The organism is Mycoplana sp. BE70, from assembly GCF_031455855.1.
In the GTDB taxonomy this organism is placed as follows: Bacteria; Pseudomonadota; Alphaproteobacteria; order Rhizobiales; family Rhizobiaceae; genus Mycoplana.
This window is the reverse complement of record NZ_JAVDTM010000007.1, coordinates 57672-113664: the sequence shown is the minus strand read 5'-3', so window position 1 is coordinate 113664 and position 55993 is coordinate 57672. Positions and strand designations below refer to the sequence as shown.

At 61.8% G+C, this 55993-nt stretch carries 54 protein-coding genes, 1 tRNA gene and 2 pseudogenes (2 of these 57 only partly in view); 22 read left to right on the top strand and 35 right to left on the bottom strand.

Annotation, left to right across the window (positions count from 1 at the left end; all coding sequences use genetic code 11):
• Positions 1-66 carry the end of a PRC-barrel domain-containing protein gene (locus J2Y48_RS14445; RefSeq protein ID WP_310419193.1) on the top strand. It extends 309 nt beyond the left edge of the window, so 66 of the gene's 375 nt are visible here — the last part of the coding sequence; its start codon lies off the left edge, out of view; the stop codon is at positions 64-66.
• Positions 67-69: 3 nt separating this feature from the next.
• On the opposite strand, the gene J2Y48_RS14440 is transcribed toward J2Y48_RS14445, so the two are convergent.
• Complete coding sequence (locus J2Y48_RS14440; protein ID WP_405030236.1) at positions 70-1215, bottom strand: NAD(P)/FAD-dependent oxidoreductase; 1146 nt, start codon at positions 1213-1215, stop codon at positions 70-72.
• A 40-nt stretch (positions 1216-1255) separates the two neighbouring features.
• Between J2Y48_RS14440 and mnmD the strand changes: the two genes are divergently transcribed.
• The gene (gene mnmD, locus J2Y48_RS14435; protein ID WP_310419187.1) at positions 1256-1987 is read left to right on the top strand and encodes a tRNA (5-methylaminomethyl-2-thiouridine)(34)-methyltransferase MnmD; all 732 of its coding nucleotides are present in this window, start codon (positions 1256-1258) and stop codon (positions 1985-1987) included.
• 3 nt (positions 1988-1990) lie between these two features.
• Here mnmD and J2Y48_RS14430 read toward each other — a convergent pair whose 3' ends face one another.
• Positions 1991-5674, bottom strand: a complete 3684-nt coding sequence (locus J2Y48_RS14430) for a PAS-domain containing protein (protein WP_310419184.1) — start codon at positions 5672-5674, stop codon at positions 1991-1993.
• Positions 5675-5903: 229 nt separating this feature from the next.
• Here J2Y48_RS14430 and J2Y48_RS14425 point away from each other — a divergent pair, with 229 nt between their 5' ends.
• Complete coding sequence (locus J2Y48_RS14425) at positions 5904-7496, top strand: trimethylamine methyltransferase family protein (protein ID WP_310419182.1); 1593 nt, start codon at positions 5904-5906, stop codon at positions 7494-7496.
• Positions 7497-7508: 12 nt separating this feature from the next.
• On the opposite strand, the gene J2Y48_RS14420 is transcribed toward J2Y48_RS14425, so the two are convergent.
• Positions 7509-8018 (bottom strand): c-type cytochrome, encoded by a 510-nt coding sequence (locus J2Y48_RS14420; RefSeq protein ID WP_405030231.1) that lies wholly within the window; start codon positions 8016-8018, stop codon positions 7509-7511.
• Between the two features lie 82 nt (positions 8019-8100).
• On the bottom strand, positions 8101-8547 hold the full coding sequence (locus J2Y48_RS14415; RefSeq protein WP_310419179.1) for a host attachment protein: 447 nt from the start codon (positions 8545-8547) through the stop codon (positions 8101-8103).
• A 417-nt stretch (positions 8548-8964) separates the two neighbouring features.
• Here J2Y48_RS14415 and J2Y48_RS14410 point away from each other — a divergent pair, with 417 nt between their 5' ends.
• Entirely contained in the window at positions 8965-10503 is a 1539-nt protein-coding gene (locus tag J2Y48_RS14410) for a DEAD/DEAH box helicase (RefSeq protein WP_310419175.1), read from the top strand.
• Between the two features lie 67 nt (positions 10504-10570).
• Here J2Y48_RS14410 and J2Y48_RS14405 read toward each other — a convergent pair whose 3' ends face one another.
• The gene (locus tag J2Y48_RS14405; RefSeq protein WP_310419172.1) at positions 10571-11461 is read right to left on the bottom strand and encodes a DMT family transporter; all 891 of its coding nucleotides are present in this window, start codon (positions 11459-11461) and stop codon (positions 10571-10573) included.
• Positions 11462-11635: 174 nt separating this feature from the next.
• On the opposite strand from J2Y48_RS14405, the gene J2Y48_RS14400 reads away from it, so the two are divergent.
• Both J2Y48_RS14400 and J2Y48_RS14395 read left to right on the top strand, forming a co-directional pair.
• Entirely contained in the window at positions 11636-11875 is a 240-nt protein-coding gene (locus J2Y48_RS14400; protein WP_310419169.1) for a type II toxin-antitoxin system prevent-host-death family antitoxin, read from the top strand.
• Complete coding sequence (locus J2Y48_RS14395) at positions 11872-12285, top strand: type II toxin-antitoxin system VapC family toxin (RefSeq protein ID WP_310419166.1); 414 nt, start codon at positions 11872-11874, stop codon at positions 12283-12285. Before J2Y48_RS14400 ends, J2Y48_RS14395 begins: the two co-directional genes overlap by 4 nt.
• A gap of 111 nt (positions 12286-12396) precedes the next feature.
• Here J2Y48_RS14395 and araD read toward each other — a convergent pair whose 3' ends face one another.
• The 6 genes from araD to chvE form a co-directional block, all read right to left on the bottom strand.
• Positions 12397-14142, bottom strand: coding sequence for an L-arabinonate dehydratase (gene araD, locus J2Y48_RS14390; RefSeq protein ID WP_310419162.1), 1746 nt, complete (start codon positions 14140-14142; stop codon positions 12397-12399).
• 49 nt (positions 14143-14191) lie between these two features.
• Positions 14192-15625, bottom strand: a complete 1434-nt coding sequence (locus tag J2Y48_RS14385; RefSeq protein WP_310419159.1) for an aldehyde dehydrogenase family protein — start codon at positions 15623-15625, stop codon at positions 14192-14194.
• Between the two features lie 56 nt (positions 15626-15681).
• Positions 15682-16677, bottom strand: coding sequence for an AraD1 family protein (gene araD1 / locus J2Y48_RS14380; RefSeq protein ID WP_310419156.1), 996 nt, complete (start codon positions 16675-16677; stop codon positions 15682-15684).
• 131 nt (positions 16678-16808) lie between these two features.
• The gene (gene mmsB / locus J2Y48_RS14375) at positions 16809-18017 is read right to left on the bottom strand and encodes a multiple monosaccharide ABC transporter permease (protein ID WP_310419154.1); all 1209 of its coding nucleotides are present in this window, start codon (positions 18015-18017) and stop codon (positions 16809-16811) included.
• Complete coding sequence (gene mmsA, locus J2Y48_RS14370) at positions 18017-19552, bottom strand: multiple monosaccharide ABC transporter ATP-binding protein (RefSeq protein ID WP_310419151.1); 1536 nt, start codon at positions 19550-19552, stop codon at positions 18017-18019. Before mmsA ends, mmsB begins: the two co-directional genes overlap by 1 nt.
• Before the next feature lie 114 nt (positions 19553-19666).
• The gene (gene chvE, locus J2Y48_RS14365) at positions 19667-20737 is read right to left on the bottom strand and encodes a multiple monosaccharide ABC transporter substrate-binding protein (protein WP_310419149.1); all 1071 of its coding nucleotides are present in this window, start codon (positions 20735-20737) and stop codon (positions 19667-19669) included.
• A gap of 275 nt (positions 20738-21012) precedes the next feature.
• Between chvE and J2Y48_RS14360 the strand changes: the two genes are divergently transcribed.
• Positions 21013-22011 carry a LysR family transcriptional regulator gene (locus tag J2Y48_RS14360; RefSeq protein WP_310419812.1) on the top strand — a complete coding sequence of 333 codons (999 nt, stop codon included), beginning with the start codon at positions 21013-21015 and terminating at the stop codon, positions 22009-22011.
• Between the two features lie 10 nt (positions 22012-22021).
• The gene (locus tag J2Y48_RS14355; protein WP_310419146.1) at positions 22022-22507 is read left to right on the top strand and encodes a hypothetical protein; all 486 of its coding nucleotides are present in this window, start codon (positions 22022-22024) and stop codon (positions 22505-22507) included.
• Between the two features lie 46 nt (positions 22508-22553).
• Here J2Y48_RS14355 and J2Y48_RS14350 read toward each other — a convergent pair whose 3' ends face one another.
• Entirely contained in the window at positions 22554-22778 is a 225-nt protein-coding gene (locus J2Y48_RS14350) for a hypothetical protein (protein WP_310419144.1), read from the bottom strand.
• Positions 22779-23051: 273 nt separating this feature from the next.
• Between J2Y48_RS14350 and iolG the strand changes: the two genes are divergently transcribed.
• The 3 genes from iolG to J2Y48_RS14335 all read left to right on the top strand — a co-directional run bounded on the left by iolG (position 23052) and on the right by J2Y48_RS14335 (position 24649).
• A complete protein-coding gene (gene iolG, locus J2Y48_RS14345; protein WP_310419141.1) occupies positions 23052-24044 on the top strand; it encodes an inositol 2-dehydrogenase in 993 nt (330 codons plus the stop codon).
• A gap of 304 nt (positions 24045-24348) precedes the next feature.
• A tRNA-Arg gene (locus J2Y48_RS14340) sits at positions 24349-24425 on the top strand.
• Positions 24426-24478: 53 nt separating this feature from the next.
• Entirely contained in the window at positions 24479-24649 is a 171-nt protein-coding gene (locus J2Y48_RS14335) for a hypothetical protein (protein ID WP_310419138.1), read from the top strand.
• 28 nt (positions 24650-24677) lie between these two features.
• Here the strand turns inward: J2Y48_RS14335 and J2Y48_RS14330 are convergent, their stop codons facing one another.
• Complete coding sequence (locus J2Y48_RS14330; RefSeq protein WP_310419135.1) at positions 24678-26144, bottom strand: CDP-glycerol glycerophosphotransferase family protein; 1467 nt, start codon at positions 26142-26144, stop codon at positions 24678-24680.
• Positions 26145-26334: 190 nt separating this feature from the next.
• On the opposite strand from J2Y48_RS14330, the gene J2Y48_RS14325 reads away from it, so the two are divergent.
• A complete protein-coding gene (locus tag J2Y48_RS14325; protein WP_310419133.1) occupies positions 26335-27540 on the top strand; it encodes a polysaccharide pyruvyl transferase family protein in 1206 nt (401 codons plus the stop codon).
• A gap of 21 nt (positions 27541-27561) precedes the next feature.
• On the opposite strand, the gene J2Y48_RS14320 is transcribed toward J2Y48_RS14325, so the two are convergent.
• The 6 genes from J2Y48_RS14320 to J2Y48_RS14295 form a co-directional block, all read right to left on the bottom strand.
• Entirely contained in the window at positions 27562-29148 is a 1587-nt protein-coding gene (locus J2Y48_RS14320) for an alkaline phosphatase D family protein (protein ID WP_310419130.1), read from the bottom strand.
• Positions 29142-30509 carry a hypothetical protein gene (locus tag J2Y48_RS14315; RefSeq protein WP_310419127.1) on the bottom strand — a complete coding sequence of 456 codons (1368 nt, stop codon included), beginning with the start codon at positions 30507-30509 and terminating at the stop codon, positions 29142-29144. Before J2Y48_RS14315 ends, J2Y48_RS14320 begins: the two co-directional genes overlap by 7 nt.
• Before the next feature lie 131 nt (positions 30510-30640).
• Positions 30641-32011, bottom strand: coding sequence for a bifunctional cytidylyltransferase/SDR family oxidoreductase (locus J2Y48_RS14310; protein WP_310419124.1), 1371 nt, complete (start codon positions 32009-32011; stop codon positions 30641-30643).
• 2 nt (positions 32012-32013) lie between these two features.
• Positions 32014-33069, bottom strand: a complete 1056-nt coding sequence (locus J2Y48_RS14305; RefSeq protein WP_310419121.1) for a CDP-glycerol glycerophosphotransferase family protein — start codon at positions 33067-33069, stop codon at positions 32014-32016.
• 517 nt (positions 33070-33586) lie between these two features.
• Entirely contained in the window at positions 33587-33781 is a 195-nt protein-coding gene (locus tag J2Y48_RS14300) for a hypothetical protein (RefSeq protein ID WP_310419118.1), read from the bottom strand.
• Positions 33782-34182: 401 nt separating this feature from the next.
• Positions 34183-34653: an aminoacyl-tRNA deacylase gene (locus J2Y48_RS14295; RefSeq protein ID WP_310419116.1), complete on the bottom strand. Its 471-nt coding sequence runs from the start codon at positions 34651-34653 to the stop codon at positions 34183-34185.
• Between the two features lie 249 nt (positions 34654-34902).
• Between J2Y48_RS14295 and J2Y48_RS14290 the strand changes: the two genes are divergently transcribed.
• Entirely contained in the window at positions 34903-35331 is a 429-nt protein-coding gene (locus J2Y48_RS14290) for a GFA family protein (RefSeq protein WP_310419113.1), read from the top strand.
• A 214-nt stretch (positions 35332-35545) separates the two neighbouring features.
• A complete protein-coding gene (locus tag J2Y48_RS14285) occupies positions 35546-35905 on the top strand; it encodes a DUF488 family protein (RefSeq protein WP_310419110.1) in 360 nt (119 codons plus the stop codon).
• A gap of 92 nt (positions 35906-35997) precedes the next feature.
• On the opposite strand, the gene J2Y48_RS14280 is transcribed toward J2Y48_RS14285, so the two are convergent.
• Positions 35998-36339, bottom strand: a complete 342-nt coding sequence (locus J2Y48_RS14280) for an SMR family transporter (RefSeq protein WP_310419108.1) — start codon at positions 36337-36339, stop codon at positions 35998-36000.
• Positions 36340-36376: 37 nt separating this feature from the next.
• The gene (locus tag J2Y48_RS14275; RefSeq protein ID WP_310419105.1) at positions 36377-36937 is read right to left on the bottom strand and encodes a TetR/AcrR family transcriptional regulator; all 561 of its coding nucleotides are present in this window, start codon (positions 36935-36937) and stop codon (positions 36377-36379) included.
• 180 nt (positions 36938-37117) lie between these two features.
• On the opposite strand from J2Y48_RS14275, the gene J2Y48_RS14270 reads away from it, so the two are divergent.
• Together J2Y48_RS14270 and J2Y48_RS14265 are read left to right on the top strand one after the other, a co-directional pair.
• The gene (locus J2Y48_RS14270) at positions 37118-37519 is read left to right on the top strand and encodes a group II truncated hemoglobin (protein WP_310419102.1); all 402 of its coding nucleotides are present in this window, start codon (positions 37118-37120) and stop codon (positions 37517-37519) included.
• Positions 37520-37533: 14 nt separating this feature from the next.
• Complete coding sequence (locus J2Y48_RS14265) at positions 37534-37908, top strand: DUF423 domain-containing protein (protein WP_310419098.1); 375 nt, start codon at positions 37534-37536, stop codon at positions 37906-37908.
• A gap of 55 nt (positions 37909-37963) precedes the next feature.
• Here the strand turns inward: J2Y48_RS14265 and J2Y48_RS14260 are convergent, their stop codons facing one another.
• Both J2Y48_RS14260 and J2Y48_RS14255 read right to left on the bottom strand, forming a co-directional pair.
• The gene (locus J2Y48_RS14260) at positions 37964-38257 is read right to left on the bottom strand and encodes a hypothetical protein (RefSeq protein ID WP_310419095.1); all 294 of its coding nucleotides are present in this window, start codon (positions 38255-38257) and stop codon (positions 37964-37966) included.
• Positions 38254-38577 (bottom strand): annotated as a pseudogene (locus tag J2Y48_RS14255) (DUF2325 domain-containing protein); the annotation flags it as partial. The pseudogene J2Y48_RS14255 and the gene J2Y48_RS14260, both read right to left, overlap by 4 nt.
• A gap of 803 nt (positions 38578-39380) precedes the next feature.
• Between J2Y48_RS14255 and J2Y48_RS14250 the strand changes: the two are divergent.
• Positions 39381-39758 carry a hypothetical protein gene (locus tag J2Y48_RS14250; protein WP_310419092.1) on the top strand — a complete coding sequence of 126 codons (378 nt, stop codon included), beginning with the start codon at positions 39381-39383 and terminating at the stop codon, positions 39756-39758.
• Positions 39759-39859: 101 nt separating this feature from the next.
• A complete protein-coding gene (locus J2Y48_RS14245; RefSeq protein ID WP_310419089.1) occupies positions 39860-40300 on the top strand; it encodes a hypothetical protein in 441 nt (146 codons plus the stop codon).
• 40 nt (positions 40301-40340) lie between these two features.
• Here the strand turns inward: J2Y48_RS14245 and J2Y48_RS14240 are convergent, their stop codons facing one another.
• From J2Y48_RS14240 to J2Y48_RS14230, 3 genes are all read right to left on the bottom strand, one after another.
• Complete coding sequence (locus tag J2Y48_RS14240; protein WP_310419085.1) at positions 40341-41852, bottom strand: HWE histidine kinase domain-containing protein; 1512 nt, start codon at positions 41850-41852, stop codon at positions 40341-40343.
• A 198-nt stretch (positions 41853-42050) separates the two neighbouring features.
• The gene (locus tag J2Y48_RS14235; protein WP_310419082.1) at positions 42051-42602 is read right to left on the bottom strand and encodes an RNA polymerase sigma factor; all 552 of its coding nucleotides are present in this window, start codon (positions 42600-42602) and stop codon (positions 42051-42053) included.
• Positions 42603-42607: 5 nt separating this feature from the next.
• Positions 42608-42808 carry a NepR family anti-sigma factor gene (locus J2Y48_RS14230; RefSeq protein WP_405030230.1) on the bottom strand — a complete coding sequence of 67 codons (201 nt, stop codon included), beginning with the start codon at positions 42806-42808 and terminating at the stop codon, positions 42608-42610.
• Between the two features lie 130 nt (positions 42809-42938).
• Between J2Y48_RS14230 and J2Y48_RS14225 the strand changes: the two genes are divergently transcribed.
• Positions 42939-43739: a response regulator gene (locus J2Y48_RS14225; protein WP_310419078.1), complete on the top strand. Its 801-nt coding sequence runs from the start codon at positions 42939-42941 to the stop codon at positions 43737-43739.
• Between the two features lie 196 nt (positions 43740-43935).
• Here the strand turns inward: J2Y48_RS14225 and J2Y48_RS14220 are convergent, their stop codons facing one another.
• From J2Y48_RS14220 to J2Y48_RS14185, 8 genes are all read right to left on the bottom strand, one after another.
• Entirely contained in the window at positions 43936-45519 is a 1584-nt protein-coding gene (locus J2Y48_RS14220) for an FGGY-family carbohydrate kinase (protein ID WP_310419076.1), read from the bottom strand.
• Positions 45520-45523: 4 nt separating this feature from the next.
• Positions 45524-46210, bottom strand: coding sequence for an HAD family hydrolase (locus J2Y48_RS14215; protein WP_310419074.1), 687 nt, complete (start codon positions 46208-46210; stop codon positions 45524-45526).
• A 63-nt stretch (positions 46211-46273) separates the two neighbouring features.
• Positions 46274-47758 (bottom strand): mannitol dehydrogenase family protein, encoded by a 1485-nt coding sequence (locus J2Y48_RS14210; RefSeq protein ID WP_310419071.1) that lies wholly within the window; start codon positions 47756-47758, stop codon positions 46274-46276.
• 131 nt (positions 47759-47889) lie between these two features.
• Positions 47890-48663, bottom strand: a complete 774-nt coding sequence (locus tag J2Y48_RS14205) for an L-iditol 2-dehydrogenase (RefSeq protein WP_310419068.1) — start codon at positions 48661-48663, stop codon at positions 47890-47892.
• Complete coding sequence (locus J2Y48_RS14200; protein ID WP_310419065.1) at positions 48660-49661, bottom strand: ABC transporter ATP-binding protein; 1002 nt, start codon at positions 49659-49661, stop codon at positions 48660-48662. Before J2Y48_RS14200 ends, J2Y48_RS14205 begins: the two co-directional genes overlap by 4 nt.
• Before the next feature lie 12 nt (positions 49662-49673).
• Entirely contained in the window at positions 49674-50504 is an 831-nt protein-coding gene (locus J2Y48_RS14195; protein WP_310419062.1) for a carbohydrate ABC transporter permease, read from the bottom strand.
• A 4-nt stretch (positions 50505-50508) separates the two neighbouring features.
• The gene (locus tag J2Y48_RS14190; RefSeq protein ID WP_310419059.1) at positions 50509-51381 is read right to left on the bottom strand and encodes a sugar ABC transporter permease; all 873 of its coding nucleotides are present in this window, start codon (positions 51379-51381) and stop codon (positions 50509-50511) included.
• Between the two features lie 229 nt (positions 51382-51610).
• A complete protein-coding gene (locus J2Y48_RS14185) occupies positions 51611-52924 on the bottom strand; it encodes a sugar ABC transporter substrate-binding protein (protein ID WP_310419055.1) in 1314 nt (437 codons plus the stop codon).
• 230 nt (positions 52925-53154) lie between these two features.
• Here J2Y48_RS14185 and J2Y48_RS14180 point away from each other — a divergent pair, with 230 nt between their 5' ends.
• Positions 53155-53373 (top strand): hypothetical protein, encoded by a 219-nt coding sequence (locus J2Y48_RS14180; protein ID WP_310419053.1) that lies wholly within the window; start codon positions 53155-53157, stop codon positions 53371-53373.
• Between the two features lie 236 nt (positions 53374-53609).
• A pseudogene (locus J2Y48_RS14175) lies at positions 53610-54622 on the top strand (HAD family hydrolase).
• A gap of 55 nt (positions 54623-54677) precedes the next feature.
• On the opposite strand, the gene J2Y48_RS14170 reads toward J2Y48_RS14175, so the two are convergent.
• Entirely contained in the window at positions 54678-55631 is a 954-nt protein-coding gene (locus tag J2Y48_RS14170) for a sugar-binding transcriptional regulator (protein ID WP_310419050.1), read from the bottom strand.
• Positions 55632-55886: 255 nt separating this feature from the next.
• Between J2Y48_RS14170 and J2Y48_RS14165 the strand changes: the two genes are divergently transcribed.
• A protein-coding gene (locus J2Y48_RS14165) for an NAD(P)-dependent oxidoreductase (protein ID WP_310419047.1) crosses the window boundary here: on the top strand, positions 55887-55993 show its beginning. The gene runs 1255 nt beyond the window's last position; the window shows 107 of its 1362 coding nt (coding positions 1-107); the start codon lies at positions 55887-55889; its stop codon lies off the right edge, out of view.

Genomic DNA, 55993 nt, shown 5'->3' with positions numbered 1-55993 from the left:
GAGTGGAACCGTCGCAACGGCAAGATCATCCACGACTACTATGGGGTGCCGCCGTACTGGATGTGACCTTCAAGGCTTTTCGCGGCGCGCAGCCTCCAGATGCGCATCCACTGTGAAGGATGGCGGCAGCTTGCAGGGGCTGCCGCTTTCCATTTCCCCGACCACGAGGCGGGCCAGTTCGTGGGCAATGCCGAAGCTGATCTTGAAGCCGCCGGTGAGCAGGCTGACCGCGGGGAAATCCGGATGCCGGCCAATCATCGGATCCCGTCCGATCGCCTTCGGGCGAAGTCCGGCCCAACGCTCGACGAGCGTGGCTCCCTTCAGGACCGGCGCAAGCCGCCAGGCAGCGGCGATCACCTCGTCGAGCCGCCCGTCGGTCGCGGCCGGGTCATCAAAACTGTCCTCGCTGGTACTGCCGACCGCGCAATACCCACCTTCATGCGGAACGACAAAGATGCCGCTGTCAAAGATGATCGGAAGCGCCGGATCGATATCGCCCCTAAAAAGGGCCGCCTGGCCTTTGACTGCGGTTCCGATCGGGCGCGGCGGCGACAGCCCGAGGCTGGAAAAGAGATCGAAACTGGAAACACCGGCGGAGAGAACGACGTGCCCGAAACTGATACGCCCGCCATCGGCAAGCAGTGCCGTCCGGGCCGACGGATCGATCGAGACGACGTTCGCTCCCTCTCGAATTTCAACGTGGGGCATGCCCTCCAACACGGCGCGAAGCACTTGCAGATAGCGGCGCGGCGAGATGTGGCCGGAAAGGCTGTCGAACACGACGCCCGCCGCCATCGCCTCGGTCGCGGGCCAGCCTGGCACCGGAGCGGCGTCGAGGACGTCAAAGGAAAAGCGTTTGCCGTCAAGGGTCCAGGCTGTTGCCGCGTCCCCCGCATGCTTGAGCGCACGCTCGCGGTGATGGTCGGCGGCGAGCGGCATCAGGCGCCCGGTGCGGCGATAACCGGCCGAAAGGCCGCTTGCCGTTTCCAGTCCCGCAATCTCCGCCTCCAGTGAGACCAGCGCCTGAAGCTGGAACTGCTTCTTGGCGTTCCAGCGATCCGGCTGGTGCGGCATCAATGCCCCGAGGAGCCCCCCGCTGGCGCCAGCGCCCACCCGATCGCGCTCCAGGACGAGCACGGAATGGCCCGCGCGCGCCGCCATGACCGCCGCCCACAAGCCCATGACCCCGGCGCCGACCACCAGCACGTCCGGCATCGGTTGACCGGCGGGGCGCGCGCGACTATCGACTGTGGGCATGGCTGAGAACGCTCCTGAGACCGCCTGCGCGGAAAACGGTTTGACGCTGGACTGGCACGAGGGCGATATGCCCTATTCCCAGGCCTATGGCGATCATTTTTATTGCCGCACGGATGGGCGGCTGGAATGCGGCCACGTGTTTCTCGGCGGCAATGGTTTGCCCGAACGGTGGGCCGGAGGTGGCGATTTCATCATTGGTGAACTCGGCTTCGGCACCGGTCTCAATCTGTGCGAGACCTGGCGCCAATGGCGCTCGGTCCGGCCAGCCGGTGGCTCGCTGCATTTCGTCTCGTTCGAGCGATTTCCGCTCGCAGGCGCTGCCATCGACCGCGCCCTTTCGCACTGGCCGGAGATTGACCTGGAGCGAGAAACGCTCACTTCGCTGTGGCCGGATGCGCCTCCGGGCGAAGGTGAAATCACCCTCGTCCTCGATGAACAGACGCGGTTGACTGTCGTCTGCGGTCCGGCGCTCGAACGGCTTGCGGCCAGCCACTACACATTCGATGCCTGGTATCTCGACGGCTTCGCGCCCTCGCGCAATCCGGATATGTGGTCGATCGACCTCATGCAGCAGGTGTTTGCCCACACGAACGGTGGCGGCACCTTTGCCACCTATGCCGCCGCCGGTTTCGTCCGGCGCAACCTCGCTGCTGCCGGTTTCAACGTGGAACGGCGGCCCGGCTTTGCGGGAAAACGCGAGATGCTGTGCGGGACACGGCCGTCGACGTAGGGCTCAGTGCAGTGTCGAACGTTTGGCGGCAGGCTTGCCCATGTTCAGCCAGCGCTGCACCATCTCCTCCAACCTGTCGGTGCTGATCGGCTTCGCCAGATAGTCGTCCATGCCGGACGCGAGGCAGGCTTCGCGATCACCATCAAGCACATGGGCCGTGACCGCAACGATCGGCACCCGTTCGCCGGTCCCCGCCTCAATCCGGCGTATGGCACGAGCCGCCTGATGGCCGTTCATGACGGGCATCGACACGTCCATCAAAATCATGCGCGGTTTCAGCTTCCTGAAGCATTCGACGGCCTGCTCGCCATCGGCGACAAGCGTGTAGCTGACGCCCGATGCCTCCAGTAACTGGCGGAAAAGGATCTGGTTGACCTCGTTGTCCTCGGCGACCAGCACATCGATCGGTTCCGCATCTGAGGCGGAGGAAGTCTGCATAAGGGAGGCAGCGGACGAATCGCTGGCGGACGACCTAATTGCGCTGGCAGGCATTTGGTGACGATGGCGGACAGAGCGGATCACCTCGCACACCGTTTCGCGCAACAGCCCCGCGCGAATCGGTTTCATCAGATGGGCATCGCTCTCGAGAGAATCAAAGCCGCTGTCCTGTGGCGGTGCTCCAAGGGCGGAAAGAGCGATCAGTGCGGTCGACGGAAAATCCTGGCGGATCGCCTCGATCAGATTGCGTCCCCGGGCGTCGCGCAGGTTCTTGTCGACGATCGCCGCCTCTACGGTAATATCGATTGCGCTTGCCGCGGAAAGCAATGGGAGCGCCTCCTCCGCATCGGCGACTGCGGTGGCATCGAAGCCCCATTCCGTCAGCAACTCACGAGCGACGCTTCGAGTGGCCTCGTTGCGATCGACAACGATCACGCGAGCACCGCGAAGGTTGACGGGAACCACCACGTTCAACGCGTCTGCGTGCTCGATCTCCATTGGAAGAGTAACGGTGAACACTGAGCCTTTCCCGACCACGCTTTCCACGGCAAGCGATCCGCCGAAAAGCGTGACCAACCCATCGGTAATCGCAAGGCCTAGCCCGGTGCCTTCGTGACGCCGGGTGGAAGAAGAATCGACCTGGGAGAACTTCTCGAACACCGACGACAGCTTTTCCTCGGGAATGCCGACACCGGTATCCTCGACACGCAGAGTGACCGCGACCATGCCGCCTTCAGTTCCCGTCGCCGACATGTCGATCCGAACGTGGCCAAAATCGGTAAACTTCACCGCATTGCCAACGAGGTTGGTTACGATCTGGCGGAACCGCCCCGCATCGCCGACAACGACGACAGGGATATCGGCGGCGCCACGCACGACGAGTTCGAGATCCTTTTCCGCTGCCTTCGCAGAAAGCAGCGTCGCCACGTCCTCCACGGCCTCCACCAGATTGAACGGGGCCTTGCGCAGGCTCATCTGTCCGGCGTCGATCTTGGAAAAGTCGAGGATGTCGTTGATGATCGTCAGGAGCGCGTTGCCGGACTTCACCATGATGTCGATGAAGGTCTTCTGGCGAGTGTCGAGATCCGACTTGGCAAGCAGTTCGGCCATACCGAGAACACCGTTCATCGGCGTGCGGATCTCATGGCTCATATTGGCGAGGAACTCGGACTTCGCCTTGTCGGCGGTCTCAGCCCGCACGACAAGCCGGCGCAACTCGTCTTCGCGCGCCTTCAGTTCGGTAATGTCGGAATAGACGAGAACAATGCGACCGTGCTCGGTGGGCCGCGCTTCCATTTGGAGCCACACGCCCCGGCCGCTGCGGAAGACAATGGGCAATGGTCGGGCGCGCATCAATGTATCGATGAAATCACGCGCCTCAACCCGCTGTTCGCCGATGTGGCCAAAGATGCCTCGTCTGGCGCTGTCCTCGACCAGGTCCGCGACCAGCGCTCCCGGCTGAAGAAGCGCCGGCGGCGCGGTGAACATTGAAAACAACGCCTCGTTGGCGAGCTCGATGCGATCGTTGTCGATGATCAGCAAGCCCTGCCCCATCGCCGACATGGCATCCTTCACCAGGCTGCCGACCTCTTCCAGCGCGCTGCGCGTCTCGAGCACCTCGCGCTCCCGCTCACGACGCTCGGTGATGTCGATATAGGTCAGCAGGCAGCGGCCGTCCGATATGGGCTGGCCGGACTCGATCAGCGTGCGTCCGTTGACATAACTGACCTCGCGCGCCGGAAAGCAGCCGCCGCGTACACGCTGCAGCCAAGCCTCGTGATCGGTGTCGCATACGCCCGCTTGAACTTCGATTGCCTCGCCCTGTTCGCGCTTGAACCGGTGCAATTCGGCCAGCGGTCTGCCCTGCATTTGCGGCAGGGTCCCGTCCCACAGACTCTCGAATGCTTCGTTGACAAGCTCTATCATCGAGTTCTCGTCAACCACAACGATCCCGACGTGCAGCGAAGCGACGATGCTCTCCAGATCTGCCTTGATCGCCTCGGCCTGCTGGCGGGCTTCGATCAGTTGATCCTCCCGCCGCTTGAGAAGCGTCGTGTCGGTCATCGAGCCGATAAGATAGTCGCGACCGTCCGCCGAAGTGACGCGATAGGCGCGGGAGATGGTTGGCACAATAGTGCGATCCGGGCGCTGGAATTCGAATTCCGACTCGCTGAGCTCTCCGCTGTCGAGCACTTTTTGGTTCTCGGCGTGAAAACGTTCTCCCTGCTCGGGATACATCTCCACGGTGGTCTTCCCGAGTATGTCTGTGGCTGTCGCCCCGATCAGATCGAGGAAGGCCCGGTTTGCGAACATCAGCCGCTGTTTCTCATCTCGCACATAGGTTGCCGCTGGCAACTCGTCGAGAAGCGCACGATAAAGAGCGATCTCCTGGCCCTGCTGGCGCAGTCGCGCTTCGTTTTCCTTCAGCGCGGTCACTTCCGAGCGCAGCGCGATAAGCGTCCCATCAGGACGGCGCTGCGTCACAAGCCGCATCCACCCGCCGGCAATCGTCCGGCTGACGCGCTCGAACAGCGGCAACTCGTACTCGGCAAGGCGCTGATTAATCCAGTTCTCACGTTCCACCGGGTCGACGTCCGCCGTCTCCACGTCGTGGATGGCGCTGAGGAGCGTGCGCATGTCGAGATCGGCATCCGCGAAATCACCGACAAGGGCGCGGTAGAATTCACCCATGACACGGTTAGCGTGCATCAGGCGCCCGCTTCGATCAAAAATCGCCACACCCGTCCCGATCGCGTCGAGCACATGTTCAGCGGAGGAGTCCGTCATGTCGCCGTTGCCGGTGACGATCGTGTCGAGTGCGCCAGCCGCTGAAGTCCCGCTGAACGAGATTCCAGCGCCGCGGGCGAGCGCATCGACACGGCCAGCAAGCGTCTCGTTGGCCGGAATGAAAGTGGCCATCAGGATCGACAGTTCAGCGGAGATACGCTGGCGTCGCATCGAGATGATGAAGTTTGCGCCGCTTTGCGCGTGAGAGTAGCGCACCGTCTCGTCGCCGCCGAAAACAAGGCAGCGACGCTCGTGCTCGTGCCTATCCTCGTGACCGTCGGCTTCACCGATCTCGTCGTCGCTACGGCCGAGCACTCTTTCCTGGCTGATGTTGAAAAGTTCGCAAAAAGCGGCGTTGACGGCGAGGTATCGCATCTCGCTGCCTTTGATGTATGCTGGTGATGTCTGCGAGCGAATCCGCTCGCAAGCGGCAAACAGCAAATCGTCTCGTACTTCAGCCACACTAACGCTTCCCAACCAGGGGTGCGGGGAGTCCCGCACGCCGAGTTAGCACGCGGAAATTGAACAGATAGTTAAGAGAACCTTGCTTGGCGCCGTCCGGTTGTGCGAAAGCGTTACAGACCTGCCAAAACGCATGTCCGTCTGCACGCTTCGCTGTCGCAAACGACCGGCTATTTGCCTCTTTCCTGTGGCAGGATAGCCCGCATCAATCGACAATCGGGACCACACCATGGGTGACGTTGTAAATCTGGAACTGCATCTCGCACAGCAGGGTTCAGATTCCCCGACCAGGCAACGCAGACGCCAGAACCGCGCTTCCGAACGCCAGCGCAAGGGTCCCGGAAGTGCAAAATATCTGAACCTCACCAATGCGATGACGCGGTCGACCGTTCTTTCCGAGGATGCGCTTGAGGCCGTCCACAGGGCGTCGCTGACCATCCTCGAAGAGATCGGCATGGACATCATCCTGCCGGAGGCACGGGAGCGAATGCGCGCGGCCGGCGCCGATGTGACGCCCGGCACCGATCGCGTGCGCTTCGATCGCGGGCTGATCATGGAGATGATCGCTTCCGCCCCGTCGGACTTTACAATGTATGCGCGCAATCCGTTGCGCAACGTCGAGATCGGCGGCAACAACCTCGTCTTCGCACAGGTCGCCTCAGCTCCATTCGTCACCGATCGGCAAGGCGGCCGGCGCGCCGGCAACCAGGAAGACTTTCGCAAGCTGGTCAAGCTTGCCCAGTGCTACGACGTGATCCACACGACCGGCGGCTACCCGGTCGAGCCGGTCGACCTGCACGCCTCGGTCCGCCACCTCGACTGCCTGGCCGACCTGGTAAGGTTGACCGACAAGATGTTCCACGTCTACCCGCTCGACCGCCAACGCACCATCGACGGCATCGAGATCGCCCGCATCGCGCGCGGCATCACCATGGAACAGATGGAGCGGGAGCCATCGGTCTTTACCAACATCAATACGTCCTCGCCTTTGCGTCTCGACGAGCCGATGTTGCAGGGCATCATCGAGATGTCCTCGCGCAATCAGGTGGTCGTCGTCACCCCGTTCACGCTTGCCGGCGCCACGGCCCCGGTAACGATTGCCGGCGCACTTGCTCAGCAGAACGCCGAGGCGTTGTGCGGGATCGCCTTCACGCAGATGGTGCGGAAAGGGGCGCCAGTCATGTATGGCGGCTTCACGTCCAACGTCGACATGAGAACCGGCGTGCCAGCGTTTGGCACGCCGGAATACATGCAGGCCGTGATCGCCGGTGGCCAGCTGGCGCGCAGATACCGCATTCCCTACCGCAGTTCGAACACCAGCGCCTCCAACGCGCTCGACGCCCAGGCGGCCTATGAGTCGGCTTTTTCGCTTTGGGCGCTGACCCAGGGAGGCGGAAACTTCATCATGCATGCGGCTGGCTGGAGTGAGGGCGGGCTTACGGCGTCATTCGAGAAATTCATCCTCGACGTCGACATGCTGCAGATGGTGGCGGAGTTTCTAACACCGCTGGACACCAGCACCGATGCGCTTGCGCTAGACGCCATACGCGAGGAGGGCCCTGGCGGGCACTACTTCGTGACGCCGCACACGCTCGTCCGCTGCGAGACAGCGTTCTATTCGCCGATCCTTTCCGACCGGCGCAATTTCGAGGCGTGGTCGGAAGCGGGTCGTCCAACCACCGACGACCACGCCAACCTGGTGTACCAGGAAAAACTGAACGCCTACGAGCGACCGCCGCTGTCCGCTGCGATCGATGAGGAACTCGACACCTTCGTCGCCAGGCGCAAGGAAGAAATCAGCGCGCCGACCATCGACACCTGACGCCCCAGCCGCTCACTTTGCTGGTGACGCCGCGCCTTCCGGCACAATGATCGTCATCACCGGGAAGGTGGCCTTCTCACCGACGCCAAGCGGGCCGGGAACCTTGTGCTGAACGGGCTTCAAGGACTTCAGGAAGGCTGCGATCGCCGCGGCATCCTCTGGCGTCAACTTGGCGAAGGCGTGCCAGGGCATGATCGGAGCAAGCACGCGGCCATCCGGCCTGACGCCGGTCTGTAGCGCGGTGACGATCTCCGCCTCGGACCACTTCCCGAGCCCGGTTTCGACATCCGGCGTCAAATTCGGGCCGACAAAGGTTCCCTGCGGCAGCTGAAATCCGACGTCCGACCCGGACAGAAAGGTTTCGGGCGTCGTCTTGCCGAAGAAATACCCCGGCGAATGGCAATCGTTGCAGCCGCCGAACTGCACCAGGTACCTGCCCCGCTCGGCGGGCGTTTCCGCCTGCGCTGCTGTCACCGGACAGAGAAACAACATAGACAAGACAAAGGCATGATGCGTGCGCATGCGCGGCCTCCCCTGCACGTTGCGCGACGATATCAAGCATCGCCACGCGCCGACAATTCAGGCAATGGGGGTAGGAAAGCCGCTACTCGAACATGATCGACCGCACCGAGGAGACGAGCTTTTCGGTGGGCAGGTTCGTGAAGTCCTTGTCGATCTCCGCGGTCGTTTTCTCTCGCGACTTCACGCCGAGCATCGAGCGCAAGGCGCCGAGGGTTTGCGGCGCCGCGCAGACGATCAGGCGATCGAAGGCACCAGCTTCGGCATAGCACTCCAGTTTGTCCGCCACTTCGGCGGTGAACTTCTGTTGTTCGTCGCGCACCGGATCACTGGTGTATTCCATCGCCGAGCGGCCCGGCCCATGCGAGGAATAACTACGCCCCGGCCGGTCGCTCATGATCTCCTGCGCCTTCTTCGGTTCGCTGCGGAAGATTTCCTGCTCCGGGCTCTTCTGCCCGTCCTTAAGAAAATTGACGCCCTTCAACAGGCGAGCCTGGTTACCGTCGGCGGCGAGGATCCAGGTTGTCGTCATCGTTTTCACTCCTTGGCGGTTCCCGGCTGCAGCATCCGTTGCCGCGGCCCGTGGCATCTCGATAGCGTGCCATGCCTAGGTGCAACGCGAGGTTCGGGCCGGGGTTCCCTTCCCGGGGCGGTGGCGCGGAGATGCTGCACCTGCGAAAACTAGTACTTGACTTTCCGGCCCAAAAACATGACATGGGGCAGCGTTACCTTCCGGCCGCCGCGTGAGCGAGCCCTGCGAAGTCCCCGATTGGATCGCGGAAGAAGGATGCGCGCAATTGAATTGTTCCGCCAGCGCGCGGAAGACTGCGCCAGACGCCTCTATCAACCACAAGTTCCCAGATCACGCGGGGTTCTTGACGCCAGACGAAACCGGATCGGCATGGTGCCCGTCCGGTCGATGTGTTTGGCGCCCCGAAAGGCTATTGATTTGACCACTTTTCACGACCTCGGCCTGTCGAACAATGTTCTGGCTGCGCTGTCCGCGCTCGGCTTCGACAAACCGACCCCCATCCAGGAGAAGGCAATTCCGCTGGTGCTCGCCGGCAATGACCTGATCGGCCTTGCCCAGACCGGCACCGGCAAGACGGCGGCGTTCGGCCTGCCGATGATCGAACGCCTGCTCGCCGAGGGCCGCCGTCCCGATCCGAGGAACATCCGTGCCCTCGTGCTTGCCCCCACCCGCGAGCTTGTCAACCAGATCGCCGACAACCTGCGCGACTTCGTCAAGAAGACGCCGTTGCGTGTCGTCACCGTCGTCGGCGGCGCCTCGATCAACAAGCAGTCGGAAATGCTGAGCCGCGGCACCGACATTCTCGTCGCCACGCCGGGCCGCCTGCTCGACCTCGTCGCCCGCAAGTCGGTGACGCTGACGCAGGGCCGCTATCTGGTCCTCGACGAGGCCGACCAGATGCTCGACCTCGGTTTCATCCACGACCTGCGCAAGATCTCCAAGCTGGTACCGAAGAACCGCCAGACGCTGCTGTTCTCCGCCACCATGCCGAAGCTGATCGCCGAGCTTGCCGGTGAATACCTGACCAACCCGATGAAGGTGGAGGTGGCGCCGCCCGGCAAGGCCGCCGACAAGGTCGAGCAATACGTGCATTTCGTGCCCGGCAAGGACCACAAAACGCAGATCCTCAAGCAGTCGCTCACCGACAATCCGGACGGCCTGTCGCTGGTCTTCTCGCGCACCAAGCACGGCGCCGAGAAGCTGATGAAGCATCTCGACCACGTCGGCTTCAAGGCGGCCTCCATCCACGGCAACAAGAGCCAGGGCCAGCGCGAGCGCGCGCTCAAGGGTTTCCGCGACGGCGAGATCCGCGTGCTGGTGGCGACCGACGTTGCCGCGCGCGGCATCGACATTCCCGGCGTCACCCACGTCTACAACTACGACCTGCCGGAAGTGCCGGACGCCTATGTCCACCGCATCGGCCGCACCGCCCGCAACGGCCGCGACGGCATCGCGATCGCCTTCTGCGCGCCCGACGACATCCGTCTGCTGCGCGATATCGAAAAGCTGATGGGCATTTCGATCGCCGTCGCCAGCGGCGAGGCCCCGGTCGATCTTCCCGGTCCCGGCGGCAAGTCGCGCAAGGGTCGCGGCGGCAATGGCGGCGGCCAGCGCAATGGCGGCCAGCATCGCCAGCCCCGGCCGCAGGGCCAGGGCGCCCGCGGCGCCAATGGCCAGCAGCGCAATGGCGAGCGTCCGGCTACGGCCCGGGCAGAGGGTCAGATCGTCGATCGCGGCTTCTCCGACCGTCCGCAGAAGCGGCACGAACCGCGCCAGGACCGCGGCGAACACGCCGCCCAAGACGGCGCGCCGAACCGGCACGCCCCCGGCCGCCCGGCCCAGAAGCAGGGCGATCACCGCAACCGCAACCACGGCGGCGGTCGCAACGGGTCGAACAACGGTGGCAACCGCAGCCAGTCGCGCCGCCCGAACGGCCAGCGCCGCGAACAGGCCTGATCCGGTCCTTCAATGAAAGTGCGGATGGCGGGCTTCGGCTCGCCATTTTGTTTCAGGCAGGTGAGCCTTACTCCGCCGGTGCCGTGCGCACTTCCTTGCGATTGGCCAGGTAGACGCCGGCCACGACGATCGCCGTGCCGACGATCATCGGCACCGTCAGTTCTTCTCCGAAGGCGATCGCCGCCTCGATCGCCGCAAGCGGCGGCACGAGGTAGATGAGGGAGGCCGCGCGCGAGACCTGCCCCCTGCGGATCAGGTAGAGCAGAAGCAGCACCGCCCCCATCGAAATGCCGAGCACCGACCAGCCGAGCAGGGCCAGGAACTCCCAGGACAGCTGGATCTCTAACGGCTCCAGCAGGTAGGCGAGCGGCAAGGTCACGACCAGCGCCCCGAGATACTGCAGCGTGGCAATGGCGCGGATGTCACCGGTATGCAGGTGCTGCTTCTGGTAGATCGTGCCGTAGGTGACCGAGGTCATGCCGAGAACGTTGACGACAAGCGCCAGGGTCGGGATATCGGCGCCGCCGACCCCGGCGAACTTCGGGAAGATGGCAAGGGCAACGCCGGCAAAGCCCAGCACGATCCCGAGCTTCTGCATCGGCGACAGCCTCTCGCCGATGATATAGGGCGCCGCCAGCGCCGTCATCAGCGGCTGCAGCGCCGCGATGATGCCGGAGAGCGCCGCCGGCACGCCCTGCCCGACCGCCCACCAGACCGCCGCCAGATAGAAGCCGTGCAGGAAGGCGCCGGAGACGACGGCATGGAAGATCGTCACGCGGTCCCTCGGCCACCGCACCCCGGCGAGCCTGCAGAGCATGGCAAACAGCACCGCAGCCGCGACATAGCGCACACTGAGGAACGTTAGCGGATCGGAGTAGATGGCGCCGAACTTTGCCACCACCCAGCCCGTGGACCAGAGCAGCACGAACAGGGCCGGAGCCAGGCGGTCGAGGGACATGGGAAAACTCGGAGCTGAAGGGTTTTCCGGGCTGTAACGAAACAGCGTTCGGGCGTCAAAAGCAAAGCATTGAAGCTTGCATTGAGTTTAATTCAGCACATCCCCGGTCGCAGGCATTGCCATGCGGGTAATTCTGCCCTAAATTTCTGGCCTGTTTTCTTAGGGAAGCGTGGTATGAAGATCGGCGCATTCGATGCGAAATCGCAGTTTTCCTCACTGCTGGACCGGGCCGCGCGCGGCGAGGAAATCGTGATCACCAAGCATGGGAAATCTGTGGCCAGGCTTGTTGCCGTCGCCAGTGCAGAAAGCTCTTCGGCGGCAAAAGCCTTCGCGGAACTGAAGGAACTCCGTCGAAAATCCACGTTGGGCGACGACCTGTCCTGGAAAGACCTGCGCGACGAAGGGCGTCGATGAGTATCGTTATCGACGCGTCGATCGCGCTCTCATGGTGTTTCGAAGACGAGGCAAGCGAAGAGACCGACCGGATTGGCGAAGAAGTCGCGACAACAGGTGGTTTGGTCCCCTCCCTTTTTCATCTCGAAATTAGCAATGCACTCCTCCAAGCTGAACGGCGAGGTAGAATCACCGCCGCGTCCGTTACCCAGCGCCTGGAATTGATCAGTCAGTTGCCGCTCGAAATCGATCCTCAAACAGCCCTGCGAGCGACACATGAAATTCTTGCGCTTGCAAGAGCCGAAAAGTTAACGGTTTATGACGCCGCGTATTTGGAACTGGCGGCACGAAGGGGTGCCGCCCTTGCCACCAGGGATCTGGCACTTGCCACCGCTGCCGTGAGAATCGGAGTGCCCGTCAGAGGCGAGTGAGCTAATCACTTGCTACTGGAACCTGCCGGCATTCAATCGGCTCGTGTCCACATAACCCACGCGTACGACCGAAAGCGGGATCGATGAACCCGCTTTCAAGTCGATGTTCGCTCAATGGCTGTCGCGGTCCATCGGAATGCCGGCCCCGCGCGCGCCGACGAGGAAGTCGAGGTCGGCGCCGGTATCGGCTTGCATGACGGTCTTCACGTAGAGGCCGCCGTAGCCGCCGACCAGCGGCTGCACCGGGTTGACCCAGGCAGCACGGCGGCGTTCCAGTTCCGCGTCCGAAATATCGAGGCGGATCGAGCGGGCGGGAACGTCGACCTCGATCATGTCGCCGTTCTGCACCAGCGCCAGCGGCCCGCCGTCGGCGGCTTCCGGTGCGGTGTGCAGGATGACCGTGCCGTAGGCCGTGCCCGACATGCGCGCGTCCGAAATGCGGATCATGTCGGTGATGCCCTTCTTCAGCACCTTCGGCGGCAGCCCCATGTTGCCGACCTCCGCCATGCCGGGATAGCCCTTCGGCCCGCAATACTTCAGCACCATGATGCAGTTTTCGTCGATGTCGAGATCGTCGCGGTTGATGCGGGCGTGGTAGTCCTCGATGCTCTCGAAAACGACAGCACGGCCCTTGTGCTGCATCAGGTGCGGCGAGGCCGCGGACGGTTTCAGCACGCAACCCTTCGGCGCGAGATTGCCACGCAGCACCGCGATGCCGCCAGACTTGGTCAGCGCCCTGTCGCGCGGCACGATAACGTCATCGTTGTAGTTCACCGCGTCCTTGACGCCGTTCCAGATTGTGTCGCCGGAGACGGTGATGGCGTCCTTGTGCAAGAGGCCCATCTCGCCGACAGCCTTGATCACGACCGGCAGGCCGCCCGCATAATAGAACTCCTCCATCAGGTACTTGCCGGACGGTTGCAGGTTGACGACCGTCGGCACGTCGCGGCCAAGCCGGTCCCAGTCGTCCAGCGTAAGATCGATGCCGACGCGGCCGGCGAGCGCCAACAGGTGCAACACCGCATTGGTCGAGCCGCCGACCGCGCCGTTGACGCGGATCGCGTTCTCGAAGGCCTGCCTGGTCAGGATGTCCGAAGGCTTGAGATCCTCCTTGACCATCTCGACGATGCGCCGGCCGGACAATTGGGAGATCACCCGGCGCCGGGCGTCGACGGCGGGGATCGCGGCATTGCCGGGCAGCGTCATGCCGAGCGCCTCGGCCATCGAGGCCATGGTCGAGGCCGTGCCCATCGTCATGCAGCTGCCGGCCGAGCGAGCCATGCCCTGCTCCGCATCCATGAACTCCTCCAGCGTCATTTCGCCGGACTTCACCATTTCCGAGAACTGCCAGACGGCCGTGCCGGAGCCGACGTCCTTGCCGCGCCATTTGCCGTTCAGCATCGGCCCGCCGGAGACGAGGATCACCGGAATGTCGACCGAGGCCGCCCCCATCAGCAGGCTCGGCGTGGTCTTGTCGCAACCGCCAAGCAGCACGACGCCGTCGACCGGGTTGCCGCGGATCGCCTCTTCGACGTCCATCGCCGCCAGATTGCGGAACATCATCGCCGTCGGCCGCAGCGTGCTCTCGCCGCACGAGAAGACTGGAAACTCGACCGGGAAACCACCCGCCTCGTAGACGCCGCGCTTCACGCGCTCGGCGAGATCGCGCAGATGCGCGTTGCAGGGTGTCAGCTCCGACCAGGTGTTGCAGATACCGATGATCGGCCGCCCGTCGAACGTGTCCGCCGGCAGGCCCTGGTTCTTCATCCAGGAGCGATGCATGATCGCGTTCTTGCCGGTGCCGCCGAACCACTCCTGCGACCGCAGCTTGCGCGGCCATTCAGCTTTCTTCTTCATTTCGTTTCGTCCTTGCGAGAGACGCCCCGGCCAGTGCCGGGGCACTGGGTCAGGCCAGCGTGTAGGCAGTCTTGACCGTGGTATAAAATTCGTTGGCGTACTTGCCCTGCTCGCGCGGGCCGTAGGAGGAGCCCTTGCGGCCGCCGAAGGGCACATGGAAGTCGACGCCGGCGGTCGGCAGGTTGACCATCACCATGCCGGCCTCCGAGTTGCGCTTGAAGTGCGTGGCGTGCTTCAGGCTGGTCGTGGCGATGCCAGAGGAGAGACCGAACGGCGTGTCGTTGGCCAACGCCAGCGCTTCGTCGTAATCCTTCACCCGAATCACGGAGGCGACCGGCCCGAAGATTTCCTCGCGGCTGATGCGCATGTCGTTCGTGGCCTCGGTGAAGAGCGCAGGCTGTAGGTAGAAGCCGGGATTGTCACGCTTCAGGAGATCGCCGCCGTAGGCGAGCGTCGCGCCCTCGCCCTTTCCGATCTCAATATAGTCGGTGTCCTGCTTCAGCTGTGACGCGTCGACCACCGGGCCGATATGGGTGCCGGCCTTGAGCGCGTCGTCGACGACGAGGTTTTTCAGCTTCTCCGTCAGCGCGGCGACGAACCGGTCATGGATGCCCTCGGTGACGATCAGCCGAGAGGACGCCGTGCAGCGCTGGCCGGTCGAGAAGAATCCGGAATTGGCGGCGGCCTCGACGGCAACGGTCAGGTCGGCATCGTCGAGCACGACGAACGGGTTCTTGCCGCCCATCTCCAGCTGGAACTTGCGGTTATGCTCGATCGAGGCGGCGGCGACCCGCTTGCCGGTGACCGTCGAGCCGGTGAACGTGATCGCCTGCACGTCGGGGCTGTCGAGCATCACCTGGCCAACGACCGAGCCCTTGCCCATCACGAGGTTCAGCACGCCCTTCGGCAGGCCGGCGCGGTGCAGGATATCGACGATCGCCCAGGCGCAGCCGGGCACCAGTTCCGCCGGCTTGAAGACGACGGTGTTGCCGTAGCAAAGCGCCGGCGCGATCTTCCAGGCGGGAATGGCGATCGGAAAATTCCACGGCGTGATGATGCCGACGACGCCGACCGGTTCGCGGGTAATCTCGACGCCGATGTTCGGCCGCACCGACGGCAGCACCTCGCCGGCAAGGCGCAGCGTTTCGCCGGCGAAGAACTCGAAGATCTGCCCGGCGCGAACGGTCTCGCCGATCGCCTCCGGCAGCGTCTTGCCCTCCTCGCGGGCGAGCAGCCGGCCGATTTCGTCCTTGCGGGCGATGATCTCGTCGGCGGTCTTCTTCAGGATCGCGTGCCGCTCGAGGATGCCCGAGCGCGACCAGGCCGGAAACGCCGCCTTGGCCGCGGCGATCGCCGCCTTGGCGTCGTCGGCGGAGGCGCGCGCATATTCGCCCACCACGTCGTTGGTGTTCGACGGGTTGATGTTCTTCACCGCCTCGGTGCCGACCCACTCGCCGGCGATCAGGTTCTGGTGGATGGTCATGGGCGTTGCCCTCCTGCCACTTGTCGGCGGCGGCGCGGATGCGCCGGCGCGTCCGGTTACAACTGCTTGATCTCGACCGTTTCTTCCTCGGCGACCGCCAGCGAATTGCGCAGCGGCAAGCCGAAACCATCGGCGCCGATCTCGAACACGTCGCCCTTCTGGGTGCGGATGCCGTCACCGAAGGAGAGCGTTGCCGTGCCGAACATATGAACATGCACCTCGCCGGGCTGGCGGAACAGTCCGTATTTGAAATGGTGGTATTCGAGGTTGGCGAAAGTGTGCGACATGTTGGCCTCGCCGGAGACGAACGGCTTCTCCCACAGGACCTTGCCGTCGCGCAGGATGCGCGAGAAGCCGCGAATGTCGTCCGGCGCTTTGCCGATCCGGATCTCCGGGCCGAAGCTTGCCTGCCGCAGCTTTGAGTGCGCGAGCCAGAGATAGTTCACCCGCTCGGTGACATGATCGGAGAATTCGTTGGCGACGGCAAAGCCGAGGCGGAACGGCACGCCCTTCGAGGAGATGACGTAGATGCCCGCCATCTCCGGCTCCTCGCCGCCGTCCGCGGCAAAGGAGGGTGACGTCAGCGCTGCCCCCGGCGCGACCGCCTGCGTGCCATTGCCCTTGTAGAACCACTCGGGTTGCACGCCCTTTTCGCCGGGCTTCGGCTTGCCGCCCTCAAGCCCCATCCGGAACATCTTCATCGAGTCGGTGAGCGTCTCCTCGGCCGCCTCGCTCGTCTTCTTGTGCATGGCGTCGCGCGTGGCGGCCGAGCCGAGATGGGTCAGGCCGGTACCAGTCAGGTGCAGGTGCCCCGGATCTGGATGGGTGATAGGCGAGAGCAGCCGACCCTCGGCATAGGCCCTTTCCACGTCGACCGCATCGCCAAGCCCATGGGCGTCGATCACGTCCTTGAGGCTCTTGCCGGCATCGGCGGCTTCCATGGCGAGCGCATGAAGGCTCGCGGCTCCCTTCACGGCGCGACCGCCCTGCCCTTCTTCGCGGACGACGACGGTGATCGAGCCATCGGCATTCTTCAACTGCGATACCAGCATGTTCACTTTCCTTACGTTCCGGCGGGCACCTGTCGGCAACGCTCCGCCACCGAAGCGGTCCGGGCCGCGCCGTCCGACCGCCGCGCGGCCCAATCTTCAGATGACTTGTCCGGCTGTCCGGCCGAGGCCGATCAGCCCTTGTTCTTGTTGTAGACGTCGAAGAACACGGCAGCGAGGAGCACCAGGCCCTTGATGAGCTGCTGGTAGTCGATGCCGATGCCCATGATCGACATGCCGTTGTTCATCACGCCCATGATGAAGGCGCCAATCACGGCACCTGTGATCTTGCCGACGCCACCGGACGCCGAGGCACCGCCGATGAAGCAGGCCGCGATCACATCGAGCTCGAAGCCGACGCCCGCCTTCGGGGTCGCCGAGTTCAGGCGCGCGGTGATGATCATGCCGGCAAGAGCTGCGAGCACGCCCATGTTGGCGAAGGTGTAGAAGGTCAACCGTTCAGTGTTGATGCCCGAGAGCTTCGCCGCCTTCTCGTTGCCGCCCATGGCATAGATCCGCCGGCCGATCGTCGAGCGGGTGGTGAGGAACGAGTAGAGCGCGATCAGCACGCCCATGACGATCAGCACGTTCGGCAAGCCGCGATAGGTGGACAGCTGGAAGCCGATGAACAGCGCCACGACGGCGATGACGGCCATCTGGATCGCGAAGAAGACGAAGGGCTCGTTTTCCGTCCCATGCATCTCGTTGATCTGGCGGTTGCGGAAGCCGGACCAGATCGCCAGTCCGACGAGGACCAGGACCGCCACGAGCGCGACCATGTTCTTGATCGTCTCGGGTGCCGGATTGAGGAAATACAAAAAGTCGGGCACGAAGCCAGTCGACAGGATCTGGAATTCCTTCGGGAACGGACCGATCGGCCGGCCGCCGAGCACCACGTAGGTCATGCCGCGGAAGACGAGCATGCCGGCAAGGGTGACGATGAACGCGGGGATTTTCTGATAGGCCACCCAATAGCCTTGCGCAGCCCCCATGATACCGCCGACGATAAGGCACGCGGGAACGACGATGATCGCCGGCAGCCCCCATTTCACCAGCATGATCGCCGATATCGCGCCGATGAAGGCAACGATCGAGCCGACCGACAGGTCGATGTGCCCGGCCACGATAATCAGCAGCATCCCCAGCGCCATGATGACGATGAAGGAGTTCTGCAGCACGAGGTTGGTAATGTTCACGGGACGGAACAGCACGCCGTTGGTGACGATCTGGAAGAACACCATGATGACAACGAGCGCGACGAGAAGGCCGTATTCGCGGATATTGTTCCTGAGATAGTCCCCGATGGACGGTTTGGTGGTGTGAGCGCTGGTATCGGCGACCATTAGTGTTTCCCCCCGGAGCGCATGATGGCGCGCATGATCGATTCCTGGCTTGCTTCCTCCCGGGAAAGCTCCGCGACGATGCGTCCTTCATTCATGACATAGATGCGATCGCAGGTTCCGAGCAGCTCGGGCATCTCCGACGAGATCATCAGGATGCCTTTGCCCTCGGCTGCAAGCTGGTTGATGATGGTATAGATTTCAAACTTGGCGCCGACATCGATGCCGCGTGTCGGTTCATCGAGGATCAGCACGTCGGGCTTGGTGAACAGCCACTTCGACAACACGACCTTCTGCTGGTTGCCGCCGGACAGGTTGACGGCCTCCTGGTAGATCGAGTGCGAGCGGATGCGCAGCTTTGAGCGGTAGTCGGTGGCGACCTTCGTTTCCTTGTGGTCGTCGATGATGCCGTTCTTCGAGACTGCGTCGAGGTTCGAAAGCGTCGTGTTCTGCTTGATGTTGTTGATCAGCACGAGACCGAGATGCTTGCGGTCCTCGGTGACGTAGGCGAGCCCCGCATCGATCGCCTTCGGGATCGTGCTGACATCGACCGGCTTTCCGCGCATTTTCACTTCGCCGGTGATCTTGTGGCCCCACGACTTGCCGAAGATGCTCATCGCCGTCTCGGTGCGGCCGGCCCCCATCAGGCCGGCAATGCCGACCACCTCGCCGGCGCGGACGTTGAAGCTGACATCGTGCAGGAACTGGCGGTCGCGGTGCTGCTGGTGGAAGACGTTCCAGTTCCTCACCTCGAGCAATGTTTCGCCGATATCAGGCTCACGCGATGGATAGCGGTCCTCCATGTCGCGGCCGACCATGCCCTTGATGATCCGGTCTTCGCTGACGTCCTCCTTGTGACAGTCCAGCGTTTCCACCGTGCCGCCGTCGCGCAGGATGGTGATCTTGTCGGCAACCTTTTTGATCTCGTTCAGCTTGTGCGAGATGATGATCGAGGTCATGCCCTGGTTGCGGAACTCCATGAGCAGCTTCAGGAGCGCATCGGAGTCCTTTTCGTTGAGCGAGGCGGTCGGCTCGTCGAGGATCAGCAGCCGCACCTTTTTCGAGAGCGCCTTGGCGATCTCCACGAGCTGCTGCTTGCCGACGCCGATGTCGGTGATGAGGGCCGCGGGGGATTCGGTCAGGCCGACCTTCTTGAGAAGTTCCCGGGTGCGGGCGAAGGTCTGCGGCCACTGGATCACACCGTTCTTGGCGATCTCATTGCCGAGGAAGATGTTCTCGGCAATGGACAGGAGCGGCACGAGGGCCAGTTCCTGATGGATGATGATGATGCCGAGCTCTTCGCTGTCGGAGATCGTCGAAAAGCTGCGCGGCTTGCCGTCGTAGTGGATTTCGCCCTCGTAGGTGCCGGCGGGATAGACGCCGCTCAGGACCTTCATCAGGGTCGACTTTCCGGCCCCGTTTTCACCGACGAGCGCGTGTATCTCCCCTTCGCGGACCTTGAAGCTGACATTGTCGAGCGCCCTGACGCCTGGAAACGTCTTGGTGATGCTCCGCATTTCGAGAATGATGTTGTCCATGTCCAAGCATTCCGCGGCAGTCTTCAAGCGATGGATCACAACTGCCGAGACTACAGTCTTCCCCATCGAGAAAAAAGGGCCCGCAACGGATCGCGGACCCTGCTCGGTGCACGATCAGTTGTTGATCTGATCTTCCGTGTAGTAACCCGAGCTGACCAGGATGTCCTTGACATTGGACTTGTCGGCAGCAACCGGCTTCAGCAGGTAGGAGGGAACGACCTTGACGCCGTTGTCATAGGTCTTGGTGTCGTTCACTTCCGGCTCCTTGCCGTCCATGAGGGCATTGACCATGCCGACGGTGACCTTGGCCAGTTCGCGGGTGTCCTTGAAGACGGTCGAGAACTGCTCGTCGGCGAGGATCGACTTGACCGACGGCAACTCGGCGTCCTGACCGGTGACGACCGGCATCTTCTGGTCGCCCGAGCCGTAGCCGACGCCCTTCAGCGCCGAGAGGATACCGATGGAAAGACCGTCATAGGGCGAAAGCACGCCGTTGACCTGCGCATCGGTGTAGGTCGAGGACAACAGGTTTTCCATGCGGGCCTGGGCGACCGCACCGTCCCAACGCAGCGTGCCGACCTGGTCCATGCCCTGCTGGCCGGACTTGATGACGACGTCGCCGCTGTCGATGAGCGGCTGCAGAACCGACATGGCGCCGTCATAGAAGAAGAAGGCGTTGTTGTCGTCCGGAGAACCACCGAAGAGCTCGACGTTCCACGGCTTCACATCGCCGAACTTCGCCTTCAGGCCGTCGACGAGGCTGGTTGCCTGCAGCACGCCGACCTGGAAATTGTCGAACGTGGAGTAGTAGTCGACATTGCCCGAGTCGCGGATCAGGCGGTCATAGGCGATGACCTTGACGCCGGCGTCGTGCGCCTTGGCGAGGATGTCGGAGAGGGTCGTGCCGTCGATGGCGCCGATCACGAGCACCTTGGCGCCCTTGGTGACCATGTTCTCGATCTGGGCGAGCTGGTTTGGAATATCGTCGTCGGCGAACTGCAGGTCCGGCGAATAACCGGCTTCCTTGAAGAGCTTCTCCATGGTCTCGCCGTCGGAAATCCAGCGGGTCGAGGTCTTGGTCGGCATGGAGATACCGACGGTGCCCTTGTCCTGGGCAAATGCAGGCACGGCGAAGGACGCCACGCTGATGGCAGCCGCGGCGAGAAGCGAGGTGATCAATTTCATTGGCAAATCTCTCCCTTGTTTTGCCAGGCCCGCCCCATGGTTCGGACCGTAATCAGTGCTTCGTTGCCCGCTGCTGCAGACGACGGTCTCCAACGGAGGAAAAGGATAAAAACCCTTCCGGCCCCCACACTCCCTCGGGCACGAGCGCACCTGGCGAAAACCTCTACCGAATTGCCATAACTGTCAAATACAATAAGGTTCTATTACCATGCCATTTTTGATATAAAAAAACTGAATGGTATGATTTTTAGAAAGGCTCGCAGCAGTTGCACAACATCGACAGCCCATTGCCGGAAAAGCCGAGCGAGGAACAACTCGGGCTCGGCCTGCTGCGCTCCGGCCTGAAACTCAACCATCTGCGGATGATCGTCGCAATCGACGACCACAGGCAGATCAGCGCCGCCGCCGCGGCCCTCAACATTTCCCAACCCGCCGCCTCGCGAATGCTGACGGAAATGGAGGGGATCCTTAAGGCCCAACTGTGCGAGCGCGCTTCGCGCGGCGTGGAACTGACGCAGTTCGGACGGGCCTTTGCCCGACGGGCGAGAAGCATCCTCCTCGAACTGCACGAAGTCGATCGAGAGATCAGCGCACTGAAATCCGGTGCCGGCGGAACGGTGTTCCTCGGCACCGTGACCGCACCGGCGATCAGCCTTGCGGTGCCGGCGATCCAGCAGGTCAGCGCCGCCTATCCGGGCATCGAGGTCAATGTCCGCATCGAGACGAGCAACGTGCTCGCGCGCGAATTGTTGTCGGCCAAGCATGACTTCATCATCGCCCGTGTGCCCGACGATCTCGATCCGCGTCTCTTCAACGTCCAGGAGATCGGCATAGAGAAGGCCTGTCTGATCGTGCGCCGCGGCCATCCGCTGCTGGACAAGCGGGCCGTGTCGCTCTCGGACCTGCCGTCCTACGACTGGGTGTTCCAGCCGCCCGGCACGCTCCTGCGCCGCCGCGTGGAGGAGTTGTTCATTGCCGCTGGCGTCCCTCTGCCGACGACGGTGGTCAACACCGCCTCGCTGCTCCTGACCGTTGCGCTCGTCTGCTCCTCCAATGCCATCGCTCCGATCGCCCGCGACATGGCCGAGTTCGTCACGCAAAAAGGCGGCGGTCCGGGCGAGGTACGCATCCTCAACACCGACTTCGACATCGATATCAAGCCCTACAGCCTCATCGCCGTGAAAGGTCGGGCGCTGCCGCCGAGCGCCAAGCTGTTCTATGATCTGATTCTGCAGCGCGCCCGGATGCTCTTCCCGGACCGTACGCACCGCTGAGGAGGAACCGTTGTTCGGCAGAAGCGTCTTTGAAACCGTGCTGGAACGCCTGAAGGCGGAAGCGCAGGAAGCCGAGGCGGCGGGAGAGAGCGAGTCAAGCCGTCCCTCAGCGGCGGTCGGCCCGTCAGCGCCCTTCGTCGTCGGCGCCGGCTCTGCCTTTACCTCGGCAAATCATGCCGCTGCCGCCTACAGGAATGTCTTCGACGATAGCAATCAGGACACGGTAGAACACCAACGCATTGCCCCACCTCCCCCGCCGCCGCACCTCCTGCGGACCGCTCCGGAGGACGTGGCCGCCGACCTTGGACTGACCGGACAGGAAACACGCCCCCAACTCGTCGCGCTGCGCCGGGCATTCGCCCGCGACAATCACCCCGACGGCGTTCCGGCCGAACTGAGGCCGAATGCCACGCGCCGGATGACGATCGCCAACATGCTGCTCGACGAAACGCTGCGACGGTTGCAGGCGGAGGAAGCAATCGGCCTTAAGCGCTAAGCCTGTCAGGGGAGCGGGAATCCGTTTCGGGAAAAGCGCGGAAAGTCTACTTCTGGCCGTCCTCTTCCGGCGCCGTTTCGGCAGCAGTGGCGGGCTTGAAGAAGAGCAAGAGCTGCGCGAATGCATAAGCCGTCATGACGAGAAAGATCAGCCCCCATGTCTGCTCACCGTTGTAGTATTCGACCGCGGTCCAGGCAGCGCACAGCCCGACCAGCAGCAACCTGACCCAGAGCGGGCGATAGAACGGGTGGGCGGGATCGATGAACTTCACGGGGGCGGTTCTCCGGCTTTTGTCCGTCACGTTTTTAGGGCTTTTCGCACGGAATGGAAACTGCACAGTTGGAACAGGAAGCGCTTGACGGCTCGGCTATCGAATGGAATAAAAATTCCAAACGGAATGACCTTCGGTTCGCACATTCCGCATATTTGGAGTGCGTGGACCGAGTTGCGGCTCGAACTCCGCGACCATCGCAGGCGCGTAGCGGGGAAGCGCTCCCCGCCCCCTCACCCGGCACGTGCAGCCGCCACAGGAGAGTGAAGGAACATGACTGTCAGATTTGGTCTTCTCGGCGCAGGCCGTATCGGCAAGGTTCACGCCAAGGCAGTGACGGGCAATCCCGACGCCGTCCTGATCGCGGTCGCAGATGCCTTGCCGGCCGCCGCTGCGGCGATCGCCGGCCAATACGGCTGCCAGGTGCGCACGATCGACGAGATCGAGACGGCCAAGGACATCGACGCCGTCGTCATTTGCACCCCGACGGATACCCATGCCGACCTGATCGAACGGTTCTCGCGAGCCGGAAAGGCTGTCTTCTGTGAGAAACCGATCGATCTCGACGTCGAGCGCGTCCGCGCCTGCATCAAGGTGGTGACCGAAACCAAGGGCAAGCTGATGGTCGGCTTCAACCGTCGCTTCGATCCGCATTTCAAGGCCGTCCGCAAGGCGATCGACGAGGGGCGGATCGGCGAGGTCGAAATGGTGACGATCACCTCCCGCGACCCCGGCGCGCCACCAGCCGACTATATCAAGCGCTCCGGCGGCATTTTTCGCGACATGACGATCCATGACTTCGACATGGCGCGCTTCCTGCTGGGCGAGGAACCGGTCTCCGTTTGTGCCACCGCCGCAGTGCTGGTGGACCAGGCGATCGGCGCGGCCGGCGACTACGACAGCGTCTCGGTGATCCTGCAGACGGCCTCCGGCAAGCAGGCGATCATCTCCAATTCCCGCCGCGCGACCTACGGCTACGACCAGCGCATCGAGGCGCACGGCTCGAAGGGCATGGTCTGCGCCGAGAATCAGCGGCCCGTATCGATCGAAATTGCCAACGGCGACGGCTACACGCGCCCGCCGCTGCACGATTTCTTCATGACCCGCTACACCGAAGCTTATGCAAACGAGATCGCAAGCTTCATCGCCGCCGTCGAGACCGGCACGCCGCTTTCGCCCTCCGGCGCCGATGGCCTGGCGGCCCTGGAAATCGCCGACGCGGCACTCAGATCCGTCAAGGAAAAGCGGCAGGTCGCGATCGGCTGACGACGGCTTCCTCCCAGCAACTGGCCGGGCAACTCGCTCGGCCGTTTTTTTTGAGATCGGCTCGGCTACGCTTTGGCGGGTTTTGTCCTGCGGATCATTGTCCGACCCAAAATCAATGTCCTAGGCCTTCAAAAAGGCGCGCGTTGGCCTACAGGGCCCAACCAAGGGCTCCATCATTGAGTGCGGCCAATTCGCCATCCCGGCGCATCACCATTGGAATTTCGCATTTTCGTGATTGAAGCCCGTCCGATCCTAGGCTAATAACCGTGCATCGGACGGGGCGAGTCATCGACCCCTGCGGCAGGCACCCGTAGCTCAGCTGGATAGAGTGTTGGATTCCGATTCCAAAGGTCACAGGTTCGAATCCTGTCGGGTGCGCCATTTCTGTTCAAAACTGCGAACAGCCGGCCACAATTGTAGCCAGACATGGCCTGGTGGATAGCGGCATTGCGTCCGATGATCTTGATCTGCTTGTCCCCGACCTCGACCTGATCGCTTGGCGCCTTGCCGCCGTGGAGGGCTTCGTATTGCGCGACGTTTTCGAGGAGGACGTAACGGGATGCACTTTCCCGACGACCCTGACGATGTCGGACGTGACGACGTGACGGTCGCCGACGCCGCGCTGGCGCCCCGCTAAGGGGCGAGTATCAGCTTCCCCGCCTTGATGCCCTTGACGATTCTCTGAAGTTCCTCGTCCTCCGGCAAAGTGTTGAACCAGGTGACGCTCTCCCTTGAGGCGGCAAAGTATCGCGGGCTTCTCAGTGTCAACTGACGGTGCTGGGCCATGCACAACTCGATGGCCTGCTCGAACATGGCGCACAACTGATCGATGTCCTCTGCACCATAGTAGAGCGAGTTGCGATATTCGAGCCGGGCCTCCTTCATTGGATCGTTCGCGATGGAGTCGAGCATCTCCTGCAGGTTCATTTCCGTGTATGGCCAGAGATAGGCGTATTTCTGCAGGGGGGTTGCCTCTATGTAGTCCCGCAACCAGTCGCCTTTCGGGCCTACTGGGATGATGATCGGCTTGTTCGTGAAAAGATATTCCGCCACCACGCCGGATATATCGGAGATGAGTACGTCGGACCAATTGAAGTCGCCGGCTTTCTTGGTCTTCTCTCCGGCGAGCAGCGAGACGAACAACTCCTTGATCGCCTTCATCGACGTCAACTTTGTTCCCATTCCGGGGTGCGGACGGAAGCGCAATTTGCCACCCTGCCGGGTGTATGTCTGAAGGGCGTCGGAAATCTTTCCGGCGGAAGAGTAATTGCGATCCACACCGTGCCCTTCCCAGGTGGGGGCGTAGAGGATTTTTCTGAAGGGGCCGGATACCGGAGCCGGCTCCACGCCTTCTATCGGCGCGCCGCCCGTGACGAGGAACCGGTTGGGGTTGAGGTCGATGCCCGCCCGCTGAAATCGTTCGACGGAATTCTGGTTTGCGACGAAAACGAAGTCATAGGCTCGGACGAGCCGCGAATTGCTGGAGTGCTTGTCCGATTCCCCATGGCCGGCGAAAACGTGGATGCACTGAGGGTTGCCTCGGATATAGTTGAAGTTCTCGGCCTTGTCGGTGATGAACAGAAGGGTGCTGAGCGACGGCACCGAGGGGAGCGCCAGTCTCGGCACGAAATCTGGCGAAACCACAAAAGTCGGCGCCTGCGCCTTGACCGCCTCGATCTGTTTACCCTTCAACGACTTGGCGAAGATGGCAAAGCGCTTTTTGGACCGGCGGAGATACGGGAGATACATGTCAAGTTGGGAAAAGGCGATGTCACTGCCCCACACGAGACCAACCTGAGGCTTATAGAGGCAGAGGCTAAGCCATTGGGCTTGGCCGTAGCGGGTCGCCGGCGGCGGCAATTCCGCGCCTGTCAGCCCGCTTTTGAGCGTTTGCCTGATGTCGTCGGCGTAGAACTCAAGCAAGGCATCGATCTGCCTCGTTTCTTTGTAGGTCTGCGTCATGCCTTCTCCCGAATGGCTTATGTTCTGGACCCGCTGCGCCGTCCGTCGTGCGGGTCGCCAGAAATCCATCCGAACGTAAATGCTTCGCTCAATGCGGATAGCCAATCGGCGGGCGTTGGGCAACATGCTCGCGGCCATTTATCGGTCCAACGCTATGTTTGGAGCACTATTTGTGGCGGTATGCATAAGAAGGGAAAGGACGCAGTCGAAACAACGACGTAGAAAACTTGGACAAGCTGTGCATTATGCCTTCCGACAGCGACTGTGTGCGGCAAAAGGCGTGTACCTCGGCCGCTTCGCAGGCCCAACAAATCTGGTGGTAGCAATAATGAAACGAATTCTGATCCGTGCCAGCAAGACCCCGTTCGAAAATCTCGCAACCGGGCCGATCCCCCGACAGGATCTGCGTGCGGTCTATCGCTCGCTGAACCGAGCTGGAACAAAGAATATCGGCAACTTGGTTTTCGCACATTCCGCCTATAAGGCGCTCAGCTCAAGTGATGCGGAACTGACCATTGACAATTATCGCCTGTCTCTGGACGATAATTATGCGGATATCGCCGACGAGATCAACGAGCGCTTCGATGTGTTCGTCATTCCGCTCTGCAATTCCTTCAGACCCTCCTACAAAGATGTTCTTGTGCGGATGACCAATACGATCCGCAAGCTCAAAATCCCCTGCGTGGTTACAGGCGTGGGCGCGCAGACGAATCTCGCCGGCGATGTTTCTCGCCTGGATGTTATGAAGGACGAGGCGAAAGATTTCGTGGCGGCGATCCTCGACCGTTCCGAAAGTATCGGAGTGCGGGGGCCGATCACGCGCGATTTCATCAAACGGCTGGGCTTCGACGACTCCCGAATCGATGTGATCGGCTGCCCTTCTATGTTCTACAATGGCAAGAACATGAAGATCAGTAAGCCCGACTCACTAGGAGCGGTTGCACTCAATCTGTCCAGTGCGGTCAAGGACCCGGCTTATCTGAATTTCGCAAGCTATTTCAATGAGAACCCTGAGGGTGTAACCTACGTTCCTCAGGTGCGCGAACTGATGCCGTCTTTCTTCAAGAAGCGGCTGCCTTCGCCGGACGCTGCGCCGTCGATCGATACGCCGACCCCAAGGGTCATCGCGCGTGAGCAGGTTGCGTTCCTGTGCGATGTCGTTCCGTGGCTGGACTTCATGCGCACCCAGTCCTTTGCGATTGGCACTCGGATTCATGGAAATGTTGTGCCGCTGCTTGCGGGAACGCCTGCGCACGTAATCGCCCACGACTCCCGCACGCTCGAACTTGCGGAATATTTCGAGATTCCTAAAACGGAGGTGCCGTCGATCAGAAAATTTGATCTGCGTGAGACCTTCGAGAGGTCGGACTATTCGAAGCTTGAGAAGAACCATCCAGCTCGGCTCGCAACTTATGCCAAGTTCCTCGAACGCAATGGGCTGGACCATATCCTCCACGACGAGCAGCAACTTGCCGCACACGATGCAGCTGTACGATCAGCTCTGGCAAAAGCTGGAATACCGGCGGCGGCCTGACCGCGTTGAATGCAGGTAGCCTCACCCGTGGTCCGTGCGCCGGATCGCGGGTGTTCCGGCCTCCACGGTGAATGTGGCCAAGGTACTGACTGGAGAGGCTTCCTGCCTCACATCATCGACCGCGCGCAGGCGGACAGTCATTTCCGGCTTCGACACATCCACCAGGCCGTATCCGCGGTGAGCGGGATCCATCAGCAGACAATGCGGATTCCGCTTGACGACAAGGGGCACCCGGTCGGCATCCGCGCCGCTGCGTGAACTGATGCTGGTGCCGCAAAATTCCACGGCGACGGTCGGCGTCGCGGCGTCGTAAGGGTCATGCTTCACGTCCGCGACCCAGTTCTGGTGAATGTCACCTCCGAGGATGACCGGATTCTGCACCTTCGTTTCGACCAGATCGTCAATCAGCCGCTGACGTGCTTCCGGGTAGCCATCCCAAGTGTCCGAATTGAATTTCTTTCCTATTCCGGATGAATAGTTGCGTGGAGTGAAGCGCGTCTGCTGACAGATAATGTTCCAGCGTGAGCCGGCAGCGGCGCTTTGCTCGAGGCTTCGGCGAAGCCATGTCTCCTGCTCGATGCCGAGCATCGTCCTGTAGCCGTCCTTCCGAGTTAGGCAGAGATCGTCGACCGGCGTCGCTTCCGCAGCCTCCTTTCGGGGCTTGCAGAGTGGCGGGGCGCGATACTGCCTGGCGTCAAGCAGGTAGAGCCGGGCCAGGTTCCCGAAATCGTAGGCCTCGTAGAGGCGAAGCGGCGTGCCTTTCAGAAGGCGGGACAGGGATATCCGCGCGGTTCTGCTCCGTATCGGCATATGTTCGTAATAGGCGAGATAGCCCGCGGCGCGCTTGGCGATGAAATTCTCACTGCCTTTCATCGAGAGGTCGGCGGCATAATTGGATTCGATCTCGTGATCGTCCCAGGTGACGAGCCACGGACATGCCGCGTGCATTTCCTGCAGCAGTGGATCGGACTTGTACAAGGCATACCGCGCCCGGTAGTCGCGGAGTGTCTGTATGCGCTTGAGGCCTGCGCCGCGCAAGGGTTTGCCGCGGGCGGCAAGATCATAGATGTAGTCCCCGAGGAAAACGACGACATCAGGGCGATCGGCCAGCATTTGCCGATAGGCGGCATAGTGGCCGTGCTCCCATCTCTGGCAGGACGCATAGCTTAGCCGTAGGCTTTCGATGGCATCGCCGGGGCGTGGCAAGGTTCGCGTCCGTCCCATTAGACTGGTCGCGCTTCCAACCATGAAGCGGTAGCGATACCACCTGTTCGGCTGAAGGCCGCTGACTTCCACATGAACCGAAAACGCGAGATGCCTAGTCGCGACGGTAACGCCTTGGGCAATAGGCCGTCCGCCGGATTCATCGTAGATTTCCCATCCCACGTCGACCGCCTTCAAATCTTCCAGGGATGGATCAATTAGGCGGGTCCACAGGACGAAACCATCCGCAGATGGAGAGCCGCTCGCAACGCCCAATCGGAATGGATCACCGGCAAATTTTGGCACGGCGGCGGCGGAAGGAAGCGTCAGCAACGGAATGGCGGCTATACTGATAAGAGCCTTGAGAACAGCCCGTCTGTTCATCTCGCCGGTTGCATCTAGCATTCGTTCGTCCGCTCCTGGGCTATGCCGGAAAACAGGCCGGAGACGTTGTTGAAACCGGCTTCCAGTCCGGGGATTGTGATCCCCTCCATGACGCGCGTTTTTCCTCTCGCCTGCAAATCGACAACGCAGGCATGCAGCCATGCGCTTCGTTCGGCCGGCGACATTTTAAGGAGGTCGGGCTGTTGGTAACCGAACAGCGCTTCGGCGAACTCTGCCTGTTCGCGAAGATCCTCCCGCGTCAGAGCCCGTGCGACGGCCCGGTCTATGTCTCCCGCCTCGCTTAGCCGTACGATCTGCTGGCGGCGGATGCGCCAGTAGAGACGCGATCCAAAGATATCGGTCACATCCTTCCAGGCGACAAGGGAAGGCGTGCCGCTCGCTGCCACGATCGATTCCGTCGCAGACACATCCACGATCGCGTAGGCAGCCTTTACCGGTGCGCGGGCGGCGCCTATACGCCGGGCGCGCAACAGCGCGCCCAGTGGCTTGACGGCCGAGGTCTTGTTCTCGGCCCGCACCACATCGACGGCCAGGCCATGGGCGAGCAGGTTTTCCGTCAGTCGCACCAAATGCGCGCCGTACTCGGAGCGCCGGCTTCCCAGGTTGGGGTGCACGTCGATCACGACGCGGCGCACGCCGAGTTTCCCGGCAAGCGAGACGAGCAGCCGTGCCGTGTTCGGTTCTCCGATGGAGCAATAGTTCTCCCGTTCGAAACCGCCCTCCCACGTGGGGAGATAGACAATGGAGGCATCAGGATGGTCATGGGGCACGTGCTCGATGCCCGCTGCCTGATGTGCATCGATCAGGCAGTCGCCAAGTGCGATCATCCGGTCGCCCGCCAGGTCCTCAGGCCGAAGGATGTGCTGGTCGATCAGGCGGTGGCGCTGTAGTTCGCCCGTCACAAACACATGATCATAGGCTCTCAGCATCGGATTGACCGAGGCCTTCTTGTTGCTGTCCCCATGCCCGACAAAGATGTGGATGCTCTCGCGGTTCAGCATCATCCTGCTGTTGGCCTGGCCATTGTAGGGATACAGGACAACGCTGCCGACGGGTGGCTGCGGAATGCTCGCGAGCGTCGTGAAAAACTCCAGGCCGAAGCCATATTTTGCGCGGCCCGTCAGCAGGCCTGTCACGCTGCTGACATAAAAACGCGACAGGATCGTCGTGGTTTCGGGCCGCAGGAAACCGGAGCGAAACAGGAACTCGACCTGGGAAAAGTGATCCGGAAACCGGTTGTCGAGGAACAGGATGTATTTTTGTGACGCCGGCAGGCGCGCCGGAGGCGTCTTGCGCAGACGCCTTGCCGATATGTCCGTGTAGATGCGAAAGACATCCCACAAATGCGCTAGGGCGGACACTGCCTTTACTCCCACGGTTCGCTCTTCATCGGGCGCATACAGGATCTCGCTCTGCATCGGTTGCGGATACAAAAAGACACTTTACCGCCCTCCCGGCGGAAGGGCGGTAATCGATACTGTCAGTGCGGCCCTCACGCGTTGCGGCGAACGTCGACGATCAGGCCGGTATGCTGTGACAACAAGGCCGCGAGTGTGCTCTGCGCGACGACCTCCGGACGAAGTAGCGTATCCGGGTCCTCGGCGCCGAAATTGGTGGTGCGCATCGGAGTCTGGGTGCGTTCCGGATTGATGCATTGCACCCGCACGCCTTCGTCCACCCATTCCTCCGCCAAGGCCTGCGTCAGATTGACGACAGCGCATTTGGTGGACGAGTAGATCGCATAGAAGGCTCTGCCGCGCGTATAGGAACTGGACGTGAAATTGACCAGAACACCCTGTGTCTTCACCAGATGCTGCTTGGCTGCGTATGCCACATTGACGGCGCCGTTGTAATTCGCCCCCACGACGAGGTTGATCTCCTCGGGCGTCATCCGGGTGAGCGGCTTCTTGATGAGAATGCCTGCGGTGTTGATAACGGCGTCGATCGGACCGCTGTCCTGAACGACCTGCGTCAAGAAATCCCGAACGCTTTCCATATTGGCGACATCCACGCCTTCCTTTGTGCGGGATGCGACGTGGACGCGCGCGCCGTTGATGACAGCCAGATCGCGCACCGCCTTGCCGATGCCGCTCGTACCGCCGAAAATAGCGATGTTCTTGCCCTTCAGAAGATCCAGGCGGTTGGCTTCAAACGTCAGAGTGGTGCCGCTGGACTGGATGAGCTTCTCCGCAAGGAAAAGGTCGAGCGGGTTGGTGATCTTGATATTGGTTTCGGAGCCAGGGACGGTCGCCACCTGCAGCCTCGGCAACATTGCCCGAACCACACCGCAATCGCAGGTGAAGTCGCGCCTGTTCTGCTTGGCGGCAAGCGCATAGGCGTCTTGAATGGTCTTCAGCCGGAATGCCTGCGGCGTCTGGCCTCGCCGCATGTGGGATCTGGAGGGGATATCGGAAATACAGCCATTGTCATAGACGGCGACGAGCGTGTCGTTCGAGGGGATCACGACGTCGACGGCATCGAAATTCTCCAGCATGTCCACGCATTGGGAAATGGCATCCAGCGCCAGCAGGGGCCGAACCGCATCGTGGAAGAGGACCTTCGTGCTGGCGGGATAGGCGGAAAGCGCCTGTATAGCCGAATTGGTAGAGCCGAAACGGTCCGAACCGCTGGCAACCACCTTCTGTACCTTCGTCCAGTTGTTCTTTTTGGAGAGCTCCCAGATGAGATCAGAATATTCAGGGATGGAGACGATCATGATCTCGTCGATATCGGCGCTGCGCTCGAATATCTCCACGGTATGCTCGATCACCATTTTCCCGGCGAGCTTGATGAACTGCTTTGGTATCGATGCACCGAACCGCTGGCCCACGCCACCTGCAAGTATAACGCCGATATTTTTCATTATTAAGGCTCCGAAAAGGTCTTCCCCGCCTCGCTGTTCGACCAGCTGGCGATCCTCGCTAGTTCGATGAAAAGGCGTCGGTCCAATATTTCCCGATGGCCCATAAAGTACTGCCGCGCTTCCATTCGCTTCTCGGCAAGACTGTCACCCTCCTGAAGAAGGCTGGCGATACCCCTTTCCAGTTCGGCGGCATCCGAAAAGATGTACGCGAAATGGTCCATCTTCATATTGCTCTCAGACAGCTTGAGCGTGTCGCTCTTTGGCCTGTAAACGAAAATGGGAGCGTCTGCGGCGAGACAATCGGTGACGACAGCCGAAACATCGCAGACGAAGATATTCGCCGTTCCGATGACATCTTCCACCGGCGTCGCGGGATCGATCGTCGTCGCCTCGATCTGCCGCTCGCTCAGTTCGCGGACGATATCCTGCGCCGCCGTCTTCAAGGCGGGTATTTTCGCACCTGTCTGAGGATGCAGCTTCAGAGCTACGGTTCCGCTGGTGGCTTTTGCAACGGAAGCGAGGATTTCCGCCGCGACCGGCAGGGATGTGTAGCTTTGTTCATTGTAGGTGCCTTCCCAGGTCGGGAGATAGAGAGTGGAAGGCTTGGAAAAGCGGGTGCGCCATGGATCGACATCGCTTTTCACGACGGTCTGAAAAAGCGTGGGGCGCCCAACTTTCACGAACGACAGGTGGCGCTCATCAAAACATGCGTTCTTGAAACGATCGATATGCGCGTCGCCGGACACCCAAATTTCATCGTAGGCGCGAAAGAACTTATGCGCGCTGGCCGACTTGTCGCTGTCGCCATGGCCGATGAAGACATGCTCAAGGTGATTGAAGCGGAGAAGGTGGATATTGTTGCCTGTGTTGGACGGATAGAGCACCGCCCGCAGCTCCGGCTCGGAGTTGATAAGTGTTTCCACGTGTTCCGGCGACGTGGCGAAGGCCAGCGGCGCATTTGGAAAATTCTGCGCCACATAGTCGAATAGCCTCGTCAAGCGGGTGAGGACGATAAACGGAACGCCGCTTTCCTCCAGCAGAGGAATCCACATGCGCATATGATGATACCCGGGGCGCCCTTCACCTGAATGAAGTATAATCCTGGGCCTATTGTTTGAGGACGACCGTAAAAACACTTGCAAGTTGGAGGAGGCTGGAGACCCGCCTGTCTTGAGAGTGGGCCTGAGCAGCCGCTTTAGCTTGGAAAAACGTTTGACCAGTCGATTCATCTTGGTCATAGGCAGTCCACTCATCCCTATCTCACGCCGTCACTGTCTGCACCAAAAAAGGTTACACCCAAGACGGCGCGGCTCCCGCCCTCTAATCTCGGATGGATAACCCTGTCAACAGGATTCATAATGTGCCCAGGGCATCGAACTCGGATAAACGCACTTTCACTCTTGCCGGATTGGCTGCATCCCTCGGGCTCCAGGTTTCTGATCTGAACCCTTCAAACTGGACCGCCTTTGGTGAGAGTTTTCCGGTGATTTTCCCGGCTGGGAAAAGGAACGGACGCGCAGAAGGCGTTCGGTCTATAGCAGGATGATTGGCTTGTCGGCTAGGTCATAACGCACATTAATTATTGCCCGCTGGCAGTCCCATGACGGCGGTCTTTTGCGCCTCGTCGATCGCTTTGGCCTCGGAAAATGTCATATTGTTGGCAGCGATCGGCAGGTCAAAATCGGGCGGTAACGGATCGGAGAATGAAGGTATTCCTAAAACAGGTGTAGCGGAAATGGGAATGGAAGACCAGAGGCCAACTTGGAGCATGTGCGCATCGTCACCTCTCCCGCATAAGACGGCCTAAACCCCAAGGGTGCAGTGACGACCGCAGGTTCTGGTACGTTCTTGCATTCTCCTTGGACAAAACTCCGAGCGGAACTACATCCCCCCGGCAAGATCGGGGCCATCGCGTGTACCCTACACCGATCCGAGACACGGCAGTGCTGATCCACCGATTAGGCCCATTTGCGGCTGGAGTTCGGTGGTTGGTTATGCGCGTTTGCGCGGAAGGAATGGGTGACGGGTGCAGCGTTTCGGTTGTGCGGAGCGTTTTGCCCACACTGCCATTACCGGCGGCCACCGCCAGGCTACCGGTATCATGTCGCGGTTTACGGCTGCCATGCCAGTCGGCCTGCGAGCGCCAGGGGATGAGGACCGGTTCCGCCAACCTAGGCCGGATGGCTGAACCGCGCGATACGGGCGTCCTTCGTCAAGGTGCGAAAGGCCGGGCCGCTGACGTGCACCAGCGTCCGATGATCTCCTCCCTCGAAGTAGACGTCGCCGCCGTTTTCCAGGCTCTCATCCAGAACAACCGGCACATCATAGGCCAGTCCGATCGGTGGGACGGCGCCCTCGTCGCAATCGGAGAAAAGCGCACTGACCTCCTCCTCCGAGGCGAGGCCAAGGCGTCGGTCCATGACCTCCTGCAAGGTGGTAAGCTCGATCCGGTGCGTACTCGGAACCACCGCCAGGACGTAGCCCATCTCATGGTGCACGACCACGCTCTTGGCCAATCTTCGTCCGGGGACATGGGCTGCCTGCGCAGACTGACTGGTGGTGGCGGTTCTGTGGTGCGCGACGGTATCGTATGCGACACCTTCGCGGTCGATGTAGTCCTGAAGCTTCTTGGCGATCGTCATCGTGAGGCGCCCCTTCTGCTTTCGTAGTGACGCGAAACGGGACCATTCTCCTCCCATCATCGGTGAAGTCAACGGCGAAAGGCGCCTTGCCCCCCCCCTCGCGGCCACCGCCATCTGGCCGCTGATCGCCCTGACGGGGGCTGATCATTTTCCTCTCGCTTCGGGCATTATCAGCCCCATCGCTCCAATTCTCGGAACGATGCAGTACACTTCTGCATCCAGATCCGTCGCGCACGGAAGGAGGGCGCCATGCAGGAGAAGTACTCGGGAACCTGCTTCTGCGGGGCAATCGAGATCGAGGCGACCGGCGCACCGCTTGAGATGGGTTATTGTCACTGCACCTCCTGCCGCGCCTACTCCGGCGGCCCGCTCAGCGCCTATGCCCTGTGGCGGAGCGGGAATGTGAAGATAACGCGCGGCGCAGAGTTCATCGGCCATTACAACAAATCGGGTATGAGCGACCGGCAGTTCTGCATGAAATGCGGCGGCCACATCATGTCCGCGCATCCCGACCTTGGCCTGACCGACGTGAGGGCCGCGGTCGTTCCGGGCCTGACATTTGAGCCGACGGTGCATCTGAACTACATCGAATGCGTGCTGCCCGTGCGTGACGGCCTGCCGAAGCTAAAGGACTTTCCCGCCGAAGCCGGTGGGTCGGGCGAGACGGTACCGGAGTGACTTTGGCACCAATGGGGAGCAAGAGCCGCCGCCGTTGCCTGCCATTTTGCAACCATCACGCATGGCCGAATCGATCAGACCCCGCATTGATAAGCTTGCCGGCACAATCTAAAGTAAACATGGATGTGACGGCGGCATTTCCTGATGAGATAATCTCCGACAGGCGCCCGGCCGTCGCCTGGCTCGGCAGAATCATTTTCGTGGACGTCGTGCAATGAGCAAGATCGCCGTGAAGCGCATATATGCCCCCTCTGATCCCGGCGACGGGATGCGGATACTCGTTGATCGGCTCTGGCCGCGTGGCATTTCAAAAGCGAAGGCGAACATCGACCTCTGGCTGAAGGACATTTCTCCGAGCGACGACCTTCGCAAACGCTTCCACGCCAAGCCGGAAAGCTGGGACGCCTTTCGCAGCGCCTACGCGGAGGAATTGACTGGGGAAGCGGCGCAGGCGGCGGCAGCGGAACTGCGCGCCCTCCTCCGGAACGGCCCGGTCACCCTGCTCTTTGCCGCGCGGGACGAACGCCAAAACAATGCCGTCGCCCTGAAGGAATGGCTGCAACAGCACGTCTGAAGCCTTCTGGTTCTGCAAAATCGCGCCGTTCAAGCCAGCCGGGCGTGCAACGGCGGTGATGGCGAACCTCGATGACACGAGCATGCAGCGTGTCAATGAAATGTCGATTTCGAGAACAGGTTCAGGACAAGGACGCCGGCAATGATCAGGGCCAGCCCGATGACGGCGGCGAGATCGAGCGTTTGGCCGAAGACGAAGTACCCCACGAGCGAGATCAGGACGATACCCAGCCCGCTCCAGATTGCATAGGCAATGCCGACGGGGACGTAGCGCAAACTCCAGGAGAGGAAATAGAAGGCGATCGCGTAGCACACGACCATCATCAGCGTCGGCATTGCGCGAGAAAAATGCTGCGCCGCTTGCATCGCCGACGTGCCGAGCACCTCGAACACAATCGCGACCACGAGGACCGAATAGACAAGGGAAAGGTTCATGACAACTCCGCCGCAGCGCACGAGGCAAAAGGGATATTCAGGATCGGGTGAGCTCGACCAGCCGATGCATCAAGTCCAGCTCGCGACCCGGATCGAGCGGGTGGCTTTCGAGCAGGGACGCGAGCCAGAGGCCGTCGGCGGCGAAGCGGACCAGTTCGCAATCGATCGACGAGTCCGTTCCGGCATGGAGTAGCGACTGGTCTTCCACCCAGCGGCGCCAGCGCTGGCGCAGGTGCGGCTCGCCAAGCAGGGCCATCGTCATTGCCTTCCAACGCTCCTCCTCGGCCATCCCGCCCAGCACGAAACACACTCTCAGATACGCCCGGGTAAAGCGGCCGCGCGGTTCCGGATCTTCGATCATCGCCTGATGGATCGCCGCATCCAACCGGCTCATCAGGTCGTCGAGAAGCCCATCCAGCAAGGCGGCCTTGCTGGGGAAATGATGCAACAGACCGCCCTTGCTGACGCCCGCCGCCGCCGCGACCGCATCGAGGGTGACACCGGCCGCCCCTTTTTCGATGCAGAGTCCGGCCGCGACCCCCAGCAGCAGCTGGCGGACGGCTTCGGGTTGCTTCTTCCGGTGATATGCCGTTTTCATGAGGAAACATACCGTCTGGACGGTTTTAATTCAATTACTTTGTTCACCCATGCTGGTTGTTTCTGTTTGTCGAACCCGTGGCGATTCCCGACGATTCGTCGTACCGGTCCCGGTGCCGTCATTGCCCTCGCGCGTCCGCTGATCTATCTGTAAAGGCGAACGAAAGCAGCGGGAATGCCAGTGCAGGACGATAAGCAGGAAGCGACGACAACGCTCTACGACGCAGTCGGCGGCGACGCCGCTGTGCGCGCGCTGACCAGCCGGTTCTACGCGCTGATGGACACGCTGCCCGAAGCCGCCGCCTGTCGCGCCATCCACCCGGCAAGCCTCGCCCACAGCGAGGAGAAACTCTACGAGTACCTCACCGGCTGGCTTGGCGGCCCACCGCTCTACACCGACAAACGCGGCCATCCGATGCTGCGCCGCCGTCACTTTGTCGCGCCGATCGGGCAGGCCGAACGCGACGGCTGGCTCCTGTGCTTCACCCGGGCACTGGAGGAAACGGTTGCAAGCCAACAGTTACGAGCAATCATTCTCGAGCCGGTGACGCGGCTGGCGCATCACATGGTCAACCAGGCATAGAGGACACGCCTCCGATGGCAGATTCGATCGCACGTTCAGCAACGCTGTTCTTCGCGGGCATCATTGGTGTGGCTGGGGTGGCGAGCGCGGCGCTGGCATCGCATGCAAGCGCCGATCCACGCCTGATGGCGGGTGCATCGGCGATGTGCCTTGCGCATGCTCCAGCCCTCGTCGCGCTCTACGCCGCCTGGCCGACCCTGCGCACGGCAGCCGTGGCCGCAATCCTTCTGGTCGTCGGAACGCTTCTCTTTGCCGGGGACCTCGCCATGCGGCATGCGGCGGGCCATGGCCTGTTTCCGATGTCGGCCCCAACCGGCGGCTTTCTGATGATGACCGGCTGGCTGACAGTCGCTTTCGGCGCGTTCCGCCATCGCACGACGACAGAATGAAGCGCGCAGACATCATTGAGCGGCTTGTCGCCCGCCCAGATCCGGCGCAACAGACCTAGCCCGTTTCGGGCAGGTCCTTGCGACGCTCCGCCTTCACAGCGCGGCTTGGAAACGCGGTCACGTTGTCGCCGGTCTCCGTCTGCGCCTGAGCAACCGGGGCGAAAGGAATATCCCGCGCCGGCGGACGGGCCTGCCATACCGGAAACGTCGCGACGTTGGGATTTTCCGCCTGCAGGCGGCGCTCACGCATCAAGAGCGCAAGGAGTTCCGGAATCAGCCCATCGCCGTTTAGCGCGGCAAGTCTATGCAGGCCGATCAACACGACGGCTCCCTGCCCCTCACCGCTCATTGGACGGGATTTCCCTCGCTGAGGTTCTGCAGGGCCCTCTCGAAACTGGACTTGCTGCCGTTGCGCAGCGGCACGAACGCCTTTTCCCATTTCTTGCAGCCCGTTTTCACCCGCAGACAGGCGTCGTGGCTGATGCAATCGATCGGGCAGAAGACGCAGTCGACCGAGGGCAGCACATTGTCGATGCGCGAGACCGCTTCGCGAAGGCCGCCATCGTGATGGATCAGGTTGGCGCCGAACGTGCTGGCAATCTGTCTGAGATGCGCCACCTGGCAATCGCGACCACCGACATAGAGAAAGCTGCGTCCCTCGAGCGCCGATTTCGCCGACGCTTCCGCTTCGGCCGCGTTGCCGCCGCCATCTGCGGGCTTCGCCTGCCGGTTCTGAATCGGCCGCCTGTCGATCTCGATGCTGCGCCGTTTCACCCGCGTAACCTCGACCGGGCGCGGCCCGCGCGGTTCGGCGACAGGCGGGCGCGGCATCTGCATCCCCTCCGCAGGACGGCTCGATGCAAGGCGCGCCTTAAGCGAAGCCACCTCCTTTTCGAGCGCGGCGATACGAGCGTCACGCGCGGTAATCATCGCCCGCAGGACCGCTTCACGCTGTCCGTCCCTACCTGTCTGCATGCGCCATACCTCGAAACTTCTGATTGGTGGCGCGACCCTACAAAACATGACTTTGAGAGTAAAGTATAAACATGATTATGTCCGTCATCTTTTTACGATGCCCCAGCGTTCCCCGGGGAGGTCGGAACCAGCAGGGCGCCATACCACTATCGCTTGCAGCGATGAGCACGTTGAATGATCGTGAAGAGCGGCCGGCGCGTTCCGACGTGAACGCTGTTCGCCACGTGATCGTGAAGTTCGCCGAGGTGATTAATACAAAGAAACCTTTTCGTTGCCTCGGCGCGGCCGGTCGGTGTTCTCACGGATGAAACCTGAAGGAAGTCTTTGATTGCGGAATGCACGTCGGCGGCTTGCCTGAAGAGGGAACTCCGTTCATTCTGCCTCAGACCACCTCGCCTGACGGCCTGACCTGCGCGCACTGGTGGAACCAGGGCGTCTCGTCGGCGTTGTGCTCGCAGGGCAGGGTTTTGCGTGCCAATCGGCCAAGGAGAAAGCGAATGTCATCGGGAATGTTCTCGCGCGGTAAAGACCGCACCACATCGGAAACGGCCGAAAGCATCGAGGACCAGATCGCCGAACTGCGCGACCAGATTTCGGCGCTCGCAAAGGCCGTCGCTCGCGACGTCTCGGATGGCGCCGACGACGCGCGCAGCCGCTTTTCCGCGTTTCGCAAGCGCGCCGTGGATGCCCGCGACGACGCCGAGGCCAACCTTGAGGAACTGATCGCCAGCGGCGAGGAGATCCTCGCCGAACTGTCGGAGAAGTATCGCGACGCCGGGCGCGAGATGCGTCGGACGGTACGCGACCATCCGCTCGCAACGCTAGGCGCCGCAGCACTTGCCGGCTTCGTCATCGCCGCAATCCTTCGGCGTTGATCCATTTGCTTGCTTTCAGCCGGTAACAGTCTTTCGACCTCGCTGAGGAAGAGATCGACTGGGGCTGGTGCGCATCGGCCCGAGAAAAGGAGCAGCAATTCATGCATTCGATCGTAGCGGCCCTCGCCCAGAACCTGATTTTCAGGATCGAGGACAGGATAGAGGAGACCGTGGCTCGGTCGAAGCGCAATGCGATGTTTGCCGGAGCAGCAATCCTGCTGCTGCTGACAGCCTACGTCCTGGTGATCGCCGCCATCTGCGTGGCGCTTGCTAGCCACTATGGAACCGTTCCCGCCCTGCTCGGCCTTGCGGGCGGCGTGGCTACGATCGCATTGGTGCTGATCGCCATTCTCCTCTATCTCAACAACCGCGACGCCAAGCTGCGCCGGCACCGGCGAAAACAGATGCAGGCGCGCCGTCAACTTGCAGCGCTTGCCGCCGGGACCGCCGCGCGCCAGCCGCTGGCGACCGCAGCACTTGGGCTCGCCCTTGCGCTTTTTCTTAAGCCAGGGGCACGCCGGCGCCGGCGTCGCAACGACTAGGCTCTAGCTACAGCACAGACCGGTTCGAACGTCCGTCAATCTACTGCAGCGGCAGTCGAACGAGCGCCGTAAGCCCGCTTGGCAGAAATTCGAGATGCACGCTGCTTCCCAACACCTTGTCGAGGCTGCGCTCGATCAGCACGATGCCGAACCCGTAGCGCTTCGGCGGCTCGACCGGCGGTCCGCCGACTTCATGCCAGGTCATGTGCAGCACCGGCTTGCCTTCGTCCTCGACAATACGGGCGGTCACCACCAGCTTGCCGCCGGCGACCGACAAGGCACCATATTTTCGGGCGTTAGAGGCGAGTTCGTGCAACACAAGACCCAGGCCGATCGCCTGGTCCGGCCCCATCTGTACTTCATCCTTGTGGATTTCAACCTGCGCATCGAAGTCATCGACATAGGGCTTGATCTGCGCCTGCAGCAGCGCCGTAAGCCTAATGCCGCCCCACTCGTGGTCGCTCAGAAGACCGTGGGCCTCGGAGATCGCCTGCAGGCGACCGGCAAAGGCCTCCATGAAAGCGACCGGATCATTGGTTCGACGCAGCGTCTGGCGCGCGAGCGATTGCAGCATCGCGAGGGTGTTCTTCACGCGATGGTTCAGTTCGCGCAGCAGCAGGCGCATCCGTTCCGAGGCAATCTGTCCTTCCGTCACGTCGAGCGTGATGCCCAGAAACATCAGAGGTCGTTCTCCGTCCCACTCATGGACCCGACCCCGCCCCAGCAGCCAGCGCCCCGTCGCCCTCGCCCGAAACATGTCGTCGTATTCGGCGCCCGTCTGCAGCGCTCGACGCAAGCTTGCGATCGTCGCCTTCCTGTCCGCGGGATGGATCGCCGAAAAGACCCTGCGCGCGGTCAGCGGCACTCCCGGCTTGAGGTCAAGCATCCGCATCAGCGGCGGATTGCCGACGACGATCCCCGTCTTGAGGTTCCACAGCCAGCTTCCGACATTGGCCGCATCCAGGGCGGACGCCTGTCGCTGCTCCTCCCGCGCAATGGCCACGTTCGCGATCGCCCTCCGCCTCGCCTCCTCCTTGAGCAGGAGAAGCGTGCCGGCAAGCTTCGCAAACTGTTGCAAGTGCAGCAGCGCATCCTGCGACCCGTCCGCGCGGGGAACGACGTCGAAGACGCAGACGCTTCCAATCGCCTGACCGAGATGCATGATCGGCGCCCCCGCATAGAAGCGCAAGCGGGCGCCGCCGGTGACACTGGGCAGTCTGGAAAACCGCCTGTCCTTCAGCGCGTTCCTGACGAGGAGCGGTGCGCCGGTCCCCGTCAACAGGTGTGCACAGAAGGTGTCCCGCGCAGTTGCACTGATCTCGGTCATGCCTTTGCGCGCCAGAAACCATTGGGTGGCATCGCCAATCAGGCTGACAAGTGCGATAGGCGCTGAAAAGAGCCCAGCCGCGAGATCTGCAATTCCGGTAAAGTCAGAATCCGGTCCCGCATAAGCGGGCAACGTCGCATCCACAGCGGCAAGCCGCTCGGGCGACGCAAGCGCGGCGGCGACAGACGGTGACGGCATGGCGCTACCTATCGTTACGCCGGTCATTGACGCCCCACCCGCAGTTGCGGCTCGACGTCACCCCCGTCTCGGATGCCTGCATCTGTCACAACATTGTCCCCACTCACCAAGCTTGAAGCGTTCCGCCTGCCTAACATGCCGCGGTCCTTCCGGTTCGATTGCCGCGCTATTTGCTCCTTTCGCATGTCTCTGACCCGATACCGCTTCCAGCTTTGGCAGAAGGCTTCAGGACACGAAAGCCCGTGAGGTCAGCGGCGCCGAAACCGCATCCGGGCCGAATTCATCCTCATCGGTGATTTTCAGGATCTCCTGCAGTTTCTGCCTGGCCCGGTTCACGCGGCTCTTGATCGTGCCGAGCGCACAGCCGCTGATCTCCGCCGCCTCTTCATACGAAAGACCCGAGGCGCCGACGAGGACAATCGCTTCGCGTTGCTCGGCGGGAAGCTGCGCCAGCGCCTTCTGGAAATCGTGCATATCCAGCGCGCCGTACTGCGCAGGATGCTGGGCCAAGCTTTCCGTCAGCAAGCCGTCGCTGTCCTGCACCTCGCGGCCGCGCTTTCGCAGCTTGCTGTAGAGTTCGTTGCGCAGAATTGTGAACAACCAAGCCTTTATGTTCGTGCCCATCTCGAACTGCTCCTGCTTGGCCCAGGCCTTCAGGATCGTGTCCTGCACGAGATCGTCGGCCTCATGGTGGCGACCGACGAGGGAGATGGCGAATGCTCTGAGACTCGGCAGATTCGCGAGCAACTCGCGCTTGAAATTGGTGGCCTGTTCCATCTCGCTCACCGATCACCGTCTTCCAACTGCAACTCGCTCAGTCTTTCGGCATCGTCGAGTTTCTCAAGAAGATCGAGAAACTGTTGGGGTACCGGCTCGCTCTCGATCGAGAGATAGAACGAGCGCAATTTATGCGCGATCTGGGCTTCGGCGCCGACCGGCATCGTCGGAGAATCTGGTTGTTGGCGTTGTGTCACGATCAGCATCTTTCAAAACACCTGAGAGTATTTCGCACAAAATGCGCGGCAACTAAAAAGGTTCCGTTTGCCGGGAACCCAAGAAGGCCGCGAGCGTTCATCGGTGACAGGTAAATTCACAATACCAGGGGAGAGTTCCATGCCGATTTCCGATCGCATCCTGCCATATCTGCCAGGTCTTCGGCGATATGCGCGCGCACTGACGGGCTCGCAGTCCTCTGGTGATGCATACGTGGCCGCCACACTGGAAGTGGCACTGTCCGACCCGCTGATCCTTCAGGGCGGTCATGATGGTGATGATGACCGTCTATGTCTTTTCCGGCTGCTGTCGAGGATGATCGCAACGCTTCCCCTTTCGCTAAGCGTTTCGGTGCCTGTCCGCAGCGGCCCAGAAGCGCCGTTCGACTTCGCAGCTGTGGCTCCACAAGTTCGCCAGGCGCTGTTGCTGGTGACGATGGAGGGCTTCCCCACAACACAGGCGGCGGCAATCCTCGAATTAGATGAAGCCGAAGTCTGCGACCTGCTCACTATCGCCTACCGCGAGATTGCGGCGCAGGCCGAAACCGGGATTATGATCATCGAGGACGAACCACTGATCGCGCTGGATCTGGCCGACCTGATCACCGACATGGGCCATCACGTCACCGGCATTGCCCGCACCAAGGCCGAGGCAGAACAGCTCTGGGGCGACACCTTGCCTGGGCTGATCCTGGCGGACGTCAAGCTCGCCGACGGCAGTTCGGGCATCGATGCGGTCAATTCCATCCTGTCACGTACCGACCTGCCCGTGATCTTCGTGACCGCCTATCCGGAAAGACTGCTGACCGGCGAGCGGCCGGAACCGGCCTACCTCGTCAGCAAGCCGTTCCATCCCGAAACGATCAAGGTGCTCATCAACCAGGCATTGCTGTCAAACCAGTCGCAGCGGGCGGCCGCTTGAAACAAACCTCCCAAAAGCAGCAGCCAGTGCAGGGGGCACTGGCTGCTTGTTTTTCCGCGGCCGGAGGGGACACGGTCGCGGTCCTCTCACCGGCTTCAAGGGCCTCGCATTGGGGGAATGCGGGTGCCGGTGACATTGCCTAAAACACCGGTGTGGGGAAAAGGTTCCCGCTGTTGCAACTTTTCTTTTTGAGACCTCAGGCGATCCGTTCCAGCTCGTCACGATGCCGATACATGGCCAAAAAGCGCCTGTACTCCCTGTCGTAAAGCGCGCGCTTAAGAGGATCGGGCAAATACTCCGTTCCCCCCGGATACATGTGGTCACCCGCCGACGCCAGGTTCGCATAAAGCCCGCCAGTGACCGCCGCAGCCATCGCCGTCCCCAGCAGCACCGCATCACTCGTCCGCGGCACCACGAGCTTGCAACCGGTCACGTCCTTGTAGATCTCCATCAACAGCGGATTGCGAAGATGCCCGCCGGTCACATGCAACGCCTCGAGCGCGTAGCCGCCCTCGCCGAGCTTTTCGATGACGTGCCGAATGCCCAGAACGATGGCCAGGCAGGCTTTCCAATAGAGCCTGCACAATCCATCGAAGGAGGCGTCCAGCGAAAGGCCGCTGATGACGCCGAGCCCGTGCGGATCGGCCAGCGGCGAGCGATTGCCATGGAAGTCCGGCAGAACGTGCAGGCGGGAAGCAAAGTCGTCGCCTTCCTTCTCTCGCAGTTCGCCGATCCGCGTCACGATGCGCTGATGGATAGCGGCAACCGGATCGCCGCCGGCACTATGCAGGCGGACGATGTGATCAAGCAGCGCACCCGTTGCCGACTGGCCGCCCTCAACCAGCCAGTGCCCGGGCAGAACCACTTCGTAGTATGGTCCCCACATGCCGAAACCGAACTTCTTTTCCCGCGACAGGGCCGCCACACAGCTCGAGGTTCCACCGATCAGCGCCAGTTGGCGCTCCAGGCGTCCGCAGTCGCCGAGAAATCCACCCAGCACACCGAGCACCCCGGCATAGGCGTCAATCATCCCGGGGCCGACGACGCAGCCGGTATCGAGGCCGAGCTCGGCGGCTGCCTGCGCGGTGAGCCGCCCGACCGCCGTGCCGACCGGCAGCGTTTCCTTTGGCAGGGATCCCCGCTCCCGCAGATCCTCAAGACCGATCTCGGCAAGAAAATCCTCGCACCAGCCGTCCTGTTCGTGCGCCATATAGTTCCACTTGGCCGTGATCGTGCAGCGCGACCGGCCCAGTGACCCGGTCGCCTTCCAGGTCATGAAGTCCGCGAGATCGAAGACATAGCCGACCTTGGTCCACTGTTGAGACTGGTGGCGCTTCAACCACATCAGCTTCGGCATCTGCATTTCCGGCGACATCACCCTTCCGGAATGCGCAAGCAGCGGATGCCCGGTCGCCGTACAGAAATCGGCCTCTGCCAGCGCGCGATGGTCGAACCAGACGATCGTGTCCCAGCGCGGGTCCTTTCCGCCCGAAACGGCCAGAGGCCCTCCGTCGCGATCCCGGACCACGAGGGAACATGTGGCGTCGAAGCCAAGGGCCGCGACCCGTCCCGCGGCAATGCCGGCCGCCTCGCGCGCCTCTCTCACCGCGATGCAGACGGCGCGCCAGATGTCCTCGGAATCGTGTTCCGCATGATTTTCGCACGGCTGGTTGATCGCGATGGGATGCTCGGCCCGCGCCAGCATCGCGCCACTTCGATCGAAGACGCCCGCACGGGCGCTCCCGGTCCCGATATCGACCGCAACGATCAGATCGCGCATGAATTCATGTTCCCGTCGGATATTCTTTTCGAACAAACTGGAGCAAATCCCGCATGTCGTCAAACAGGGCATCGGGTTGCAGACGGGAGAGAGATTGTCGGTGGCGCTCGCCTTGCGCATGCGAGCCACCGGCAAAGGCAAAGACCCGCATACCGGCCGCTTTCGCGGCCATCACGCCGGCTGGGCTGTCCTCGATCACGGCGCAGGCATCGGGTGCAACTCCCATTGCCGCGCTGGCGTGGAGGAACAGATCCGGCGCCGGCTTGCCACGTTCCACCATCGAGGCGCTGAAGATATTCGGCTCGAAGCTATCGAGCAGGCCGGTTACGGCAAGCGACAGCCGGATGCGTTCCGGCTGGCTGGAGGAAGCAACGCAGAACGGCACCGGCAGGGCTTCGACCGCGGCCCGGACACCATCAATCGGCTGCAACTCCTCGCGGAAGCGAGCATAGAGCGCCTTGCGCATATTTTCCAGGAAATGATCGTCGATCGCCAGGCCATAGTCCTCGTGCAGAATGTCCGACATGCTTTTGAGGCTTCTGCCGAGAAACCGGTCCGTGGCCTCATCTGCATCCATCGTCACGCCGGCCGCGTCGAGGGCATCGACCAGAACGGCAAGGGAGATCGGCTCGCTATCGACGAGCACGCCGTCGCAGTCGAAGATGATCAGGTCGATCGGACTTGCAGCCATGCTCTCCATTCCAGGCCGTTCGGCCGTCGAAAGCGGCCTGTTTCTTTCGTGCGGGCTTTGCGTTCAGTCTGCCAGACGGTCGTCGAGATAGAGCCGAAGCGTTGCCCGCGTTCCCTTTTCCCACAGCATTCTCAAGGCTTTGGCGAATCGCCGCCGGAACAGCTCGGAGGCGGCAACGTCACCGAATATGTCGGAGAGCGCAAGGAAGGCAGTCGGATCGTCCTTCGCCTTGACAGCTGCCGCGTGCAGGCGGTCGGCGCTGGCATCGTTGAAGAAGATGTTCTTGCCGCTGTCGGAGGTGCCGGCAAAGTAGCGGCACCACAAGGCCGACACGAGCGAAAGCCCGACGACATCTTCGCCGCGCCGCAACCGGTCGGCGGTCGACGGCAGGATGAATTTCGGCTGCCGGTTCGATCCGTCCTGGGCAAGGCGCGGAATCGTGTCGCCGATCTTGGTGTTGGAGAAGCGCCTCTCGATCAGCTTGAAATAATCATCAAGGTCGGTGTCCGGCACCGGCGGGACGACCGGAATGATCTCTTCGCGTTCGAGCTTGGCGAGAAAGGCGCGGATATCGGCATCCTCCATGGCCTCGTGCACGAAGTGGATGTCGAGGAGTGCGGCGGGATAGGCGATCGCCGCGTGGCCGCCGTTGAGGATGCGGATCTTCATGTGTTCGTAGGGCGCCACATCCGGCACAAACTGGACGCCCACGGTCTCGAGCGCGGGCCGTCCCAGCGGGAACTTGTCCTCCAGCACCCACTGCTTGAACTCCTCGCAAAAGACCGGCCATTGGTCCTCGATGTCGTAGTCGCCCTTGACGATGCCGATCTCGCGCGGCCCGGTTGCCGGCGTGATCCGGTCGACCATTCCATTGGGAAAAGCCACGTTCACGTCGATCCAGTCGGCAAAGGCGGTATCCGAGAGACGCGCAAGGCCGGAAACAGCGGCATGCGTGACCTCGCCATTGCCAGGAATGTTGTCGCAGGACATGACAGTGAAGGGACGTGTCCCTCTTTCCTTACGCGCCTTCAGCCCGGCGAGGATCAGCCCGAACACGGTCTTCGGATCGTTCGGATTCGCCCCATCGGCCTCGATCGCCGGATGGGCCGGGTTGAACACACCCGAGGCCGGATCGATGAAATAGCCGCCCTCTGTGATTGTCAGCGAGACAATGCGGATGGCTGGGTCGGCAAGCCGTGCGACGATGGCCGCCACATCGCCGGGCTTGAGATAGTCGATCATCGCACCGGTCACATGCGCGCCGGTGCGGTTGTTGTCCTGCTCGACAACCGTCGTCAGGAAGTCCTGGCTTTCGAGCTTTACCCGCATTGTCTCGTCGGATGGAAGCACGCCGGCGCCAACGATGGCCCAGTCGTGGTCGCGGCCGGCGTTGAACAGCGCGTCGAGATAGACCGCCTGGTGCGCCCGGTGGAAATTGCCGACACCGAAATGAACGATCCCCGCCGCCAACGCGGTTCGGGAATAGGATGGCACGCCTGCGGTCTTCTTCACCTGTTCCAGGTTGGCCAGCGACAGTTTGGTCGTCATGTCTCTTCCTTCAGGGCACCAGCGGCAAGGCCGCTTCCCGTTCATGCAATTTGCAGCGTGCAGCAGCGCTGCCAGTGCCCGGCAGCGTTTCCTTCGTTTGCCTCAATCGACCCGAGCGGCGCAGCAAAGCCTCAACTCATCCAGTTGCCGCCGTCGACGTTGTAGGTCTGGGCGACGACGTAATCGCTTTCGGCAGAGGCGAGGAAAATCGCCATGCCGGTCAGATCCTCGGCCGTCCCCATCCGCCCGAACGGCACCTCCTGCCCGACCAGCCGCTTCTTCTCGCCGAGCGGCCGGTTCTCATACTTGGCAAAGAGCGCATCGACCCCGTCCCAATGCTCGCCGTCGACCACGCCGGGGGCGATCGCGTTGACGTTTATGCGGTGCTTGATGAGATCGAGACCGGCCGATTGGGTGAGGCTGATCACCGCCGCCTTGGTGGCGCAGTAGACCGCCACAAGCGCCTCACCGCGCCGTCCCGCCTGGCTTGCCATGTTGATGATCTTGCCGCCGCGCCCCTGCGCGATCATCTGTTTCGCCACGGCCTGCAGCGTGAAGAGCGTGCCGGCGACGTTGATCGAAAACAGCTTTTCGTAGCTCTCTCGCGTGATCTCGACTATCGGCGCAAGATCGAACAGGGCAGCGTTGTTAACGAGGATATCGATGCCGCCCGCCTCCTTCACGCAAGCAGCAACGGCATTGTCGATCGAGGACTGGCTGGTGACATCCATTTCCACGGCATAGGCAGCGGCGCCGATTTCGGCCACCGTCTGCCGCGCGCGTTCGCTGTTGATGTCGGCAATCGCCACACGGGCGCCTTCGCGCACGTACGCTTCGGCGAACGCGCGTCCAATCCCCCGCGCCGAACCGGTGATCAGGGCGCTCTTCCCGTCCAGTCTCTTCATCTGATCGCCAGTCCTTCCTCGTTGAAGCGTTGCACGCGCCCCTCCTGCGGGCTGAGATAAACCTGGTCGCCATGCTTGACGGGGAAGTCACCACCGACGCGGGCCGTCAGAGTCCCCACGCCGTCGACGGCCACGTGCAGGAAGGTGTCGGACCCGAGATGTTCCGCGACACCGACCGTGCCGCGCCAGGCGCCCGTCGAGGTGGAAAGATCGATATGCTCCGGCCGCACCCCGACGGTGTGCGCGCTGTATCCCCTGGCGATTTCGCCGGTGATGAAGTTCATTCTCGGCGAACCGATGAAGCCGGCAACGAAGAGGTTCGCGGGCCGGCGATAAAGTTCCAGCGGAGAGCCGACCTGCTCGACATTGCCCTTGTTGAGCACGACGATCTTGTCGGCCATGGTCATGGCCTCGACCTGGTCATGGGTGACGTAGACCATCGTCGTCTTCAACTGCTGGTGCAGCTGGCTGATCTCGAGACGCATGTTGACGCGCAGCGCCGCGTCCAGGTTTGACAGCGGCTCATCGAACAGAAACGCCGCCGGCTGGCGCACGATTGCCCGGCCGATCGCCACGCGTTGGCGCTGGCCGCCCGAAAGCTGCCGCGGCTTGCGGTCGAGATAGTCGGTGAGGTTCAGGACGCGGGCGGCGTCCTCCACCTTGCGGTCGATCGCACTTTTGTCTTCGCCGGCCATCTTCAGCGGGAAGGCAATGTTCGAGCGCACGCTCATATGCGGATAGAGCGCGTAGGACTGGAACACCATCGACAGCCGTCGCTTGGCCGGCGGAAGGTCGGTGGCATCCTTGCCGTCGATGACGATCTGTCCGCCGGAGACATCCTCCAGGCCGGCGATCAGCCGCAACAGCGTGGACTTGCCGCAGCCGGAGGGACCGACGAAGACAACGAATTCACCGTTATCGATAGCCAGGTCGATGGACGGGATGACGGTGTGGGCGCCAAAGACCTTCGACACATTCTTGAGCGTTATGCTTCCCATTGTTCTTGTTCCCTATTTGACTGCGCCGAAGGTGAGGCCGCGCACCAGTTGCTTCTGCGAGAACCAGCCAAGGATGAGAATCGGGGCGATCGCCATGGTCGAAGCGGCCGAGAGCTTCGCGTAGAAAAGCCCCTCAGGACTTGAATAGGAGGCAATGAACGCCGTCAGCGGTGCGGCCTTTGATGCCGTCAGGTTCAGTGTCCAGAACGCCTCGTTCCAGGCGAGGATGATGTTGAGCAGGAGCGTGGAGGCGATCCCCGGCACCGCCATCGGCGTCAGCACGTAGACGATCTCCTTGGCGAGCGAGGCGCCATCCATGCGGGCCGCTTCGAGGATCTCGCCGGGGATCTCCTTGAAGTAGGTGTAGAGCATCCAGATGATGATCGGCAGGTTGATCAGCGTCAGGATCATGACGAGGCCGATGCGCGTATCGAGTAGGCCGGTGTTGCGGAACAGCAGATACATCGGCACCAGCACGCCCACCGCCGGCATCATCTTGGTGGAAAGCATCCACATCAGCACATCCTTGGTCTTCGGCGTCGGCGCAAAGGCCATGGCCCAGGCGGCGGGAATGGCGATGAGCAGCCCCAGGAGCGTCGAGCCGAACGAGATCACCACCGAATTCATGAAATGCTTGAAGTAGTCGGAACGAACCTGGACCTCGCGGTAGTTCTCGAAGGTCCAGTCGAAGAACAGCAGCGACGGCGGCGAGGCAATCGCCTCGGCCTCGGTCTTGAAGCTCGTCAGTACCGTCCAGAGGATCGGGAAGAAGATCAGGACGCCGATCGTCCAGGCGAGGACCGTATTGACGATTTTGCGTTGGCTGGAAACGGTGCGGGCCATGGTTTCACGCCTCCAGGGTCTTGCCGATCATGCGCATCAGGAAGAATGCGACGATGTTGGCGAGGATGACGGCGATGATGCCGCCGGCGGACGCACCGCCCACGTCGAACTGCAGCAGCGCCTGCGCATAGACGAGGAAGGTCAGGTTCGTGCTCTGCGTGCCGGGCCCGCCATTGGTGGTGACGAGGATTTCAGCAAAGACCGAGAGCAGGAAGATTGTCTGGATCAGGATGACGACAGTAATGGCGCGCGACAGATGCGGCAGCGTCAGATAGACGAAGCGCGACCAGGCGCCGGCACCGTCCATCTGCGCCGCTTCCTTCTGTTCTTCATCGAGCGACTGCAGCGCCGTCAGCAGGATGAGCGTCGCGAACGGCAACCATTGCCAGGCGACGATCAGGATGATGGACATCAGCGGTGCATTGTTGAGGAAGTCGAACGGCTGCAGGCCGACAGACTTCGCCAGGTAGGCAAACAGCCCGTTGACCGGGTTCATGAACATGTTCTTCCAGACCAGCGCCGCCACCGTCGGCATGATCAGGAACGGCGCGATCACGAGGATGCGCACGATCCCCTGCCCGAACATCGGCTGGTCGAGCAGGAGTGCCAGTCCAATGCCACCGAGCACGGTGATGAAGAGGACGCCAAGTACGATGGCAAGCGTGTTGAAGATCGCCTGGAAAAACGCAGGATCGGTCAGGAAGTACTTGTAATTATCGAAGCCCGCCCACTCCTCCATGCCGGGCATCAGCAGATTGTAGCGCAGGAAGGAGAAGTAGACCGTCATCGCCAGCGGCACGACCATCCAGGCAAGCAAAAGCAGCACCGAGGGTGCCATCATCAGACGAGCGGCAGATCGGGTGTGGAGTGTGGCCATGGCAGTTCCCGGTCAGGTTGGCCGCCAGCCTTCCGTTTCGCTGGGGCTTGGGGAAGGAAGCGAGTCCGGTTGTCAAAAAAGCCGGCGCAACTTTTCAGGACACCTGCCGCTTGGGCTCGGAAGTTGTCCCGGCGGCGCCGGCAGGGAGGTTCCCTTCCCCCGGAGAAAAGGAGCTGGGAACCCCAACCCGGCGCACCGATAATGTCGCATGCGCCAGGCCTTGGGAGCCCTATTTGATGTAACCGGCCTTCGTCATTTCGCGCGTCGTCAGCTGCTGGGCGGCAGCAAGCGCATCATCCACGCTGGTCTGCCCGGCAAGCGCTGCCGAGAATTGCTGGCCGACGGCCGTGCCGAGACCCTGAAATTCCGGGATCGCGACGAACTGCACGCCGACATAGGGCACCGGCTTGACGGCCGGGTTCTTCGGGTCGGCCGCGTTGATGCTGTCAAGCGTCATCTTCGCGAACGGCGCAGCCTTCTGGTATTCCGGGTTCTCGTAGAGCGAGGTGCGGGTGCCCGGAGGCACGTTCGCCCAGCCGTCCTTCTCAGCCACCAGCTTCAGGTAGTCCTTGCCGGTTGCCCAGGCGACGAACTTTTCCGCCGCCGCCTGCTTCTGCGTGCCGGCCGGGATCGCGAGATTCCACGCCCACAGCCAGTTGCCGCGCTTGCCAAGTCCCGTATCAGGGGCGAGCGCGAAGCCGACCTTGTCGGCGACCGTCGATGCCTTCGGGTCGGTCACGAAGGAAGCAGCGACCGTGGCGTCGATCCACATGCCGCACTTGCCGGTCTGGAACAGGGCCAGGTTCTCGTTGAAGCCGTTCGAGGAGGCGCCCGGAGGGCCGGCGTCGTTCATCAGCTTGACGTAGAAGTCGAGCGTGTTCTTCCATTCCGGCTGGTCGAACTGCGGCTTCCAGTTCTCGTCGAACCAGCGCGCGCCAAAGGCGTTCGCGGTTGCCGTCAGGAAGGCCATGTTCTCGCCCCAGCCGGCCTTGCCGCGCAGGCAGATGCCGTAGATCTCCTTGTCCTTGTCGGTGATCTTGCGGGCGGCGTCGGCGATGAACTCCCAGGTCGGCGCATCCGGCATGGTCAGCCCGGCCTTCTCGAAGAGGTCCTTGCGGTACATCACCATCGAGCTTTCGCCGTAGAAGGGTGCGGCATAGAGCTTGCCGTCCTCCCCGGTCAGCCCGGAGCGGATCGCCGGCAACAGGTCGTCGACGTCGTAGTCGGCGCCGAGATTGTCGAGCGGCAGGAGCCAGCCCTGCTTGGCCCAGATCGGGACTTCATAGGTGCCGATCGTGAGAATGTCGTACTGGCCGCCCTTGGTGGCGATGTCGGTCGTCACGCGCTGGCGTAGCACGTTTTCCTCGAGCGTGACCCAGTCGAGCTGGATGTCCGGATTTTTGGAGGTGAAGTCGTCCGTCAGTTTCTGCATGCGGATCATGTCGCCGTTGTTCACGGTCGCAATGGTCAGCGTCTCCGCATTGGCAAATCCACACAGGACAACGGCCGAGCAGGCGCCCAGCAGCAGCGTCTTCAATTTCATTTCTTCCTCCCAGAAGCCAAATGAGCATTTGCTTCGCTCATGGGCAATTACTCACTCATTCCCGCCAAATGTCAACGCTGATTCTTCGCTGCGCCGCCGAAAGCAGCCAGCGGCGATTGATGTACCTAGCTAAATTTTCGCTTTTGCCCCGCGGGCGTTGGTGTATGTCCGGCTCTCAATTTACATCGGGCACCGCCCGATAGATCGTCGCGATGGAGCACGAACACGTCATGGGCCAAGACACACTGGACATTGCCGCCCTTCTCGACGCGATGGCGGAAAGCCCCAGACGCGACAACAGCGCCTATCACGCGGCCATGGCCGAAGCCCGCCGGGCGTTCGAGAATGCGGAAGCAGCACTAGGCGGACCCGTGAAGGTCAAGATCAAGACAAAGACCAAGCGAAACGGCAGTTACGTCGTGAAGTGGACCTTCAAGCGCCTCGCATAGAGCTGTGCCGGCAAACGTTTATCGGCTGTTTTCAGTGTGAAAGCGAACTGGTCGAGAAAGACCAGAGCTTGACCTATGCGGGGCCTCTGACAATATCGAGCCATCAGTTCCAGGGAGTTCGACAACAACGCAGAATGGAAATCCTCGGCTTGGCAACGCCAGCCGGCAATTGAATTGCGATAGCGGCCACGCTTTGCACGGCCGGCGCTACTTAATGCCAGCAAGGAGTTCTCAAAATGATTTCAGCGTCGGAATGTCTGAATTTTGCTCGCAACACTGCACTTGGCCTTGTTGCCTGGGTTGCGATTGCCACCGTCGCACAGGCGCAGTCCGATCCCCTGCCTTCATGGAATGACACCGCTCCCAAGAAGGCGATCGTCACCTTTGTCGAGAAGGTCACAAAGGAAGGAACACCTGACTTCGTGCCGGAACCGGCGCGCATCGCGGTGTTCGACAATGACGGTACGTTGTGGACCGAGCACCCAATGTACACCCAGCTCGTCTTTGCCCTCGACCGGGTCAAGACCATGGCGAAGGACCATCCGGAATGGAAGGATAAGCAACCGTTCAAGGCTGTTCTGGAAGGTGACCTGAAGGCGTTGGCAGCCGCCGGCGAAAAGGGCCTGATGGACCTCATCATGACGACCCATGCGGGAATGACCGATGACCAATTCGCAACGATCGTGACCGATTGGCTCGCTAAGGCTCGGGACCCGCGGTTCAAGCGTCCCTATACCGAACTTGTCTACCAGCCGATGCTGGAACTGCTCGCCTATCTGAGGGCGAACGGCTTCAAGACCTTCATCGTTTCGGGCGGCGGCATCGAGTTCATGCGTCCGTGGACAGAGAGCGTCTACGGCGTCCCGCCCGACCAGGTGGTCGGCTCGTCGATCAAGACGGAGTTCTTTATGCGAGATGGCGTACCGGTGCTGCTGCGCCTGCCGCAGGTCAATTTTGTCGACGACAAGGCCGGAAAACCGGTCGGCATCAATGCGCACATCGGGCAACGGCCGATTGCAGCATTCGGCAATTCCGACGGCGACCTGCAGATGTTGCAGTGGACGACGCTGGGGGCGTCGACGCCCCGCTTCGGGATGATCATTCACCACACGGATGCCGAACGGGAATATGCCTACGATCGTGACACTGATTTTGGCCGCCTGGACGAAGCCCTCGAATTGCACCGATAAACGGCTGGACAGTCGTCGACATGAAATCCGACTGGAAGGAGATCTTTCCGCGCAATTGATCCAAGGTTTCCCCCGCTTGCCGGAGGCTACCGCTGTGGGGGCATAAGAACGGTTTCACGCCGACAGCAGATAGCGCGCCGTCGCCTCGTCCGTGACAAGGCCGTTAATCATCCGCCCCTTCAGGGCCGACAGGATAGCCAGGTGCTTGCGCCGGCCCTTGGCAAGGCCGATGACGGTCGCCCTGTCACGCGAGGGAAGCGGGACGGAAGCGACGCGCTCGTTAATGCTTCCAGGCATCAACACGCCCTCGCGGTCGAACATCCAGCCGCAGATCTCGCCCGCCGCCCCCTGCTCCATCAGGCGCGCCATTTCATCCCGGCCCAGGAAGCCGTCCTCGCAGAGCGGCGCGTCGGGACCGAGCTCGCCGATACCGACGAAAGCGACATCAGCCTCCTCCCCGAGTTTCAGGGCCCTCTGCACGAGACTCTGCCTGTGCAGCAAGTCCCGCTCCTCTGCCGACGAAACCAGAACGGGCAGCGGCATCGGAAAATGCCGCGCCTTGACGGCGTCCGCCATGCTGAAGATGACGTTGTAATAGGCGGCCGAGCCGTCCGGTCCGATATTGCCCGTCAGCGACATGATGCGATGTTGCGGACACTCCATGGCCGGCAACTGATCGATCGCCGCCTTGAGCGTGCGTCCGGTGCCGACCGCAAGCACGATCGGATCCGGACGCTTCAACCAACGCTCGATTTCCGCCGCTCCCGCCTCGGCGATGCCGACGGTCGTCGAAGTCGAGGCAGGATCGGTCGGCACGACGTCGACATAGCGCAGAGCGAAGTGCTGCTTGAGCCGCTGGGCAAGCTCGAGACACTCGGCGATCGGGTGATCGAGACGCACCTTGATCAATCGCTCGGCGACGGCGAGCGAGACAAGGCGCTGCGCGGACTGCCGCGATATGCCCATGGCGGCCGCGATCTCGTCCTGGGTGCGGCCGGCGACGTAATAGAGCCAGCCGGCTCTCGCCGCATCGTCCAGCCTGCCACCTGTTTCGGATCGCCTTGCCATGGTCTGACCTCAAACTGTCTCGATGTGCTGACATCATTTTGGCAGGGCTGTCAAATCCGTCATCGAGGTTGCGCCGCAACCAAAAGTTTGCATTGCAGCATCGAATAGAGCCACATTTATGACTTTTGTAGTCAGGATTTATTTGGCTCAACCACCTGGAAATCCAGCATTTCCACCAAAACTTTTACCGTTTGATAAAAAAATAAAGCGTGTTACCGTTTCATCATCCAAAGCCCACTCGAATGGGAGATAACAATGGGAACAAACGCATCTGGGATTCATGGCGGCAGGCTTTCGCCGGCCGACTATGAGAAAAACTTCTCCGACCTGCATCCGCCGCTGGATCATCACGAGGCACTGGT

Bases quoted from the DNA above. Each gene is read 5' to 3' on its own strand.
- J2Y48_RS14170 (WP_310419050.1), bottom strand. From the start codon at position 55,631: ATGGCAAGGCGATCCGAAACAGGTGGCAGGCTGGACGATGCGGCGAGA.
- J2Y48_RS14385 (WP_310419159.1), bottom strand. From the start codon at position 15,625: ATGACCATCCACCAGAACCTGATCGCCGGCGAGTGGGTCGGCACCGAG.
- J2Y48_RS14275 (WP_310419105.1), bottom strand. From the start codon at position 36,937: ATGAAAACGGCATATCACCGGAAGAAGCAACCCGAAGCCGTCCGCCAG.
- J2Y48_RS14420 (WP_405030231.1), bottom strand. From the start codon at position 8,018: ATGCGCACGCATCATGCCTTTGTCTTGTCTATGTTGTTTCTCTGTCCG.
- J2Y48_RS14205 (WP_310419068.1), bottom strand. From the start codon at position 48,663: ATGAAGAGACTGGACGGGAAGAGCGCCCTGATCACCGGTTCGGCGCGG.
- J2Y48_RS14235 (WP_310419082.1), bottom strand. From the start codon at position 42,602: ATGGAACAGGCCACCAATTTCAAGCGCGAGTTGCTCGCGAATCTGCCG.
- J2Y48_RS14200 (WP_310419065.1), bottom strand. From the start codon at position 49,661: ATGGGAAGCATAACGCTCAAGAATGTGTCGAAGGTCTTTGGCGCCCAC.
- J2Y48_RS14285 (WP_310419110.1), top strand. From the start codon at position 35,546: ATGAGCAAGATCGCCGTGAAGCGCATATATGCCCCCTCTGATCCCGGC.
- J2Y48_RS14210 (WP_310419071.1), bottom strand. From the start codon at position 47,758: ATGACGACCAAACTGTCGCTGGCCAACCTGGAACAGGTGAAGAAGACC.
- J2Y48_RS14245 (WP_310419089.1), top strand. From the start codon at position 39,860: ATGCATTCGATCGTAGCGGCCCTCGCCCAGAACCTGATTTTCAGGATC.
- chvE (WP_310419149.1), bottom strand. From the start codon at position 20,737: ATGAAATTGATCACCTCGCTTCTCGCCGCGGCTGCCATCAGCGTGGCG.
- J2Y48_RS14295 (WP_310419116.1), bottom strand. From the start codon at position 34,653: ATGACGATCGCCAAGAAGCTTCAGGACTACATCGACCGCGAAGGTGTC.
- J2Y48_RS14305 (WP_310419121.1), bottom strand. From the start codon at position 33,069: ATGCGCATGTGGATTCCTCTGCTGGAGGAAAGCGGCGTTCCGTTTATC.
- J2Y48_RS14320 (WP_310419130.1), bottom strand. From the start codon at position 29,148: ATGCTAGATGCAACCGGCGAGATGAACAGACGGGCTGTTCTCAAGGCT.
- J2Y48_RS14395 (WP_310419166.1), top strand. From the start codon at position 11,872: ATGAGTATCGTTATCGACGCGTCGATCGCGCTCTCATGGTGTTTCGAA.
- mnmD (WP_310419187.1), top strand. From the start codon at position 1,256: ATGGCTGAGAACGCTCCTGAGACCGCCTGCGCGGAAAACGGTTTGACG.
- mmsA (WP_310419151.1), bottom strand. From the start codon at position 19,552: ATGGACAACATCATTCTCGAAATGCGGAGCATCACCAAGACGTTTCCA.
- J2Y48_RS14185 (WP_310419055.1), bottom strand. From the start codon at position 52,924: ATGAAATTGAAGACGCTGCTGCTGGGCGCCTGCTCGGCCGTTGTCCTG.
- J2Y48_RS14225 (WP_310419078.1), top strand. From the start codon at position 42,939: ATGCCGATTTCCGATCGCATCCTGCCATATCTGCCAGGTCTTCGGCGA.
- J2Y48_RS14405 (WP_310419172.1), bottom strand. From the start codon at position 11,461: ATGTCCCTCGACCGCCTGGCTCCGGCCCTGTTCGTGCTGCTCTGGTCC.
- iolG (WP_310419141.1), top strand. From the start codon at position 23,052: ATGACTGTCAGATTTGGTCTTCTCGGCGCAGGCCGTATCGGCAAGGTT.
- J2Y48_RS14250 (WP_310419092.1), top strand. From the start codon at position 39,381: ATGTCATCGGGAATGTTCTCGCGCGGTAAAGACCGCACCACATCGGAA.
- J2Y48_RS14325 (WP_310419133.1), top strand. From the start codon at position 26,335: ATGAAACGAATTCTGATCCGTGCCAGCAAGACCCCGTTCGAAAATCTC.
- J2Y48_RS14265 (WP_310419098.1), top strand. From the start codon at position 37,534: ATGGCAGATTCGATCGCACGTTCAGCAACGCTGTTCTTCGCGGGCATC.
- J2Y48_RS14425 (WP_310419182.1), top strand. From the start codon at position 5,904: ATGGGTGACGTTGTAAATCTGGAACTGCATCTCGCACAGCAGGGTTCA.
- J2Y48_RS14280 (WP_310419108.1), bottom strand. From the start codon at position 36,339: ATGAACCTTTCCCTTGTCTATTCGGTCCTCGTGGTCGCGATTGTGTTC.
- J2Y48_RS14220 (WP_310419076.1), bottom strand. From the start codon at position 45,519: ATGCGCGATCTGATCGTTGCGGTCGATATCGGGACCGGGAGCGCCCGT.
- J2Y48_RS14190 (WP_310419059.1), bottom strand. From the start codon at position 51,381: ATGGCCACACTCCACACCCGATCTGCCGCTCGTCTGATGATGGCACCC.
- J2Y48_RS14195 (WP_310419062.1), bottom strand. From the start codon at position 50,504: ATGGCCCGCACCGTTTCCAGCCAACGCAAAATCGTCAATACGGTCCTC.
- J2Y48_RS14180 (WP_310419053.1), top strand. From the start codon at position 53,155: ATGGGCCAAGACACACTGGACATTGCCGCCCTTCTCGACGCGATGGCG.
- J2Y48_RS14415 (WP_310419179.1), bottom strand. From the start codon at position 8,547: ATGACGACAACCTGGATCCTCGCCGCCGACGGTAACCAGGCTCGCCTG.
- J2Y48_RS14230 (WP_405030230.1), bottom strand. From the start codon at position 42,808: ATGCTGATCGTGACACAACGCCAACAACCAGATTCTCCGACGATGCCG.
- mmsB (WP_310419154.1), bottom strand. From the start codon at position 18,017: ATGGTCGCCGATACCAGCGCTCACACCACCAAACCGTCCATCGGGGAC.
- J2Y48_RS14440 (WP_405030236.1), bottom strand. From the start codon at position 1,215: ATGCCGGACGTGCTGGTGGTCGGCGCCGGGGTCATGGGCTTGTGGGCG.
- J2Y48_RS14215 (WP_310419074.1), bottom strand. From the start codon at position 46,210: ATGGCTGCAAGTCCGATCGACCTGATCATCTTCGACTGCGACGGCGTG.
- J2Y48_RS14240 (WP_310419085.1), bottom strand. From the start codon at position 41,852: ATGACCGGCGTAACGATAGGTAGCGCCATGCCGTCACCGTCTGTCGCC.
- J2Y48_RS14290 (WP_310419113.1), top strand. From the start codon at position 34,903: ATGCAGGAGAAGTACTCGGGAACCTGCTTCTGCGGGGCAATCGAGATC.
- araD (WP_310419162.1), bottom strand. From the start codon at position 14,142: ATGAAGAAGAAAGCTGAATGGCCGCGCAAGCTGCGGTCGCAGGAGTGG.
- J2Y48_RS14300 (WP_310419118.1), bottom strand. From the start codon at position 33,781: ATGCTCCAAGTTGGCCTCTGGTCTTCCATTCCCATTTCCGCTACACCT.
- J2Y48_RS14400 (WP_310419169.1), top strand. From the start codon at position 11,636: ATGAAGATCGGCGCATTCGATGCGAAATCGCAGTTTTCCTCACTGCTG.
- araD1 (WP_310419156.1), bottom strand. From the start codon at position 16,677: ATGCTGGTATCGCAGTTGAAGAATGCCGATGGCTCGATCACCGTCGTC.
- J2Y48_RS14260 (WP_310419095.1), bottom strand. From the start codon at position 38,257: ATGAGCGGTGAGGGGCAGGGAGCCGTCGTGTTGATCGGCCTGCATAGA.
- J2Y48_RS14310 (WP_310419124.1), bottom strand. From the start codon at position 32,011: ATGAAAAATATCGGCGTTATACTTGCAGGTGGCGTGGGCCAGCGGTTC.
- J2Y48_RS14330 (WP_310419135.1), bottom strand. From the start codon at position 26,144: ATGGCCGCGAGCATGTTGCCCAACGCCCGCCGATTGGCTATCCGCATT.